Origin of the sequence: Micromonospora sp. NPDC050495, from assembly GCF_040655175.1 — a bacterium.
In the GTDB taxonomy this organism is placed as follows: domain Bacteria; phylum Actinomycetota; class Actinomycetes; order Mycobacteriales; family Micromonosporaceae; genus Micromonospora.
Window position 1 is genome coordinate 8,606 of the sequence record NZ_JBFAJK010000021.1, and the last position, 55,319, is coordinate 63,924.

The following is a 55,319-nucleotide window of genomic DNA, read 5'->3' on the forward strand; positions in this document are numbered from 1 at the left end:
GGCGCGTGGCGGCGCGTGGCGGCGCGTGGCGGCGCGTGGCGGCGCGTGGCGGCGCGTGGCGGCGCGTGGCGGCGCGTGGCGGCGCGTGGCGGCGCAGGATGCGGCATCCCGGCGCATCCCGCGCCCCGGAAGCCACAACATGCCGCATCCCGCGAATCCGCCCGCCCCCCACGCCTTCGTCGGCCCGAGTCCTCCCTCGGCCCGCGCCCAGCCCAGTGCGTGGCAGCAGGATGCGGCATCCCGGCGCTTCCCGCGCCCCGGAAGCCACAACATGCCGCACCTCGGCGCACCCGCGCCACGGCCCGCGCTCTCCGTCGGCCCGCGCCCCTTCGTCGGCCCGCGTCCTCCGTCGGCCCGTGCCCAGCCCGCCGCGTGGCAGCAAGATGCGGCATCCCGGCGCTTCCCGCGCCCCGGAAGCCACAACATGCCGCACCTCGCCGCACCCGCGCCACGGCCCGCGTCCTCCGTCGGCCCGCGCCCCTTCGTCGGCCCGCGCCCTTCGTCGGCCCGCGCCCTTCGTCGGCCCGCGCCCTCCCTCGGTCCGCGCCCAGCCCAGCGCGTGGCAGCAGGATGCGGCATCTCGGCGCATCCCGCGCCCCGGAAGCCACAACGTGCCGCACCTCGTGGAGTCGCTGCGGCCGGCCGACGCCCAGACCGGCCCCGCCCGCCCGGTCGGTGGGGTGGGCCGGCCGGGCGGGCGGGGCGGGGGCGGGTCAGTTGGCGGGCGGGATGCGGCGGCGGACGTCCTCGGCGGTCGACGGGCCGGGCTGCCAGCGGGCCACCCAGGGCTGCTCCGCGGACGGGGTCGCCACCCCCTCCTCCAGGGAGGCGTACCGGCCGGCGAGGATCCGCTTCGCGGCCGCCACGTCGACCGCGTCGGTGTTGGACCACAGGCCGGTGAAGAGCTCGTCGATCCGGAGCCGGGCCTGCCGGCAGAACAGGTCGGCCAGTTCCACGTTCTCGGGGTGCTCGGCCCGCTCGGCGGTGGCCCGGACGCAGACCGCCGACATCGCGAACAGCTCCGCGCCGATGTCCACCACCCGGCCGAGGAACGCCTGCTTGCGCTCCATCTTGCCCTGCCAGCGGGACATCGCGTAGAAGGTGGATCGGGCCAGCTTGCGGGAGGTCCGCTCGACGTGCCGCAGGTGCCCGGCGAGCGGGCCGAACTCGTGGTACGCCCCGGGCGCCTGGCCCCGGCCGACGGCGAGGGTGGGCAGCCACTTGGCGTAGAAGGCGCCGGCCCGGGCACCGGCCTTCGCCTTACGGCCCAGCCCGGCGTCGGGGTCGATGATGTCGCCGGCCACCGAGAGGTGCGCGTCGACCGCCTCCCGGGCGATCAGCAGGTGCATGATCTCGGTGGAGCCCTCGAAGATCCGGTTGATCCGCAGGTCACGCAGGAGTTGCTCGACCGCGGCCGGCCGCTCGCCCCGGGCGGCCAGCGAGTCGGCCGTCTCGTAGCCGCGTCCGCCCCGGATCTGGATCAGCTCGTCGGCGATCTTCCAGGCCATCTCGCTGGCGTACAGCTTGACCAGCGCGGCCTCGATCCGGATGTCGTTGCGGTCGTCGTCGGCGAGCAGGCAGCTGAGGTCGAGCATGCTCTCCATGCCGTACGTGGTGGCGGCGATGAAGGCCAGTTTCTTGGCGACCGCCTCGTGCTCGCCGACCGGCCGTCCCCACTGGACCCGGTCGGCGGCCCATTCGCGGGCCACGTTCAACGCCCACTTGCCGGCTCCGACGCACATCGCCGGCAGCGACAGCCGGCCGGTGTTCAGCGTGGTCAGGGCGATCTTCAGGCCCTTGCCCTCGCCGCCGATGACGTTCTCCTTGGGCACGAAGACGTCGTGGAACCGGGTGAGGCTGTTCTCCAGGCCGCGCAGCCCGACGAACTCGTTGCGCCGCTCCACGGTGATGCCCTCGCTGTCGCCCTCCACGACGAAGGCGGTGATGCCGCCGCGCCGCCCCTCGGCGGCCGGCACCCGGGCCATCACCACGAGGAGGGTGGCGACCGTGCCGTTGGTGGCCCAGAGCTTCACCCCGTTGAGCCGGTAGCCGGTGCCGTCCTCGGTCGGCTCGGCCGTGGTGGCCAGCCGGGCCGGGTCGGAGCCGACGTCGGGCTCGGTGAGCAGGAACGCGGAGACCTCACCGGCGGCCAGCCGGGGCAGGAAGTGCTGCTTCTGCTCGGGCGTGCCGAACATCTTCAGCGGCTGCGGCACGCCGATCGACTGGTGCGCCGAGAGCAGCGCACCGATCGCCGGGTTGACCGAGCCGGCCCGCATCAGCGCCCGGCAGTAGTGCAGGTTGCTCAGCCCGAGGCCGCCGTACTTGCGGTCGATCTTCATGCCGAACGCGCCGAGCCGGGCCATCCCGTGGAACACCTCGTCGGGGATCCGCGCGTCCCGTTCGATGGCGGCACCGTCCACCTCGGCGTCCAGGTACGCCCCGAACGCGGCGAGGAACTCCTCGGCCCGGGCGGTGTCGTCCGGGTCGGCGCGCGGCCACGGGTTGATCAGGTCGAGCTGGAACCGGCCGAGGAAGAGTTCCTTGCCGAAGCTGGGCCGGTCCCAGGCTGCCTCCCGGGCCGCCTCGGCGACCTGGCGGGCCTCCTTCTCGGAGACCTGTCCGGCCTCGGAGGGCAGCGGGCCGGCCCCGCCCGCGGCGTCAACGGCCGCGGCGCTGCCGGCCGGCGGTCCCTGATCGTCGATGGGCGCCACCCGCCCGGTGGGGCCACCGTGTCCGGCGGGGTCGGGTCGGCTGTTCTGTGTCGTGGTCACGGCTGCCTCCTGGAGACCTCGGTCCGGCTGCGTCGACGTGCGACGAGATCGACGCTACTCCCGGGTGTTACCCAGGGGTAGCGTCAGCGGCACGTCCGATTTGGCGGGACCGGGCGCACCCCGCACGCCGTGGGCACGGCGACCACCACCGGGCCAGGCAGCGCGAGCACGGCGACCATCACCGGACCAGGCAGCGCGGAGACGGCGAGCACGGCCCGCCGGGCAGCCAGCGCGACGACGGCGACCGCCACCGGGCCAGGCAGCGCGAGCACGGCGAGCACGGTCCGCCGGGCAGCCCGACGACGGCGACCACCACCGGGCCGGGCAGCGCGAGCGCGGCCGTGCCAGGCGGCTCAGTCGCCGACCAGCACCCGCGGATCGTCCTCCTCGTCGTCGATGTCGTCCTCACCCCAGTTGCGCCGGGCGAACGGCAGGATCACCCAGAAGGCCAGGAACCAGGCCCCGGTGATCCCGCTGAGCAGGAAGGCGATCGGCCGGCTGAGCACGAAGTCGGTGATCAGCAGGACCGCGCTGACCATTGAGACGAGCATGAGCCCGAGGCCGCCGGTGGCCATGAGGTGGGCGAAGCGGACCAGTTCCGGCTTGCGGCCCTGCCGGAACAGCGCCCGGTGAAAGGCGACCGGCGAGATGATCATGGCGGTGGCCCCGGCGGCGGCCAGCAGGGCGACGACGTAGACGTCCTTCTGGAACGGCGTGGTCCTCGTGAATCCGTTGCTGAACGGCAGGGTGAGCAGGAACGCGAAGAGGATCTGCACGCCGGTCTGCGCCACCCGCAGCTCCTGGAGCAGGTCGGCGAAGTTGCGCTGCCAGCGCTGCTTCTCGGTCTCCTTGGACACCCATCACCTCCGGGCGAGACGCCTGACGCCGGTGGGGGTCGCCCACCGGCAGCACACGGTTTGCCCGTTCCGGCTCGCGACGAAACCACCGCCCGCCACCCCCGACCACGCCGCCGGGCTCCCGCCGAAACCACCGCCGGCCACCCTCGACCACGCCGCCCGAACTCGCGACGAAACCACCCCCGACCACGCCACCCGGGGCTCGCGAGGAAACCGCCGGCGCTCACGCCCCCCGGCGGATGCGGCCGGCGTACCGGGCCTCCAGCTCGGCGTTGTGCTCGTCGCCACCGGTGATGTTGGCCGACAGGTAGACCGGGGGCTGCTCCCCCGCGGCCAGCAGCCGGGCCACCACCTCCGCGACGATCTGCTGCGCCAGCAGCGCGGCGGTGATCGAGGAGACCGCGCCGACCGCGCCGCCGCCGGGCAGCGGCAGGGTGGCGTCGCCGTACGGGGCGCCGTTGTCGAGCACCACGTCGGCGAAGTCGGCGAGCTTGCGGCCGCTCGGGTGCCGGGAGGTCATCCGGGCCGAGTGCGCGGCCGAGGTGATCGCGACCAGCGGGTGCCCGCGCTCCTTGAGGATGGCCGCGAACTCCACCATCGCCCCGTTGACGCCGGAGTTGGAGGCGAGCACGAAGACGTCCTGCGGGCGGACCGGGGCCAGCTCGTAGAGGCGGTGCGCCACGGCGGGCTCGCGTTCCAGTTTCGGGCCGAGCACGTCGGCCGGCTCCCCGCCGTACAGGACCAGGTCCCGCAGGGCGATCCGGTTGGTCGGGACCAGCCCACCGGCCCGGCCGGCGATCTCCATGGCGAGGGCTTCGGAGTGCCCGGTGCCGAACGCGTGCACCACCCCGTCGGCGCGCAACGATCCGCTGATCAGCTCGGCCGCCCGGGCCACGTTCTCCCGCTGCCCGGCGGCCACCCGCCCGATCGTCTCGGTCACCACCGCCAGGTACGCCTCGGCGCTCACGCTCATGCTTCCTCCGTCCGTCGGTTCCGGGCCAGCCAGTCCACCGCGAAGTCGACCGCCGCCCGCTGCCGCATCAACCGTCCCGTCCCGTCGCCGACCGGTCCGGACCGCACCGCGCCGGTGGCCTCCAGGTCGACGCCGAGCCGGTCGAAGTCCTCCTCGTCGAGGCGTACGTCGTCCCACCACACCCAGTCCCGGCCGCCGTCGGCGGTGAGCACGGCCGCGCCGCACCGCTCCCGGGGTGGCGCGGGTTGCCGGTACTCGGCCAGGTGCAGCGAGGTGTTGCTGCCGTGGTCCACGCCGAGCAGCAGCACGTCGGCGTCGAGTTCGTACAGCCGGGCCAGCGGGGAACGCTCGCCGAGCATGTCGGCCAGCGGGTGACCGGCCACGATCCGCTCGGCGGCCGGCCCGAGCGCGGCGAACGAGACGTACGGGTGCGCGCTGCGCCGGGCGCCCGGCCAGGTGCGGACCTGCTCGGCGAAGGCGCCCATGAACCGGCTCGGGGTGACCGCCGGATCGAAGCCGGGTAGCTCCGCCCGGATCACCGGCCACCAGTCGGGCGGCACCGGCGGGTTGGTCCAGCCGGCCGGGTCGCTGTTCTCCGGGGTGTGGATGGGCACCACGACCGTCCCGTCCGGGCCGAGCACGTCGCGCAGGGCGAGCAGCACGGCCTCCGGGCCGCCGCAGAGGAAACCCAGCGGGCGCAGGGCGGCTTGCACCAGGACCGTCCCGCCGGGGCGTACGCCGAGGGCGCGGAACTGGGCGGCGAGCGACGCGCGGGTGTGCGGGCGGGCCGGCCCGGCGGTGGCGCTCACCGGCCGGCGCGGGCGAGGATCGCCTCGGCCAGCGGCGCCGGGGCCTCGTCGGGGATCCAGTGCGTCACGCCGGTCAGCGTCACGAAGCGGTAGTCGCCGGTCACGTGGCCGGCGCAGGCTTCGGCGGCGGTCCGGCCGATCGCGATGTCCCGGTCGCTCCAGACGAAGGTGGTCGGCACGTCCACCGGCCCGACGGCCTTCATGTCCGCGCCCGACATGGCCCGGTACCAGTTCAGCGCGGCGGTCAGCGCGCCCGGCTCCCGCATCGGGTCGGCGTAGCGGGCCACCCGGGCGGCGTCGCCGACCGCGGAGAGCATCCGGCGCAGGGCGGTGGCGTGCAGCGCGAGCAGCACCTTCTCCGCCTTGCCGGGCCGCCGGAACAGGGCGATGTAGGCGGAGCGGGCCTTCTGTCGCGGGTCGGTGGCGAGCGCGTGCCCCATCGCAGCCGGGTGCGGCACCGAGACCGCGGTGAGGGTGCGGACCCGCTCCGGGTGGGCCGCCGCCAGCCCCCACGCCACGATCGCGCCCCAGTCGTGGCCGACCAGGTGCGCGCGGGTCACCCCGAGCGCGTCGAGCACGGCGGCCGCGTCCGCCACCAGCTCCGGGATCCGGTACGCCTCGACCGCCGCCGGTCGCGCCCCCGGGGCGTAGCCCCGCTGGTCGAGGGCGTACGTGCGCAGCCCGGCGGCGTGCAGGGCGGGCACCACGTCGTCCCACTCGCCTGCGTGCTGCGGGAAGCCGTGCAGCAGCAGGACGGGGTCGCCGTCCTCGGGGCCGCCGGTGCGTACCTCGAACGTCAGACCTCGCGCCTCGACCCGCATGATCGCCACCCTACCCACCGGTCCGCCCGGTGATCGCCCTGCTGGGCCGCGGGTGGGGGTCGGTGCTAGCGTCTGCGACGAGACAACTTCACATCCGACAGGGGAGCGCACAGCGCTGAGAGTGCGGGCCGGTGCCCGCAGACCCTCGAACCTGATCTGGGTAATGCCAGCGCAGGGAGTTCGGTCGACCTCCAGCCGCGCCGCCGTCCGGTGATCCGGGCGCGGCGTGCGTCTTCTCCTGGTTCGCCTGACGGAACTGGGAGCAACCATGGACAGCACCAACCGGTGGCGCACCATCGACATCGTCGTGGCTTCCGTGCTCGGGGTGGCCTTCGGCATCATCTTCTGGGCCTGGGGCCTGCTCTGGAACGGGCCGGCGGACGCCATCCCGCTGCCCGGCCGCGCCGTCCTGTACGGCGTCTGGCTGGTGCCGGCCGTGCTGGGCGCGCTGGTCGTCCGGAAGCCGGGCGCGGCGCTCTTCACGCTCACCCTGGCCGCGCTGGTGTCGGTGGCGTTCGGCACGAGTTGGGGCTGGACGATCGTCGTGCAGGGTCCGCTGGAGGCGGCCGCCGCCGAACTGGCCTTCGCGCTGTTCGCGTACCGCAGCTACCGGCTGCCGGTGGCGCTGCTGGCCGCGACGTTCGCCGGCCTGGCCGCGTCGATCTACGACGTCTTCGTCTGGTACCCGGGCACCGCGTGGGGCAGCTTCCGCCTGCCGTACATCCTGCTCACCGCGGCCAGCTCGCTGGTGGTGGCCGGCCTGGGCGGTGTCGCCCTCACCCGGGCCCTGGCCAACACCGGTGTCCTGGACCGCTTCCCCGCCGGCCGGGAACGCGCCACCGTCTGACCGTCCCCGCCGACCGCGTTGATCTCAAGGAGTTTGCGTCGGCCGAGGCGGTTCCGCGGACGCAAACTCCTTGATCAACCAAGCTGGGGCCTGTGCGGGCCGGAGGGAGGGGTGCGGGGGTGGGTGCGGTGAACCTGCGCGGGTTCGGGTGGCGGCACGCCGGCCGCAAGCAGTGGGCCGTACGCGGGGTCGACCTGCGCGTCGAGGCCGGCGAGCGGGTGCTGCTGCTGGGGCCGTCGGGGGCGGGCAAGAGCACCCTGCTCGCCGCCCTGGCCGGCCTGCTGCCCGAGGACTCCGGCGAGCAGGAGGGCACCGTCGAGATCGACGGGCTCGACCCGCGCAAGGCCCGGGAACGGGTCGGCATCGTCTTCCAGGACCCGGAGAGCCAGCTCGTGATGGCCCGCTGCGGCGACGACGTCGCGTTCGGGCTGGAGAACCGCGGGGTGCCCGCCGACGAGATCTGGCCCCGGGTCGACGAGGCGCTGCGCCGGGTCGGCTTCCCGTACCACCGGGACCGGCCCACCGCCGCGCTCTCCGGCGGCGAACAGCAGCGGCTCGCCCTGGCCGGCGCGCTGGCCCTGCGGCCGGGACTGCTGCTGCTCGACGAGCCGACCGCCAACCTGGACCCGGCCGGCGCCACGCTGGTCCGGCGGGCCGTCGCGGACGCCGTCGACGCCGACACCACGCTGGTCCTGGTCGAGCACCGGGTCGCCGAGGCGCTGCCCCTGGTCGACCGGGTGGTGGTGCTGGAGCCCGGCGGCGGGGTGCGCGCCGACGGGGCACCCGACGCGGTCTTCGCCGCGCACGGCGACGCGCTGGCCGACGCCGGGGTCTGGGTGCCCGGCCGCACCGTGCCGCCCCGGCGGGCCACCGCGACGCCCGGCGCGGTGCTGCTCACCGCCGACCGGCTCGGCCTGCCGCCGCGGCTGGCCCCCACCGACCTCGAGGTACGCGCCGGCGAGGCGCTCGCCGTCCTCGGCCCCAACGGCGCCGGCAAGTCCACCCTGGCCCTGCTGCTCGGCGGGCTGCTCCGCCCGGGCGCCGGCGCGGTCACCGCGAGCGAGGCGCTGGCCGGCCGGGACGCCGGCGCTCCCCCGCACCGCTGGCGGGCACCCGCCCTGGCCCGGCGGATCGGCTCGGTCTTCCAGGACCCGGAGCACCAGTTCGTCACCGGCAGCGTCCGCGACGAGCTGGCGCTCGGGCCGCGCCGCACCGGCCAGCCCGAGCCGGCCGTGGCGGCGACCGTGGACGCCCTGCTGGCCCGGCTGCGCCTGGACCGGCTGGCCGGGGCCAACCCGTACACCCTCTCCGGCGGCGAGGCGCGGCGGTTGAGCGTGGCGACCGCCCTGGCCACCGCGCCCCGCCTGCTGATCTGCGACGAGCCGACCTTCGGCCAGGACCGGCGCACCTGGCGGGAGCTGGTCGACCTCCTCGCCGAGCTGCGCGACGCCGGCCACGGAGTCGTGACGGTCACCCACGACCCGGACTTCGTGGCCGCGCTGGCCGACCGGACCGTCACCCTGGAGCGCCGATGAGCGCCGCCGCGGGATCCCCGGCCCGGTTCGGCCGGGCCGTCGCCGGTGACCGGCGGGCGACCGGAGGCCGGCGGGCGACCGGAGGCCGGCGGGCGACCGGAGGCCGGCGGTGATCGGCGTCGAGCCGATCGCGGCGGCCGGGGCGCCGCTGGCCCGGCGCAACCCGGTGGCGAAGCTCGCCGCCGCGCTGCTCTTCTCCCTCCTGCTGATCGCCACCCTGGACCCGGTCGCCCCGGCGATCGCCATCGCGATCGAGCTGGCGGTGCTGCCGCTGTTCGGCATCCGCTACCGGGTGCTGGCCCGGCGGGCCTGGCCGCTGCTCGCCGGTTCCGGCGGCATCCTGGTCACCCTGGTGCTCTTCGCCGCCGACCGGTCCGGCCCGGTGCTGCTCGCGGCCGGCCCGGTGCTGGTCACCCAGGGGGTGCTGGTCACCGCGCTGGGCCTGGTGCTGCGCATGCTCGCGGTGGCGCTGCCCGGGATCATCGTGTTCGCCACCACCGACGCGACCGACCTGGCCGACGCGCTGATCCAGAACGCGAAGGCGCCGGCCCGGTTCGCGCTCGGCGCGCTGGCCGCGTTCCGGCTGGTGCCGCTCCTCGAACAGGAATGGCGGATGATCAGCATGGCGCGCCGGGCCCGCGGCGTGGACGCCGGCCGCAACCCGGTGGCCAAGCTGCGGCTCTTCGCGTCGACGGCGTTCGCCCTGCTGGTCGGGGCGATCCGGCGCGGTACCCGGCTGGCCGTGGCGATGGACGCGCGCGGCTTCGACGCGGGCACCCCGCGCACGGTCGCCCGGCGGCAGCGCTTCACCCGGGCGGACACCCTGCTGGTGGTGGCCGCCGGGGCGCTGGGCGCCGCGGCGCTGGCGGCCAGCGTGCTGCTGGGCACCTTCCGCCCGCTGCTCGGCTGACCGCCGCCCTCCCATCACCCGCCGATGAGCCGCAAGATGCCTCTGCGTCATATCGTTCGAAAGCGCTGCACCGCCCCGCCCGGCACGCGCCGCGTCTCCCCGGCCGGACCGGCACCACCCGACCGGCACCACGGCAACCGCCGGCGGCCCGACATCCCCCAAACCGAATCTGCCCACCAGGCATGAAGATGCCGCAGTGGCATATCGCCAGACAGCGCTGTGCCTCCCCGCCCGACGCGGCCAGATTGGTCGGCGCGACCACGTCAGGCGAGCCAGCCAACCGTCCTGCGCAGCCCAACCAGGCCGCGCAGCCGAACCAGGCCGCGCAGCCGAACCAGGCCGCGCAGCCGAACCAGGCCGCGCAGCCGAGTCAGGCGGCGCAACCAGAGTGGGGTGACGGGGTCGGGCGGCGCGGCCCGGACCGCGTGGCGTGCGGGCCGGGCCGGGCCGCGAGGGGCGCGATCAGCTGCGCCGGAAGGCGTAGAACCGGGTCTGACCGGCGCGCTGGCTGCGCCCGGCGAGGCGGGCGTCGCGCCCGGCCGGCGGGCCGGCCTTCGGCGGGGCCGGCTTCGCCGCCCCGGATGGCGTCGGCACGGCCACCGGCTCCGCCGGCGCCACGGTGAGGGCGTCGAGGTCCATCGGGGTCACCTCCAGCAGAGACGGCGACGGCTTACGGGACTTCTTCGGACTGCGCTTGGCGGGCATCCGCGTACCTCCTGACTGTCGGGTGCCGGGGCGCGGCCCCGGCGCGAGGGCTCCGGCAGGTCCGATCAGGAAGACACCCGGCCGACGGCGGCGGGGAGAAGGATGCGGACGCCCGGAGCGGGACGGGTCCACGGCGCGTACGGCGGTGGACCGGGCTCGGAGGAAGGGCGTCAGTTACGCATGCCAGCAGGCTAACCCGCGGCCCGCCGCCCCGCACCCGAATTACCGGCCCGATCGAGGACATGCTGATCGCGTTCTCGATCACCCCGCCGGGCGTGGGTGAGTCCGTGGGTGACCTGGTCGGTCCGACCGCCACGACGCCCCCGGTCCGGGAGTGACAGCACGGTCACCGGCCGTCGACGTCCCGGCCCGGGCCCGCGCGGACCGCGATACGGTCGCAGCACGGGCAGGTCGGACCGAAGGGTGGCGGTACGCATGGCAGAGCGGGCGACGGCGCAGATCGGGGTCACCGGCCTCGCGGTCATGGGCCGCAACCTGGCCCGGAACCTGGCCCGGAACGGTTTCACCGTGGCGGTGCACAACCGCTCGCCCGAGCGCACCCGCAGCCTCGTCGCCGAGCACGGGGCCGAGGGCGCCTTCGTGCCGGCGGAGTCCATGGCCGACTTCGTCGCCTCGCTGCGACGCCCCCGCGCGGTGATCGTCATGGTGAAGGCGGGCGCCCCGACCGACGCGGTGATCGACGAACTGGTTCCCCTGCTCGAGGCGGGGGACATCGTGGTCGACTGCGGCAACGCGCACTTCGTCGACACCCGCCGGCGGGAGGAGGCGCTGCGCGGGCACGGGCTGCACTTCGTCGGCACCGGCGTCTCGGGCGGCGAGGAGGGCGCGTTGCACGGGCCCAGCATCATGCCGGGCGGCTCGGACGAGTCGTACCGGACGCTCGGCCCGATCTTCGAGAAGATCGCCGCACAGGTCGACGGCACGCCGTGCTGCCGGCACATCGGCCCGGACGGGGCCGGCCACTTCGTCAAGATGGTGCACAACGGCATCGAGTACGCCGACATGCAGCTCATCGCCGAGGCGTACGACCTGTTGCGGGCCGGCCTGTCGGCGAGCCCGGCGGAGCTCGCGGAGATCTTCCGGCAGTGGAACGGCGGCGAGCTGGAGTCCTTCCTCATCGAGATCACCGCCGACGTGCTGGCGCACACCGACGCCGCGACCGGCCGCCCGTTCGTGGACATCGTGCTCGACCAGGCCGAACAGAAGGGCACCGGCCGGTGGACCGTGCAGAGCGCCCTCGACCTGGGCATCCCGATCACCGGCATCGCCGAGGCCACGTTCGCCCGGTCGCTGTCCGGGCACGCCGACCAGCGGGCCGCCGCCCGCCGCGCGTTCCCCGACGCCGGCGAGAAGTGGCAGGTCGACGACGGGGAGCGCTTCGTCGAGGACGTCCGGCGCGCGCTGCTGGCCAGCAAGATCGTCGCGTACGCGCAGGGCTTCGACCAGATCCGGGCCGGCAGCCGGGAGTACGACTGGGGCATCGACCTGGGCGGCACCGCGACCATCTGGCGGGGCGGCTGCATCATCCGGGCCCGCTTCCTGGACCGCATCCGGGCCGCGTACGACGCGGAGCCGGAGCTGTCCACGCTGCTGGTCGCCCCGTGGTTCGCCGAGCAGGTCAGCGCCGGGGTGCCGGCCTGGCGGCGGGTGGTGGCCGACGCGGCCCGGGCGGGCGTGCCGGCCCCGGCCTTCTCGTCGTCGCTGGCCTGGTTCGACGCGCTGCGCGCCGAGCGGCTGCCGGCCGCGCTGATCCAGGGCCTGCGGGACAACTTCGGGGCGCACACCTACCACCGGGTGGACCGGGAGGGGGCGTTCCACACGCTCTGGGCCGGCGACCGCTCCGAAGTGCCGGCGTGAGCGCCGGTCAGGCGCCGCTGATGGTGGCGTGCATCTCCCAGACCAGGATCTCCGCCGGCTCGGCGGCGACCACCCGCTGCCCACCGGTCATCGTGATCCGCGCCGCGTCCCCCTCGTCCAGCCGCCCGGCGCCCTCCAGGGTCACCGCGCCGCTGGGCACGTAGAGGTGCAGGTACGGCGCGTCGGGCAGGTCGACCTCGTCGCCGGGGGCGAGCCGGGCGGCGTGCAGGGTCGCGTAGCGGTTGCGGATCCGGATGGCGGACGCGCCGTCGTACCGGTCCATGCCGGAGGCGACCGGGACCAGCCCGCCGCGGAGCAGCTCGTCGCCGATCTCCAGCTGCTCGTAGCCGGGGTCGACGCCCTCCTCGTCGGGCAGCACCCACATCTGCACGAAGTGGACCGGGTCCCGGTGCGGGGCGGTGTTGTCCAACCGCCACGAGTCGTTCTTCTCCGAGTGCAGGATGCCGGTGCCGGCGCTCATCCGCTGGGCCAGGCCGGGGTAGATGACGCCGGAGTGCCCGGTCGAGTCCTGGTGCACCAGGGAACCGCGCAGCACCCAGGTCACGATCTCCATGTCCTGGTGCGGGTGGGTCTCGAAGCCGGTGCCCGGGCGCACCACGTCGTCGTTGTTGACCAGCAGCAGGCCGTGGTGGGTGTTGGCCGGGTCGTAGTGCCGGGAGAACGAGAAGGAGTGCTTCGAGTCCAGCCAGGACAGCCGGGTGGCGAACCGGTCAGCGGCCCGGCGTACGTCCACCGCCGGGGCGGGGGCGACCGCGGTCACCAGGCACGCTGCCCGGTCTCGGTGGGTGCCCAGGTCAGCGCCGGTTCGCCGGTGGCCAGCTCACCGATCTCGCCGGTGCGCAGGGCGGGCGTGTGGCCCAGTTCGGCGCAGTGCTGCTCGGCGATCTCCGCGCAGATCTCGGCCACCTGCTCGCAGATGGGATCGCCCAGGTCGGCGGCGTTCAACGCCATGATCAGTTTGAACCGGAGATCGCTCATCTCCCACCCCCGTGGCGGGCGCGTCCCGGCGGCGCGCCCTGCGCCGATCGTACGCGCGGGCGCCCCGCCCCCGGCCCGAAAGCCGGATGCGAGGCGCCCGAGGGATGGCCCGCCGCGACGCTGCGCCGGGCCGCCGGCGTCAGAAGAACCGACGCCGCTTGGCCTTCTGCGGCCGGAGCATGTCGGCGCCCCTGGTGAGCAACCGGCTCGCCCCGCTCGGCCCGCGACGGGCCTCCAGAGTGTGGCTGAGCCGGCGCGCACCGGCCGCCGCCAGCGGCACGGCGACCGCCATGACCGCCCACTGCGCGATCCGCTTCTGAATCATGTGGGTTCACCTCCGCGATCGTCTGCTGTACGTTCTGGTACCCAGTGCGTCGCGTCGGTAAGCCTCACCTAGCCGGTCGGCGCCACCGGGTTGGGCAGCGCGCCGCCGAAGCGGCGGTCCCGCTGCGCGTACAGCTCGCACGCGTACCACAGGTGGCGGCGGTCGAAGTCCGGCCAAAGGGTGTCCAGGAAGACCAGCTCGGCGTACGCGCTCTGCCAGAGCAGGAAGTTGGAGGTGCGCTGCTCGCCGGAGGGGCGCAGGAAGAGGTCCACCTCGGGGACCTCCGGGTGGTAGAGGTACTTTCCGATGGTCTTCTCGGTGATCCGGTCCGGGTGCAGCCGGCCCGCGGCGACGTCCCGGGCGATCGCGGCGGTCGCGTCGGCGATCTCCGCCTGGCCGCCGTAGTTGACGCAGAACTGCAGGGTCAGCGTCGAGTTGCCGCGGGACATCTCCTCGGCGGTCTGCAACTCCGAGATGACGCTCTTCCACAGCCGCCCGGCCCGGCCGGACCAGACCACCCGGACGCCGAGGTCGACGAGCTGGTCGCGGCGGCGACGGATCACGTCCCGGTTGAAGCCCATCAGGAAGCGGACCTCGTCCGGCGAGCGCCGCCAGTTCTCGGTCGAGAAGGCGTACGCCGACAGGTAGGGGATGCCCAGCTCGATGGCGCCCTCGATGGTGTCGAAGAGGCTGTGCTCGCCCTGCTCGTGACCCTTGGTGCGGGGCAGGCCGCGCTCCTTGGCCCAGCGCCCGTTGCCGTCCATCACCACGGCGATGTGCCGCGGCAGCGCGTCGGCCGGCAGGGCCGGGGGCCGGGCGCCCGACGGGTGCGGAGTCGGTGGCACCGGCTCGCGCCGGCCGGCCCTCATCGATCGGATCACTCGCTAATCTCCCTGTTCGCGCCAGCGGTGGCCGGTCCGGCGCCGGCACCCGGCGGTACCACACCCGGCCCCGCGCCGGCCGCCGGGGCGCCCCGGTCGACCAGCGGCAGCGAGCGTAGCGCGCGCTCCAGATGCCACTGGAGGTGCGCCGCGACCAGGCCGCTGCACTCCCGGCGCACGCCGGTCTCGGTGGCGTCGGCGTACGCCCAGTCGCCGGTGGTCAGCGCGGACATCAGGTCGATGGTGGCCGGGGCCGGGTGGGCGGCGCCGGGGGGCCGGCAGTCCGGGCAGACCGCGCCGCCGGCCGGCACCGAGAACGCCCGGTGCCGCCCCGGGGTGCCGCAGACCGCGCAGGCGGTCAGCGCCGGCGCCCAGCCGGCGAAGGACATGCCGCGCAGCAGGTACGCGTCGAGCACCAGGGTGGTGGCGTGCTCGCCGGTGGCCAGCGAGCGCAACGCGCCCAGGGTGAGCTGGAACAGCCGCAGCGAGGGCTCCCGCTCGATCGGGGTGAGCCGCTCCGCCGTCTCGGCGATCGCGCTGGCCGCCGTGTAGCGGGGGTAGTCGCCGAGGAACCGCTTGCCGTACAGGTCGATCCCCTCGACCTGGCTGATGCTCTGCAGCGAGCTGCCCTGATTGCCCTTGGGGTCGCCGGCGAGCTGGAGGTCGACGTGCCCGAACGGCTCCAGCCGGGCGCCGAACCTGCTGGTGGTGCGCCGCACGCCGCGGGCCACCGCGCGCAGCCGGCCGTGCCGGCGGGTGAGCAGGGTGATGATCCGGTCGGACTCACCCAGCTTCTGCACGCGCAGCACCACCGCGTCGTCGCGGTAGAGCTGTCGGCGGTACCCGGCCATCGGGCCATTCTCCCTCGGGGTGCGATCTCAGGGTCGGCTCGGGGTGGATCGGCGGTGGATCCCGGATGTGCCACCCGGGCGGTGGGTCGTAGCGTGCTCGCCATGGCTCTGCACCGGACCGCCGTCGCCGTCACCGCCGCCGCGGCCTCGCTCATTCTCCTCTGCGGGTGCGACAACCTGTCGTTCCGACGGCTGGACTACGACAACACCGAGGCGACCGGGATCAGCAGGATCACCGTGCCGTCCGGGGGCGCCGGCGACGTGGCCGTCCGCGCCACCGGGCCCGCCGGCCAGGTGCGGATCAAGCGGGTGGTCCGCTACCAGGGCGGGCAGCAGCCCGACACCCGGTACCAGATCAAGGGCGACGAACTGGTGCTGCCGACCGACTGCGGCGCCCGGTGCACCGTCTCCTGGGAGGTGACCGCCCCGGCGGGCGTGGCGGTGCGCGGCGAGACCTCCTCCGGCAACGTCGAGCTGGCCCAGGTCGGCACCGTCGAGTTCACCCTGCGCTCGGGGGATCTCAGCGTGAGCGGGGCACGCGGCGATGTCCGCGCCGAGACCACCTCGGGCAACATCCGGGTGGTCGACGCGGCCGGCGCGGTCCGGCTGCGCGCGTCGTCCGGCGACATCGAGGCGCGCCGGCTGGGCGCCGGGGTGGACGCGGAGGCCAGCTCCGGCAACGTCACCGTCGAGCTGGACCGGCCGGCCACGGTTCGGCTGCGGGCGTCCAGCGGCGACATCGACCTCACCGTGCCGGACGACCGCTACCGGGTGCGGGCCAGCGCCCGGTCCGGCGACACCAACCTGGGCGTGCCCGACGACCCGGCCGCGTCGCTGCTGCTGGACGTCGCCGCCACCAGCGGCAACGTCCGGATCATCCGGCGCTGAGGCGGTCCGCGCGCGACTCGGTCGGCTCGGGGGCGCGGCGCGGGGCGGGGACCCGGCCGGCGCCGACCAGTTCGGCCGCCGCACCGGCCGGCGCGGGGCTGGCCGGCGCGGTCGCCGCCCGTTCGGCCCCGGTCCGCCGGGGCCGGCCGGGAAACAGCTCCGGGGTACGCCGGGCCGCCAGGTCCTCCACCCAGCCGACCAGCAGGGTGACCACGCCGACCAGGACGAACACCAGCACCACCCGGACGGCCAGCCCGAGCGGGTCGCGCGGGGTCCAGCCGACCAGGCCGACCAGCGGGGTGAGCGCCACCACGAAGGGCATGTGCCAGAGGTAGCAGGTGAGGGCGCGCCGGTTCAGCACCGTCACGACGCGGCTCAGCACCGGGTTGCGGTCCACCCAGGCCGCCCCGTCGGGCGCCCGGCCGATCGCCACCAGGATGAACGCCGCCGACCAGAGCGCGTTGCCGAGGTGGATGTCGTTCAGGTCGTGGCCGCGCGGGCCGGGGTGGGTGACGATCCAGGCCAGGCCGGCCGTGCCGAGGACGAGCGCGGTGGGCACGAGCACCCGGTTTCGCATCCGGCGCAGCAGCCCGTCGTGGTGGGCGAAGCCGAGCAGCCAGGCGCCGAAGTAGAGGCCGAACTCGCGCAGCATGGTCGGGGCGTCCGGGAAGATGCCGAACTCGATCACCGCGAGCAGCGCGTACGGGGCGAGCAGCACGGGCAGCGGCGCCCGGCGGAACAGCCAGAGCACCAGCGGCGAGGCGAGCACGAACCACAGGTAGTCCCGCAGGTACCAGATCGGGCTCAGCGCCAGCCCACCCCAGTAGTTGGCCGGCGGGTCGCTCACCGGGAAGAGCCAGAGCAGCACCTTCGGGGTGAACGGCAGCCCGGTGAGCAGCATGGCCGGGACGAAGACCGCGGCGAGCACCCAGAGCGACGGCAGCAGGCGACGCAGCCGGCGCAGCACGGCCGGCGCGCCGGTCCGGTCCAGCGAGGCGGCCATCAGCGAGCCGGCGAGCGCGAACATCACCGACATGGCCGGGAACACCAGGGTGAGCGTGGCGTAGCCGGTCACGTGGTAGACGACGACTCGGACGATGGCCAGGGAGCGGAGCAGGTCAAGGTATCGGTTTCGCATCAGCCTGCATCTGGGTCCGGGGGCGGGAACAGGTTTCCCCTACCCTCCGGGCCGGCCCGGCGAACCGGCCCGCGGGCCGGGCCGAAAGTGAGACTTCCCATAGAGCAGACTGAATTTGACCAGGCCGGTCACGGCCTGACGCGCTCCTCCGGCCCGGGGCCGGCGGAGCGCAGGGACGCGGTCAGAAGCCGAGCTTGCGCAGCTGCTTCGGGTCCCGCTGCCAGTCCTTGGCGACCCGGACGTGCAGGTCCAGGTAGATCCGGCCGCCGATCAGCTCCTCGATGTGCCGGCGGGCGGTGGTGCCGACCTCCTTGAGTCGGCTGCCCCGGTGTCCGATGACGATCGCCTTCTGGCTCGACCGCTCGACGTACAGGTCGGCGTAGATCTTCGTGAGGTTGCCCTCCGGGATCATCTCCTCCACCACCACGGCGATGGAGTGCGGCAGCTCGTCCCGGACCCCCTCCAGCGCCGCCTCGCGGATCAGCTCGGCGACCAGCACCTGCTCCGGGTCGTCGGTGAGCATGTCGTCCGGGTAGAGCTGCGGCGACTCCGGCAGGTAGCCGGTCATCACGTCGACCAGCGTGTCCACCTGGTGCCCGGAGACCGCGCTGACCGGCACCACGTCGGCGAACTCGCCCAGCTCGCTGACCGCGAGCAGCTGCTCGGCCAGCCGCCGCTTGTCCACCAGGTCGGTCTTGGTGACCACGGCCAGCACGGTGGCCTTGAGGCTGGCCAGCTCGCCGGTGATGAACCGGTCGCCCCGGCCGATCGGCTCGTTCGCCGGGATGCAGAGACCGATCACGTCGACCTCGCTCCAGGTCTCCCGGACCAGGTCGTTGAGACGCTCGCCGAGCAGCGTCCGGGGCCGGTGCAGGCCGGGGGTGTCGACCAGCACGAGCTGGGAGTCCGGCCGGTGCAGCACCGCCCGGATGACATGCCGGGTGGTCTGCGGCTTGTTCGAGGTGATCGCGACCTTGGTGCCGACGATCGCGTTGGTCAGCGTCGACTTGCCGGCGTTCGGCCGGCCGACGAAACAGGCGAACCCGGCCCGGTACGGGCGCGGCGCCTCCGGATCCGGCAGCCCGGTCGCGCTCATGCCACCGCTCCGCTTCGCCCCGCGCCGCCGCGCGCCGGCCAGGTGCGCTGCCCGGTCACTCGACCACCGTGCCGAGGACGGTGCCGTCCGGCGCGGCCACGTGGATCGGCGCGTCGGCGGCGAGGTCCCGGACGGCGGCGTGCCCGGCGCCGTCCAGCGTCGAGGCCTCGGTCACCACCACCGCCGCCTCCAGCCGGCTGGCCCCGGCGGCCACCGCCGAGGCGACCGCGAGCTGGAGCGCGGTCAGCGCCAACGACGGCAGCGCCACGCTGGCCGCCGCGTACGTCCGGCCGTCCTGGTCCCGGACCGCGGCGCCCTCCACGGCGCCGACCCGACCCCGCGCGCCGCGGGCCAGGACGACCAGCTTGCCGTCCTCGGCGCTCAGCTCGGCCGGATCGGACGGGGTGGGCCGGGCCGCCGGCACGGCGGAAGACTCAGGCATCGGCGGGTTGCCTCTCCTCGGAACGGTTGGGGTTGCCGCGGGGCTCGGCGTGCTCGCCGCGCCCGGCGCTGTCCGGCGCGTCGCTCGGCTCGACCCGGCTCACCAGCACGGTGTCGATCCGGTTGCGCCGGCCGGTGGTGCCCTCGGCGAGCAGCCGGAGCCTGGCCACCTCGGCCTCCGCGCCGGGGATCGGCACCCGGCCGAGCGACTGGGCGAGCAGACCGCCGACCGTCTCCACCTCGTCGGTGGGCAGGTCGGTGTCGAACAGCTCGCCCAGCGTCTCCACGGGCAGCCGGGCGGTCACCCGCACCGAGCCGTCCGGCAGGCGCTCGACCGGCGGGCGCTCGACATCGTACTCGTCGGTGATCTCACCGACGATCTCCTCCAGGATGTCCTCGATGGTGACCAGGCCGCCGGTGCCGCCGTACTCGTCGACCACGATGACCAGGTGGTTGCGGGCGGCCTGCATCTCGGAGAGCAGGTCGTCGACCGGCTTGGACTCCGGCACGAACGTCGCCGGGCGCATCAGCTCCGACACGGCCAGCCGCCCGCTGCGCGGGTCACCGCCCTGGGTGCGCCGGATCAGGTCCTTCAGGTAGAGCACGCCGAGCACGTCGTCGACGCTCTCCCCGATCACCGGGATGCGGGAGAAGCCGGAGCGCAGGAAGAGGACCAGCGCCTGGTTGAGCGTCTTGTGCTCCTCGATCCACACCATCTCGGTACGCGGCACCATCACCTCCCGGGCGATGGTGTCGCCGAGCGCGAAGACCGAATGGATCATCTGGCGTTCGCCGTGCTCCACCACGCCGCGCTGCTCGGCCAGGTCGACCAGCTCACGCAGCTCCACCTGGCTGGCGAACGGGCCCTCCCGGAAGCCCTTGCCGGGGGTGACCGCGTTGCCGATGAGGATCAGCAGCGACGCCAGCGGGTTGAGCGCCCGGCCCAGCCAGCGCACCAGCGGGGCGACCGCGCGCCCCACCGCGTACGCGTGCTGCCGACCCAGGGTGCGCGGCGCCACGCCGACCACCACGAAGCTGACCACGGTCATCGCCCCGGCGGTGACCAGGGCGGCCCGCCAGCCGGCGCCGAAGCTGTCCACCGCCACCAGCGCGACCAGCGTGGTGGCGGTCAGCTCGGCCAGCAGCCGGACCAGCAGCAGCAGGTTGAGGTGGCGGACCACGTCACCGGCGACCGCCTGGAGGGTACGCGCGCCGCGCGCCCCGTCCCGGGCCAGCTCGGCGGCCCGGGCCGGCGACACGGCCGCCAGCGCGGCCTCGGTCATCGCGATGAGCCCGGCCAGCACCACCAGCGCGGCCGCGACGGCGATGAGCTGGAGATCGGGGAGGTCGGCGGGAGCGGCGACGGCCGCCAGGGTGGTCATCACCGCGACCGGGTCGACCGCCAGCTGTCCAGCAGCCGGGCCTGGAGACCGAACATCTCCCGCTCCTCCTCCGGCTCGGCGTGGTCGTAGCCGAGCAGATGCAGCACGCCGTGCACGGTGAGCAGGTGCAACTCGTCCGCGGTGGCGTGCCCCGCGGTGGCCGCCTGCTTGGCCGCCACCTCCGGACAGAGCACGATGTCGCCGAGCAGGGCCGGCTCACCGCCGGCCGGGCCGCTCTCGCCCGGGCCGTGGTCGACGCTGCCCTCGTCCATGGGGAAGGCGAGCACGTCGGTGGGGCCGTCGCCACCCATCCAGCGATGGTTCAGCTCGGACATGTAGTCGATGTCGACCAGCAGCACGGAGAGCTCGGCGAGGGGGTTGACCCCCATCTCGTCGAGGGCGTGCCGGGCGACGGCGAGCACGGCGTCGGTGTCGACCTCGACACCCGACTCGTTGGCGATCTCGATGGACAACTGTCTTCCTCTGGTGGTTAGCGGCGCCGGCCGGCCCGGCCGCCCTGGGCGGTCCGCCCGGGCACGGCGTGCACGCTCTGCGCCTGCTGGTTCTCCCGCTCGGCGTCCCAGCGGGCGTACGCGTCGACGATCTCGCCCACCAGCTTGTGGCGGACCACGTCGGCGCTGGAAAGCTGGGCGAAGTGCACGTCCTCGACGTTGCACAGGATGTCCCGGACCACCCGCAGGCCGCTGGTCGTCCCGCCGGGAAGGTCCACCTGGGTGACGTCACCGGTGACCACGATCTTGGAACCGAAGCCGAGCCGGGTGAGGAACATCTTCATCTGCTCGGGCGTGGTGTTCTGCGCCTCGTCCAGGATGATGAACGCGTCGTTCAAGGTGTTGTGGGTGACCAGGAAGTCGTCGGTGACGTAGAGCGAATCCTCCGCCGCGACCTGGATGCACATCGTCTCCCGCACCCCGGCCGGGATGATCGAGTCGATGAACCGCATCGGCCGGCCACCGCCGTGCTCGTCGTAGACCCGGCGCTTGCGCGACAGGCGGAACGGCGCAACGCCAGCCGGAAGCCGGATCTCCACAACATAGGCGTCGGAACGGTACGGAACCGGACGGCCCTTCGCCAGACCTGGCCGCCGCCCCTCGGCCTCGCGGACCCGGTACGTCGCGACCCCGCCGAGCGATTCGACGAGGTGAACCACATCGTCCCGCAGCCGGGTCGACGTCGTCGAGTACTGCACGCGGCAGCTACGCCCCGCCTGGATCACCGGCCCGCCGTCCGTGTCCAGCAGTCCCTGCAGGACCGCCAGCCGGACGCCGACGCTGTTGTTCTTGTACACCTCGGGCACGAACTTCGTCCCCGACGTCGCGCCCGCCAGGCCCAATTCGCGGATGGCCAGCGTCACCGGGTTCGCCACGATCACGCCGCCCCGATGCCCGTTGACGTTACGGAGGGCGTAGTCGTAGTCACCCTTGCGGACCACTTCGACGTCGACAAGCGCCTCCTCCAGCGCGACCGCCAACTCCGGATCGGCGGTGGAGAAGGACGGCGTGGTCCGGCACGAGATCGCGCCGTCGCCGAGCAGCAGCCCGAGCGCGTACGGGTCGAGCGGAACCGCCCGCGGCTCCATCTGCACCGGCGCGACGAGCGGGAGTTCGTAGCGCCGGGTGTGGCCTCGCCACTCCTTGCCGATCATCTCCTGTGTCTCGATCGTGCGCCGGCGCCCGCGCCGCTTGTCGTCCGGTGTGGCGACGGTCCACAGGTGCTCACCGCAGCAGAGCGTGGACGCACCGTCCTGGGTCGTGACCTGGTAGACCTGCTTCGGCCCCTGCGGGTAGATCCCGATCACCGGCGTAGGCGTTCCGTCCGAACCGATGACCAGGTCACCGACCTGGAGCGACCCGAACGGCTTGAAGCCCTCCGGGGTCAGGACCCGGGCGTCGTACGGCTGCGCCCGACCCCGCATGTACGCCAGCGGCGCCACCTCGATGGTGCCGGCGGCCATCAGCTTCGGGATCGACTCCGGGTCGAGCATGTCGTGCAGCGCGTCGTACAGCGGCCGCAGGTAGGGGTCGATCTTCTCGTTCAGGGTGCCGGGCAGGAAGCCCAGCCGCTCCCCCGCCTCGACCGCCGGCCGGGTCAGGATGATCCGGTTGACCTGCTTGGCCTGCAGCGCCTGGACCGCCTTCGCCATCGCCAGGTAGGTCTTGCCGGTGCCGGCGGGGCCGATGCCGAAGACGATGGTGTGCGCGTCGATCGCGTCGACGTAGCGCTTCTGCCCGAGGGTCTTGGGGCGGATGGTGCGGCCGCGCCGGGAGAGGATGTTGAGCGTCAGGACCTCGGCGGGCCGCTCGGCGCTGCCCTGCTCGAGCATGCCGACGGTACGCCGGACGGCGTCTGTGGTCAGGGTCTCGCCTTTCTCGATCAGTTCGAGCAGCTCGCTGAAGAGGCGCTCGGCGAGGGCGTTGTCCCCGGGGGCGCCGGTGATGGTGATCTCGTTGCCCCGCACGTGGACGTCACTGTTGACGGAGCGTTCGACAAGCCGGAGGATCTCGTCGCCCGCACCGAGCAGGTTCACCATGATCTTCTGGTCGGGGACCGTGATCCTGGTCTGCACCCGGGGCGGGGCGGGAGGTGGGGTGTCCGTCATAGCTCGGGCCGTCCGGCCCTGCGCCACCTGCTCTCGATCTCGGCGCCGGGCCCCTGCTGGCGCGGCGGACGACTCATCCATCGTATCGGGTCAACACCACACGCACCGCGCCCATTTCCCGTGGTCGAAGGTCAACTACCGGTGCGGAAGTCGTACCCCTCGAAGGTCTCCTGGGCCCGGGTGAAGCGGTAGGTGGCCCAGTGCATCCGGACCACCGCGCCGCGCTCGTCGCGGGTGAGCCGGAGCAGCTCGCCCACCTCCCGGCCGGCGACGGTACGGAACACGTCCGGCCGGTCCGGCAGCGCGGTGAACACGGCGGGCGGCTTGCCGGCCGGGTCGTCCGCGCCCCGGGCCCGCAGCGCCCCGTCGTGCCAGGAGAAGACGTACTCGAAGCCCTCGCCCCACCAGCGGCCCAGCACGCCGCGCAGGTGCTCCGGGGCGGGCGGACCGGGCGCCCACGGCTCGACGTCGGCCGGGTCGTGCTCGGCCGCGGCGGCGAGCAGCCGGTGCGGCAGGTCGAAGACCGCCACGCCGGTACCCGAGGAGCCCAGCACCGCACAGCTCATCGCCCCCGCCGTACCGTCCCCGCCGCGGCGGCCGTAGGCGGCGGCCAGGAAACCGGGCATGGCCCCGTCGTGCCCCACGTGCATCACCCGCCCCGGCTGCGGCACCAGGATCAGCCCGAGGCCGAAACCGGCCGCCCACACCGTCTCGTCGGTGCTGGTCAGCGGCCAGCGCATCTCGTCGAGGGTGGCCGGGGCGAGCACCGCGCCGGCCGGGTCGAGCGCCGCCGGGTCGGCCAGGAAGGCCGCCCAGCGGGCCAGGTCCGTCGCGGTGCTCCAGAGCTGCGCGGCGGGGGCCACCGCGCCGAAGTCGGTGGGCGGCTCCGGCCGGGCCTCGTCGGAGTACGCGTCGACCAGGTACCCGGTCGCCGCCCGCGGCCCCGGCTCGGGCCGGGTCGCGGTGAGCCCGAGCGGGGCCAGCACCCGGTCGGCCAGCACCTCGGCCCAGGTCCCGCCGCGCCGCCGGGCGACCAGCTCGCCCAGCAGCGCCATGCCGAGGTTGGAGTAGTGGTAGCGCCGCCCGGTGGGCAGCACCCGCTCCACCCGGGCCAGGTCGGCGAGGAGCTGGTCGACGGCCGGGGCGCGCAGGCTGTCCCACACGTCGCCGTGCGGCTCGCGCTGCAGGCCCGCGGTGTGCGACAGCAGCCGGCGTACGGTCAGTTCGCCGTGTGCCGGCAGGTCGAGGTGCCGCCCGATCGGGTCGTCCAGGTCGAGCAGCCCCTCGTCGCGGCACTGCATGACCAGCACCGCGGTGAAGGTCTTGGTGACCGAGCCGATCCGGAACACGGTCTCCGGGTCGAGCGGGGTGTCGTTGCCGGTCCCGCCGACCGTGCAGGTCCAGAGCGGCCGGTCGGCCCGGTGCAGGGCCACCGACACCGCCGGGATCCGCCCCTGGGCCTGCGCCTGCCGCACCATCCGGCCGAGCCGGTCATGCACCGTGATCATGTGGGCAGTCTAGGCAGCCGCTCAGCGGCAGAGCATCGGACCGAGCGGGGCGCCGCCGAGCAGGTGCGCGTGCACGTGGAAGACCTCCTGGCCGCCGTACGGGCCGGTGTTGAACATCAGCCGGAAGCCGTCCGCGGTCAACCCCTCCTCCTCGGCCACCACGGCGGCCGTGGCCAGCACGTCGGCGGCGAGCGCCGGGTCGCCCTCGGCCAGCGTCGCCACGTCCGCGTAGTGCTCCTTGGGGATCACCAGCACGTGGGTGGGCGCCTTGGGGTCGATGTCCCGGAAGGCGAGGGTGGTGGCGGTCTCCCGCACGATGGTGGCCGGGATCTCCCCGGCGACGATCCGGCAGAACAGGCAGTCGGTTCCCATCCGGGCAGTGTAAGGAAGGACCCGGTCAACGCGGTGTACGCCGGGAAGGGCCCGTGCCGGACACGCAGGCCGGGTGGGGCAGGATGGCCGGCATGGCGGGACGGGCGGTACTGGTGACGGGGGCCTCGCGCGGCATCGGCCGGGCGGTGGCGCGGGCGTTCGCGGCGGGCGGCGACCGGGTGGCGATCCACCACCGGGACTCGGCGGAGCTGGCCGAGGCGCTGCGCGCCGAGTTGCCCGGGGACGGTCACCTGGTGGTCCGCGCCGACCTCGCCGACCCGGAGGCCGTCCGGGCCATGGTCGACGACGCGGCCCACCGGCTCGGCGGCCTGGACGTGCTGGTCAACAACGCCGGCGTGTACGGACCCCGGGACCTCCCGCACCCGGTCTTCGGCAACACCTACGAGCAGTGGCGCGAGCAGTGGCGGCTGGTGCTGGAGACCAACCTGACCGGCGCCGCCAACGTCACCTGGTGCGCCGCGCAGCACATGCGCGGGCGGGGCGGCCGGATCGTCAACGTCTCGTCCCGGGGCGCGTTCCGGGGCGAGCCGGAGCAGCCCGCGTACGGCGCGAGCAAGGCCGGGCTGAACGCGCTCGGGCAGTCCCTGGCGCTGGCCCTGGCGCCCTACGGCATCGCGGTCGCGACGGTCGCGCCCGGCTTCGTCGAGACGGACATGACCACCACGCACCTCAGCGGCGAGCGGGGTGCCGCGATCCGCGCCCAGAGCCCGTTCAACCGGGTCGCCCGCCCCGACGAGATCGCCGCCGCCGTGCACTGGCTCGCCAGCCCCGAGGCCGAGTGGGCCTCCGGCACCATCATCGACCTCAACGGCGCCTCCTACCTCCGCACCTAACCCCCACCCCCACCTCCACCCTCGCTCCCCACCCCCGCGTCTCGCTGCCGCCGCCCCCATCGATCATGGAGTTATGGCACCTCACAAAGCGGGCATATCACTACCGAATGGGCGCCACAGCTCCATGATCGACGCGCGAGGGCGCGGGACGCGCGGGGGCGCGGGGGCGCGGGGGCGCGGGGGCGCGGGGGGCGGGGGGCGGGGGCGGGGTTACCAGCGGGTGAGGCGGGTGGAGAGGACGCTGAGGGCGGCCACGCCGGCCGTGGAGGTGCGCAGGACCGAGGGGCCGAGGCGGACCGGGCGGGCGCCGGCCTCGCGGAAGGCGGAGAGCTCGGGCCCGGCGATGCCGCCCTCCGGACCCACCACCAGCACGATCTCGCCGGTCGACGGCAGTGCCGAGGTGGTCAGCCGGTCCGTGGCCTCCTCGTGCAGGACGAACGCGGCGGCCGCCCCGGCGATCCGCCGGGTCACCGTGCCGGTCGACTCGTCCGGCGTACCGGCCACCACGGGCAGCCACGCCCGGCGGGCCTGTTTGGCCGCCTCCCGGGCGGTGGCCGCCCACTTCTCCCGGGCCCGTACGCCCCGCTCGCCACGCCACTGCACCACCGAGCGGGACGCCGCCCAGGGGACGATCTCGTCCACCCCGACCTCGGTCATCGCCTGCACGGCCAACTCGCCCCGGTCGCCCTTGGCGATGCCCTGCACCACCACGAGCCGGGGCACGGCGGCGTCGACGTACCCCCGGGAGGTGACGGCGAGGTCGAGGGTGCCCCGGCCGACGGCGGTGACCACCGCGGCGGCCGTGCCGCCCCGCCCGTCGGCGAGCAGCAGCTCCTCGCCGGCGCGCAGCCGCTGCACGGTCGCGGCGTGGTGCCCCTCCGGGCCGTCCAGGGTCAGCGTGTCCCCGGTGGGCAGCGCCTCGACCAGGAACAGCGGGGCGGACACGTCAGGCGTGCCCGTTGAAGGCGTCGCGCATCCGGGAGAAGAAGCCGCCCTGCTTGGTCAGCTCGGCGACCTCCTCGCCCCGGGTCTTGGCGAAGTCGCGCAGCATCCGCTCCTGGTCGGGGTCGAGCTTGGTGGGGGTCCGCACGTCCAGGTGGACGTAGAGGTCGCCCCGGCCGGTGCCCCGCAGGTGCGGTACGCCCCGGGCGCGCAGCCGCAGCGTACTGCCCGGCTGGGTGCCCGGCTTGACGTCGACGGTCTCCTCGCTGTCCAGCGTCTTGATGGTCAGCCGGGTGCCGAGCGCGGCGGCGGTCATCGGCACGGTGACCCGGCAGTGCAGGTCGTCGCCCTTGCGGGAGTAGACGTCGTGCGGCCGCTCGTGGATCTCCACGTAGAGGTCGCCGGCGGTGCCGCCGCCCGGGCCCACCTCGCCCTGCTGGGCCAGCCGGATCCGCATGCCGTCCTCGACCCCGGCCGGGATCTTGACGGTGAGCGAGCGCCGGGTCCGCACCCGGCCGTCGCCGGCACAGGTCGGGCAGGGGTGCGGGATGGTGGTGCCGTAGCCCTGGCAGACGGTGCACGGCCGGGCGGAGACCACCTGGCCGAGGAAGGTCCGCTGGACGGACTGCACCTCACCCCGGCCGCCGCACGCCTCGCAGGTCGCCAGGTGGGTGCCGGCCGCCGTGCCCGCGCCGGAGCAGGTGGTGCAGAGCACCGCCGTGTCCACCGTGATCGGGGCCTCGACGCCGAAGGCGGTCTCGTTGAGGTCCAGCTCCAGCCGCAGAATCGCGTCGGCGCCCGGCCGGGTGCGCGGCCGCGGGCCACGGGCGCCGCCGGCCGCGCCGCCGAAGAACGCGTCCATGATGTCCTGGAACCCGACGAACGGGCCGGCGCCGCCGGGGCCGCCCGGGCCGCCGCCCCCGCCGCCCGGCGCGAGGGGGTCGCCGCCCAGGTCGACGATCTGCCGTTTCCGGTCGTCCGAGAGGACCTCGTACGCGGCGTTGATGTCCTTGAACTTCTCCTGTGCCTCCGGGTCCGGATTCACGTCCGGGTGGAACTGCCGCGCCAGCTTGCGGTAGGCGCGCTTGATCTCGTCGTCGGAGGCGTCCCGGCTCACGCCGAGAATGCCGTAGTAGTCCCTGGCCACTGCGTTCGGTGTCCTCGTGTTTCGTCTCGCGTTGCGCCGCGTCGGCCGCAGGTCGGCCGTCGGCCCTGACTGGTCAGTTCTGGGCCAGCAGTTCGCCCACGTAGCGTGCCACGGCCCGCACCATGGCGATGTTGCCGGGGTAGTCCATCCGGGTCGGCCCGAGCACACCGAGCCCACCGACGATGGTGTGGCCCGGTCCGTAGCCGGTGCTGACCACCGAGGCGGCCCGCAGGTTGTCGAATTGGTTCTCGTCGCCGATCAGCACCCGGGTGGTGCTCGGCTCCGTCTCGCCGATCAGCTTGAGCAGCACGACCTCTTCTTCGAGCGCCTCCAGGATGGGCCGCAGCGAGCCCTGGAAGTCGAGCAGGCCACCCCGGGTGAGGTTGGCCTGGCCGGCCAGCGCGATGCGCTCCTCGTGCCGTTCGACCAGCGTCTCCAGCAGCACGGTGGAGAGCGTGGCCATGGCCGGGCGCAGCTGCGGGGTGGACTCGTCGACCAGCGCCTGGACCAGCGGCGGGGTCTCCGAGAGCCGGCTGCCGACCAGCTTCTCGTTGACCAGCCGGCGCAGGTCGGTGACGTCTTCGGCGGGGATCGGACCGGGCATCTCCACCAGCCGCTGCTCGACCCGGCCGGTGTCGGCGATCATGACGACCATCAGCCGGGTGGTGGAGATCGGCACCAGCTCCAGGTGGCGCACCTTGGAGCGGGCCAGGCTCGGGTACTGCACGACGGCGACCTGGCGGGTGAGCTGGGCCAGCAGCCGGACCGTGCGGTGCACCACGTCGTCCAGGTCGACCGCGCCGACCAGGAACCGCTCGATCGCCCGGCGCTCGGCCGGGCTGAGCGGCTTGACCCGGGAGAGCCGGTCGACGAAGAGCCGGTAGCCGCGGTCGGTGGGCACCCGGCCGGCGCTGGTGTGCGGCTGCCGGATGTAGCCCTCCTCCTCCAGCACCGCCATGTCGTTGCGCACGGTGGCCGGGGAGACGCCCAGCTGGTGGCGCTCGACCAGGGCCTTGCTGCCGACCGGCTCCTGCGTGGCGACGTAGTCCTCGACGATCGCGCGCAGCACGGCGAGCTTGCGGTCGTCGAGACCCATCTCCCCCACCTCCCTGACGCACCTCGACCCGCCGGCGCACCGGCCAGGCGGCCTGGCACTCGACTGTAGCGAGTGCCAGTCTACGTCGGCGGGCCCGTTGACGCGATGATCAGCGACGGACCCCTCGTGCGGCCCCGGGCACACTCCGCCAGGGCCGATCAGCCGGACATCCCGGTCGTTACCGCTCTGGTGCGGCCTTGCGTGCCGCACCTACCGTGACCCCCATGACTGAACCACCTCGCCCTCCCGGAGCGGGGGACCCCGGCGCCCAGCCGCCGGAGGCGACCCCGCCGTCGGCCCCATACGGCTCGTCGCCAGCGGACGAGCCCCCCACCGCACCACTGTCCGGGCCGCCGGTCGGGGGCGGCTATCCCCCGCCCGGTGGCTATCCGCCGCCTCCTGGCGGCCAGCCTCCGTCGGGCGGCTACCCGCCCCCAGGTGGCTACCCTCCGCCGGGCGGCCAGCCCCCGCCGGGTGTCGGCTACCCGACCGGCGGCTCGTACGGGCCACCGCCCGGCTACGCCAACAACGACGAGAAGACCTGGGCCCTGATCGCGCACTTCGGCGGTCCGGTCGGGGTGGTCGTCGGTGCCGGCCTGCTCGGCTGGGTGGCCCCGCTCATCGCGCTGATGACCCGGGGGCAGCAGTCGCCCACGGTCCGGGCGCACGCCGTCGCGGCGCTGAACTTCCAGATCACCTGGGCGATCGTCGGCGTGCTGAGCTGGGTGCTCACCCTGGTGACCTGCGGGATCCTGTTCTTCATCCCGATGCTGGTCTGGATCGTGCCGCTGATCTTCGGGATCATCGCCGGGGTCAAGGCCAACGAAGGGGTGCTCTACCGCTACCCGATGAGCTACAGCTTCACCAAGTGACCCGGGCGACAAGGTGATCCCGGTCGGCCGGTGGGCCGGCCGGGATCGTGCTCAGGGCAGCAGGTCGCGGACCACCGCGTCGGCCAGCAGCCGGCCCCGCAGGGTGAGCACCGCCCGCCCGGCCGCGTGGCGGTCGGCGTCCAGCAGGCCGTCGGCCAGGGCGCGGCGGGCCGCCGCCCGCCCCGCCTCGTCCAGCACGTCCAGGGGCAGGCCGGAGGCGAGCCGCAGCCGCAGCATCACGTCCTCCATGTGCGCCTCACCGGGGGTGAGCACCTCCCGGGCCAGGCCGGGCGACTCCCCCGCCGCGAGCCGCTGCGCGTACGTGGCCGGGTGCTTGACGTTCCACCAGCGCACCCCGCCGACGTGGCTGTGCGCCCCCGGCCCGAGCCCCCACCAGTCGGCGCCGGTCCAGTAGAGCAGGTTGTGCCGGCACCGGGCCGCTTCGGAACGGGCCCAGTTGGAGACCTCGTACCAGGAGAAGCCGGCCGCGCCGAGGGCCGCCTCCGCGGCCAGGTAGCGGTCCGCCGCCACGTCGTCGGAGGGGTACGGCAGCTCGCCCCGGCGCATCCGGGCGGCCAGCCGGGTGCCGTCCTCCACGATCAGGGCGTACGCGCTGACGTGGTCCACGCCGGCCGCGACCACCTGGTCCAGCGAGGCGGCGAAGTCCTCGGCGGTCTCCCCCGGGGTGCCGTAGATGAGGTCCAGGTTCACGTGGTCGAACCCGGCGTCCCGCGCCTCCAGGGCGGCGGCCGTGGCCCGGCCGGCGCTGTGCGTCCGGTCCAGGATCGCCAGCACCCCGGGCGCGGCGGACTGCATGCCCAGCGAGATCCGGGTGTAGCCGGCCGCCCGCAGCGCCTTGAGCGACGCGGGGCTGACCGATTCCGGATTGGCCTCGGTGGTCACCTCGGCGTCGGCGGCCAGCCCCCAGGTCCGGTCGATGCCGTCGAGGATCCGGGCGAGGTCGTCGGCGGGGAGCAGGGTCGGGGTGCCGCCGCCGACGAAGACCGTGTCCACCCGCGGCGGCGGGGTGTCGCCCAGCACCCGCCGGGCGAGCGCCAGCTCGGCCAGCACCGAGTCGGCGTACGTCTCCCGGCTGACGCCGCCGCCCAGCTCGGCGGCGGTGTACGTGTTGAAGTCGCAGTAGCCGCAGCGGCTGGCGCAGAAGGGGACGTGCACATAGACGCCGAAGCCGCGGGCGCCGACGGCGCGGCGGGCGGCAGCGGGCAGCGATCCGTCGCGCGGGACGGACTCGCCTTCTGGAAGAGCGCCGGGCATGGCCACTAGTGTGCCCGGCATGACCTCTCCGGACGCTCTCGTGCGGGTCGCCACGGCCCGTGGGGTGACCACCCTCACCCTGGACAGCCCGCACAACCGCAACGCGCTCTCCACCCCGCTGATGACCGAGCTGCTGGCCGGGCTGGCCGCCGCGGTCGCCGACGACGCGGTCCGGGCGATCGTGCTGGCCCACACCGGTCCGGTCTTCTGCTCGGGGGCGGACCTGAAGGAGACCGCCGCCGCGTACGCCAGCGGGAGCGTGCCCGCCGGGATGCTGGGCGACGTGCTGGTCGCGGTCCGGGAGTGCCCGAAGCCGGTGCTGGCGAAGGTGGCCGGTCCGGCGCGGGCCGGCGGGCTGGGCCTGATCGCCGCGGCGGACCTGGCGGTCTGCGCCGAGCAGGCGACGTTCGCGTTCACCGAGGTCCGGATCGGGGTGATCCCGGCGGTGATCTCGGCGACCGTGCTGCCCCGGCTGCTGCCCCGGGCGGCCGCCGAGCTCTACCTGACCGGCGACACCTTCGACGGCCGGCGGGCCGCCGAGATCGGCCTGGTCACCGCCGCGGTGCCGGCCGACGGGCTGGACGCGGCGGTGGAGCGCTACTGCGCCTCGCTGGTCCGGGGTGCGCCGACGGCCCTCGCCGGCGCCAAGGAGCTGCTGCGCCGCCCGGCCGCCGGCGACCTGCGCGCGGAGATCGCCGAGTTGGCCGCGCTCTCCACCGGGTACTTCCTCTCCGACGAGGGCCGGGAGGGTGTGCTGGCGTTCCGCGAGAAGCGCCCCGCCGCCTGGGTGCCGACGGGAGACTGAGGGCGCCCGCGGCTGCGGTGGGTGGCCACGGCGTGACCGACCGGGAGGCAACCGGTCGGACGACCCGATCCACCCATCCGGACACGTACGCTTGCGGACTGTCGGGACAGGAGGTGCGGGTGCGAACTCGGGCGGCGATCGTGGCAGCAGGGGTGGCCGTGTGCGTGCTGGCGCTGCTCGGTGTCTGGTTCGTCGCCAAGCAGTTCGGCCATCAGATCGGGCTGCCGATGGCGAGCCGCACCTGCACCGTCGAGGCCGACGGCGAGGTCGTGCTCAGCGCCGAGCAGATGGCGAACGCGGCCACCATCGCGGCGATCGGGGTGCAGCGGCGGATGCCGGAGCGGGCCGTGGTGGTGGCGCTGGCGACCGCGTACCAGGAGTCGCACCTGCGCAACATCGCCCACGGCGACCGGGACTCGCTCGGCCTGTTCCAGCAGCGCCCGAGCCAGGGTTGGGGCACGCCGGCCCAGATCCGCGACCCGCGCTACGCGGCGGAGAAGTTCTACGCCGCGTTGAAGAAGGTCAAGGGCTGGGAGAAGCTGCGGGTCACCGAGGCCGCCCAGCGGGTGCAGCGGTCGGCCTACCCCGAGGCGTACCAGAAGTGGGCGGTGAAGTCGGAGGTGCTCAGCCGGGCCCTGCTCGGCCACGCCACCGGCGCGGTGGCCTGCACGGTCGGCTCGACGCCGACGATGCGCGGCCCGGCCGCGGCGGCGGCGCTGGCGCAGAACCTGGCGCTGGACTGGGGGCTGGCCGGGCTGGCCGCGCCGGTCGACCTGACCGACTTCGCGGTGCCCGCCTCGGACAGCCGCAACGGCTGGCGGTACGCGCACTGGCTGGTCTCGCACGCCGACGACCACGGCGTGAAGCGGGTCCGCTTCGGCGACCTGGAGTGGACGGCCGAGCACGGCACGTGGAGCAAGGTGAAGTCCGGCCGCTCGGCACCGACCCAGGTGCTCGCGGAGGTCTTCGCGGCCACCTGACCGCCGCTGCGTGCCACCGCAACCCGAGCAGGCCAGCGGGAACGCCGCGTGCCACCGCGACCCGAGCGGGCCAGCGGGAACGCCGCGTGACGCCGCGGCCCGAGCGGGCCAGCGGGGCGCCGCGTGACACCGCGACCCGAGCGGGCCGCAGCGGGACGGCGGGGGCCGCGGGCCGGCTGGCGGTCAGGCGGGGGTGACGCCGAGCCGGCGGCGGACCTTCTCCTGGAGCGCCGCGGGCAGCTCCGGCACGTCGAGCAGGGCGGGCAGCAGGTCGGGCTCCAGGGTGGTGGCCCGGAACACCTGGCCGATGGTGACCCCGTGCGCCGGCCGCTCGACCACCTCGACGGGGTCGCCCGCGCCCACCGCTCCCTCGCGCAGCACCCGCAGGTACGCCCCGGGCGCGGCCCGCGCGGTGAACCGCTTGATCAGGTCGGGCATGCCCCAGAAGCCGGCGAACGTGGCGCACGGGGTGCGCGGCTTGGTCACCTCGAGCAGGGCGGAGCCGACCGCCCACCGCTCGCCGATCACGGCGCCGGTCACGTCCACGGCGTACGTGGTGAGGTTCTCGCCGAAGGCACCCGGCCGCAGCGCCCGGCCCAGCTCGGCCGACCACCGGGCGGCGTCCTCCTCCGCGTACGCGTAGACGGCCTGGTCCGGGCCGCCGTGGTGGGCGCGCTCGCCGATGAAGTCGCCGGTCAGTCCGGCGAACCGGACGGCCACCGGCCCGTCGGTCGGCTGCTTGTCGATGCCGCTGCGCCCGCTCGGGTCGCCCGCCCACTCCGCCTCGGTGATCACGCCGAGGTTCACCGCCGCCAACCTGCCCGTCATGGCGGCCAGCCTAGTGGCGGGGCCCGACCGGGGCCCGCCCGGCGGTCAGCCCTTGACCGCCCCGGCGACCAGGCCGGAGACCATCCGGCGCTGCACCAGCAGGAAGAAGACGATCACCGGGAGGGTGAACAGCGTCGAGGCGGCCATCACCGAGCCCCAGGCCGTGTCGTCCCGGCCGAAGAAGAACGTCATCGCCACCGGCAGGGTGTACCGGTGCTGGTCGTTGATGAAGGTCAGCGCGAAGATCAGCTCGTTCCAGGCGGTGATGAAGGAGAAGATGCTGGTGGCCACCAGGCCGGGTGCGACCAGCGGGAAGAGCACCTTGCGGAAGGTCTGGGCGCGGCTGGCGCCGTCGATCGCCGCGGCCTCCTCCAGTTCCTTGGGCACCGCGGCCACGAAGCCGCGCAGCATCCAGACCGCGAACGGCAGCGAGAAGCCCAGGTAGGTCAGGATCAGGCTGGGCAGGGTGTTGTAGAGCCCGAGCCGCTGGATCATCAGGAACAGCGGGATGACCAGCGCCTCCAGCGGGATCATCTGCACCACCAGCAGCAGGATCAGGAAGGTGGTGCGCAGCCGGAACCGGAACCGGGCCACCGCGGTCGCGGCGAGCAGCGCGACCAGCCCGCTGAGCAGCACGGTGGCCACCGCGACCAGCACGCTGTTGAGGAAGAAGTCGGTGAAGGTGACGCCCGGGATGAGGTTGCCGGTGAGGATCTCCCGGTAGTGGTCCAGGGTCGGCTCGGCCGGCACCGGGCGCGGGGTGGCCGAGAAGATCTCCTTGTTCGGCTTCAGCGAGGTGGCGACCATCCAGTAGACCGGGAAGGCCGCGAAGAGGGCGACCAGCAGGCCGGCGCCGTTGAGGGCGATCTTCTTCACGCCTCGTCCTCCTGCCGCAGCACCATGCGGACGTACACGGCGGTCACCACCAGCAGGATCAGGGTGAGGATGACCGCGATCGCCGAGCCGAGACCGTACTTGGGCGGCGGCGAGAAGGCCTCCGCGTACGAGTAGATCGAGAGCATGAAGGTGGTCCGGTCCTGGGTGCCGCCGGCGAGCACGAACTGCTGGGTGAAGACCTTGAAGTCCCAGATGGTGGAGAGCACCACGAGGATGCCGAAGACCGGGCGCAGCATCGGGAAGGTCACCGACCAGAAGACCCGCCACGGGCCGGCCCCGTCCACCCGGGCGGCCTCCTGCAACTCGCTCGGCACGCTCTTCAGGCCGGCCAGCACGCTCACCGCGATGAACGGGAACGAGTGCCAGACCACCACCAGGGTGAGGATCGCGAAGAACAGCAGCGGGTCGTTGAACCAGCCGTAGCCGGTCCAGTCGCTGCGCCCGAAGAGGGTGGTCGACAGCCCGTCGGGCAGCTTGTTGAACAGCCAGGTGACCAGCCCGCTGGTGTCGTCGAAGATCCACTTCCAGACGATGGTGCCGGTCAGCGCCGGGGTGGCCCAGGCGAGCATCACGCAACTGGCCACGAAGGTGGCCATCTTCCGGCCGAGCCGGTTGAGCAGCAGCCCGACCAGGGTGCCGAGGATCATGGTGAGCGCCACGTTGGCCAGGGCGAAGAGCACGGTGTTGCGCAGCACCGTACGGAAGAACGGGTCACCGAGGATCTGGGTGTAGTTGGCCAGGCCGACCCAGGGCCACTCGCGGTCCCCCCGCAACTGCCGGACGCTGTCCAGTTTGTAGAAGGACATCATCACGACCTGGCCGAGCGGCCAGAGCAGCAGCACCGCGATGATCGCCAGGCAGGGCAGCAGCAACAGGTACGGGAGGCGGTCCGGACGGCGACGCCGCCGCGCGGGGGTCTCCCGCGCGGCGGACGTGCCGGTGGCCTCGGTCAGCGTCGTCACTTGGCGTTGAGGATGCTTTCCATCTCGGCGGCCGCGTCGGCGGTGGCCTTCTCGACCGTCTTCTGACCCTTGATGACCGAGCTGTTCATCGCCTGGGTCACCGTCTTGGTCCGGCTGACCTCGACCCACTTGGGGGTCAGCGGGGTCAGCTTGGTGTTCTGCATGGCGGTGGCGAACGCCGCCATCACCTTGTCGTTGGCGTAGTCACCGCTGCCGACCAGGTCCTGGTAGACCGGGAAGAAGCCGAGGCTGCTGGCGAACTCCTTGTCCTTCTGCTTGCTCAGCAGCACGGTCAGGTAGTCCCAGGCCAGGTCCTGGCGCTTGCTGTCCTTCCAGAGGGCGATGTCGGAGCCGCCGGCGAAGGCCGGGGCGGCCTTGCCGTCCGGGCCGGGGATGGGGAAGGTGCCCCAGACCTTCTCGATGTCCGGGTTGTCCTTCTTCATCGCGCCACCCTGCCAGCTGCCGGCGAACGCCATGGCGGCCTTGCCGGTGGCGAACTGGGTCCGGGCGTCGACCTCGTTCCAGCCGGCCGCGGCCGGCGGGGCGACCTTGTGCACGGTCACCAGGTCGGTCCAGAACTTGACCGCCTTCTGCGCCTCCGGCGTGTTGTAGCCGGACTTCCAGCTGTCCCCCTGCTTGGTGGCGATCTCGCCGCCGGCCGCCCAGAGGAACGAGTAGAACGGCAGCTCGGAGTTGCCGGGCAGGGCGATGCCGTAGGTGTTCGGCTTCTTGGCCTGGACCGTCTTGGCGACGCTGACCAGCTCGTCCCAGGTCGTCGGCGGCTTCACGCCGGCCTCGGCGAACCAGTCGGTGCGGTAGTAGATGGCCCGCACGCCGGCGTACCACGGGACGCCGTACTGCTTGCCGTCGAGCTGGGCGTTCTTGACCAGGCCGGGAAGGATGTCCTTGCCCTCGGACCAGCCGCTGAACTTGTCGGTGACGTCGGCGAGGGCCTCCTGGGCCGCCCAGCCCTGGGTCTCGGTGTTGCCCAGCTCGGTGACGTCGGGCCCCTCCCCACCGGCGAGCGCGGCCTGGAACTTCTTCGGCGCCTCGAGCCAGGGGATGTACTGCACCACGACGTCGGTCTCGGGGTGCTTCTTCTTGAACTCCGCCTCGACGCCGTCGAGGAACTTGGTCTGGGCGTCGCCGCCCTCACCCATCATCCAGACCGTGAGCTTGCTGTTGTCCGCGGCCTTGTCGTCGTCGCCGGAGCCACCGCAGCCGGCGAGCACCATCGCGGCCGAGGCCACGATGGCGGTGACCGGGGCCAGCCGCTTCCACCTGTTCACGCCATATCTCCCTCGCGCCGGTTTGGCACTAACCTTCTCCGCCGCACCTTAGTAGGAAAATTTCCTTTACAACAGGGGGCAGTCGCGGCGGGCGGCCGTGGCGACGGTATCGCAGCCCCCCGCCCCGGCGGCAGGCGTGCTGTCCAGGCAGGTCAGCACGGTGAACGCGAAAGCGGGCGCCCGACCTCGTGGTCGGGCGCCCGCTGAGCGCTTCGGTGCGGATGGTCAGTAGCGCGAGACCCCGCGGCGGCGGCCGACCCCGGCCACCAGGGCCACGCCGATGGCGGCGAACAGGACCTGCAGCAGCAGCTCGCGCCAGTCGATGCCGGCGGTGTCGGCGAAGCCCGAGGCGCGGGCCACGATCGTGCCCAGCAGCGCGGCGCCCACGCCGATCAGCATGTGCAGCCACATCGGCATGTTCTGGCGGCCCGGAACGACCAGGCGGCCCAGAGCGCCGACGATCAGACCAACGATGAGCGCGGTGATGATGCCCCAAACGGTGAGCTCCACGGTCGCCCTCCTTCTGCGAATTTGTCACACGTCGCCGTCTGCTTCGTGTCGTGACCGCTAAGTTCCCGACCCGCCGAAAATCCAAACCGACTCCGGTGACGAATTGCTCGAGACGGCCATGAGCTGGGCTTTCCCGGACCGATCCGGGCCGTGAGTCGGGGCCTTGCCGGGTCGATCCGGGACATGAGCTGGGCTTTCCCGGGCCGATTCGAGCCGCTGGAGCGCGGGCCGTCCGGCCCAGGCATCAGAACCGGTCGCCACGGCAACACGCGAACGCGGCCACCCGGACAACGGGTGACCGCGAGGCGCATTTCAAGGCTGGCCGTGCCCGCCCTTCCGGTGGCCGCCGGCCCTTCCGGTGGCCGCCGGCACGAACGCCGGCGGGCGCCCGACCGGTCGGTCGGGCGCCCGCACAGGTGCTTGGCGAGCGGCGTCAGTAGCGCGAGACGCTGCGCCGACGGCCCACGCCGGCCACCAGGGCCACGGCGATGGCGGCCAGCACGACCTGGACCAGCAGCTCCGTCCAGTCGATGCCGGCGGTCTCGGTGGCGATGCCCACGGCACGGGCCAGGACGGTGCCCAGCAGCGCGGCGCCCACGCCGATCACCATGTGCAGCCACATCGGCATGTTCTGGCGGCCCGGAACGATCAGGCGACCCAGAGCGCCGACGATCAGACCAACGATGAGCGCGGTGATGATGCCCCAGACGGTCACTGTCAGCTCCTTCTAAGAAGTTTCATACGGTCTGTTGTGTTTCCTATCGTGACCGGTACATGCCCGAGGCGCCGAAAACCCAAACCGATTCAGCCCGCGCCCGGTCACCGCACCACCCCCGGCCAGCGCCGCGTCGGTTCCGCTCCGACCCGCGAATGCGCAGGTGGGAGCGATCCCACCCAGGCCCGGCGGCGGGCCGTCGCGGCAGCAAAAATCCGTTCGGGTACGCGGAAACGGCCGGCGCCCCGGCCCGGACGGACCCGGATCGGGGTCGTCTCGAGCGGGGCGCCGGCCGTCACGTCGGCGGTTGCCGTCGCCGACTTCTCGCCGGCGGGCTTGCCCTCGCTGACTTCTTGTCGGCGGACCTGCCCTCGCCTGCTTCTCGCCGGCGGCTACTTCTTGCCGGCGGGCTTGCCGTCGCCGGAGTCGGAGGAGAGCGCGGCGATGAAGGCCTCCTGCGGGACCTCCACCCGGCCCACCATCTTCATCCGCTTCTTACCTTCCTTCTGCTTCTCCAGCAGCTTCCGCTTGCGGCTGATGTCACCGCCGTAGCACTTCGCGAGCACGTCCTTGCGGATGGCGCGGATGGTCTCCCGGGCGATCACCCGGCTGCCGATGGCCGCCTGGATCGGCACCTCGAACTGCTGGCGCGGGATCAGCGTGCGCAGCTTCGCCGCGATCGTGGTGCCGTAGGTGTACGCCTTGTCCTTGTGCACGATGGCGCTGAACGCGTCCACCGGCTCGCCGTGCAGCAGGATGTCGACCTTGACCAGGTCGGACGCCTGCTCGCCGGAGGGCTCGTAGTCCAGTGAGGCGTACCCCTTGGTGCGGCTCTTGAGCTGGTCGAAGAAGTCGAAGATGATCTCGGCCAGCGGCAGCGTGTAGCGCAGTTCCACCCGGTCGGCGGAGAGGTAGTCCATGCCGAGCAGGCTGCCCCGCCGGCCCTGGCACAGCTCCATCACGGCGCCCACGTAGTCGTTCGGGGTCAGCACGGTGGCCCGCACCACCGGCTCGTACACCTCGGCGATCTTGCCGGTCGGGTACTCGCTCGGGTTGGTCACCACGATCTCCTGACCGTCCTCGGTGATCGCCCGGTAGACCACGTTCGGCGCGGTGGAGATCAGGTCGAGGTTGAACTCCCGCTCCAGCCGCTCCCGGATGATCTCCAGGTGCAGCAGGCCGAGGAAGCCGCAGCGGAAACCGAAGCCGAGCGCCCCGGAGGTCTCCGGCTCGTACACCAGGGCGGCGTCGTTGAGCTTGAGCTTGTCCAGCGCCTCACGGAGGTTGGGGTAGTCGGACCCGTCGATCGGGTAGAGGCCGGAGTAGACCATCGGCTTCGGGTCCTTGTAACCGCCGAGCGCCTCCTTGGCCGGGTTCGTGTTGATGGTGACGGTGTCACCGACCCGAGACTGGCGGACGTCCTTCACCCCGGTGATCAGGTAGCCCACCTCGCCGACCCCGAGCGCGTCGGCCTTCACCATCTCCGGGGAGATGACACCGATCTCCAGCAGCTCGTGCACGGCGCCGGTCGACATCATCTTGATCCGGTCCCGGGCGCTGATCTTCCCGTCGATCACCCGGACGTAGGTGACCACGCCCCGGTACACGTCGTAGACCGAGTCGAAGATCATGGCGCGGGCCGGGGCGTCGGCGTCGCCGACCGGGGGCACGAACTGCCGGACGATCTCGTCGAGCAGGTACGACACCCCTTCCCCGGTCTTGCCGGAGACCCTGATGCAGTCGGCCGGGTCGCCGCCGATCAGGTGGGCCAGTTCCTCGGCGTACTTCTCCGGCTGGGCGGCCGGCAGGTCGATCTTGTTGAGCACCGGGATGATGTGCAGGTCGTTCTCGAGCGCCAGGTAGAGGTTGGCCAGGGTCTGCGCCTCGATGCCCTGCGCGGCGTCGACCAGCAGGATCGCGCCCTCACAGGCGGCCAGCGACCGGGACACCTCGTAGGTGAAGTCGACGTGACCCGGGGTGTCGATCATGTTGAGCACGGCCGTCTCGCCGGCCCGGTCGCCCTCCCGGATGGTCCACGGCATCCGCACGGCCTGGCTCTTGATGGTGATGCCGCGCTCGCGCTCGATGTCCATCCGGTCGAGGTACTGCGCGCGCATCTGCCGGGGGTCGACCACACCGGTGAGCTGCAGCATCCGGTCGGCCAGGGTCGACTTCCCGTGGTCGATGTGGGCGATGATGCAGAAGTTCCTGATCCGCGCCGGGTCGGTGGCACCAGGAGCGTTCGCGCCGGGATCGAGCGTCGGTGGCACAGCGGTCCGTTCTGGTCGGCTGACGTGAGCGGGCCGGCGCGCCGCCGGCCCCCTCTATGCTCCCACGCCGGCCGGGACGCCGGTCCTCCCCCGTCACTCCTCGGGCGGCTCCACGAAGAGGGTGGCCAGCCGGGGCAGCCGCCGGCGCGCCTCCTCCTCGTCGTCGAAGTCCCAGAAGTCGTTCAGGTCGGGCACCGCGACCGGCTCACGGACCGCCGGCAGCTCGGCCGCGGTGGCCTTCCGGTACGCCTCCCAGGCGACCACCAGCATGTCCTCGCACTCGAACTCCTCGCCGCTGAGCGCGGCGGCCCGCACCTGCGGCAGCTCGGCGAGCGAGTCCGGGTCGGCCACGGCCCCGGCGAACACCGCCCGACCCTGGGTCATCAGCCAGCCGCGGAAGTACTCGAAGCCGTCGTCCGAGGCACCGCCGTTGATCAGGTAGGCCGCGCCCCACAGGTCGACCTTGTAGGAGGCGACGAGCACCCGGCGCTGGTGCTCGGCGTACCCGATGATCTCCGCCGGGTCCCGCTCGGCGAGCAGGGCGACCGCCCGCGCGGCCACCGCGGCGGGCTCTCCCCCGGCGCCGGCCCGGGCGGACTCGATCAGCTGCCAGAAGTCCTCGGTCCTCATGGCCCCGCAGTCTCCCAGACACCCTCGGCCCTCGGCCGGCACCCGTTCGTCGCCACGCCCCGGATGCTGCCAGCGCCGTACGACATCCCGATCGGGCAGCATGGTGGCGTGCCCGAGAACCGCCCGCCCCCGGTGCCGTACGACGCGACCGCCGTCCGCCCCGACTGGGCCGCGCTGCCGGCCGGGCTGCGGAGCGCGCTCGCCGGCCGGCTCGGCGGGCCCCCGGCCGAGGTCCGGGTGGCCGGGGCGGGCTTCACCCGGGGCTTCGCCGCGCTGCTCACCGGCCCCGACGGGGACCGGGTCTTCGTGAAGGCGGCGGAGCTGGCCGGTCAGCGCCACCTGGTCGACTGGTACGCACACGAGGCAGCCGTGCTGGCCCGGCTCCCCACCGGCCTGCCGGTGCCCCGCCCGCGCTGGGCGCTGACCGGGGCCGGCTGGTACGCGGTCGCGCTGACCGCGGTCGACGGGCACACCCCCCGGCTGCCCTGGGACCCGGCCGAGCTGGACGCCGCCCTCGCCGCGTACGCCGAGGTGGCCGCCGCGCTGGCCGACCCGCCGGCGGACCTCGTCGCGCTCGGCCTGCCCCGCCTCGCCGACCTGGCCCGCGACGACATCCTCTGGTGGGGCGAGGTGGCCGCCGGTCGCGAGCCGCCGCCCGAGGTGCCCGCCTGGGCCCCGCTGCCCGAACTGGTCGCGCTGGAGTCCCGGCTGCCCGGGTACGCCGCCGCCGGCGCCGGGCTGGCCCACGGCGACCTGCGGGTGGACAACCTGCTGCTCGACCCGGCGGGCCGGGTCTGGCTCTGCGACTGGACCTGGCTCTGCCACGGGCCGGCCTGGTTCGACCTGGTCAGCCTGCTGCTCACCGGGTACGCCAGCGGCCTCGACGCGGACACCGCCTTCGCCACCCACCCGGCCGCCGCCGGCGCCCCGCCCGACGCGCTCGACGTGACCCTCGCCGCTCTGGCGGGCTACTTCCTCACCGGCGCCGCCGCCGGCCCGTCGACGGCGTCCCCGCACCTCCGGGCGCACCAGCGGTGGAGCGGCGAGCAGGCACTCGGCTGGCTCGCCGCCCGGCAGGGCTGGCGGTGATCCCGACCTCGATCCACTCCACCTGCCGCAAAGCGGGGTATCCGACCGCCCGGATGCCACGACATGCCGCAACCGGAGTGGATCACACCCCCGACCGCCCCGCCCCGGTCGGCCCGGCAGGCGTCGGCGCGGTCGCCACGGTCGCCGGGTCGGCGCGGTCGCCACGGTCGCCGGGTCGGCGCGGTCGGCCCGGGTCGGACGGTCGGCCCGGCTCGGGCGGTCGGCCCGGTCGCCACGCGGTCGGCGCGGTCGGCGTAGGGTCGGCGGGCAGGTCGGGCCGGGGACGCCGGGGCGTTTTGGCTCGTCGCGACCGGACCTGGTAACCTGGCTTTTCGCGCGGCGATGACGCATGCTCGTCGTGCGCGGAAGCTGACCAACCCGAGCTATCAAGACGAGGCTGTCGCGTGGCGAACATCAAGTCCCAGATCAAGCGCAACCGGCAGAACGAGAAGCGCCGGCTGCGTAACAAGTCGGTCAAGTCGTCGCTGAAGACCGCCATCCGGAAGTTCAACGAGGCTGCGGAGGCCGGCGACACCGAGAAGGCCGCCGTTCTCATGCGCGAGGCCGCCCGCAAGCTGGACAAGGCGGCCAGCAAGGGCGTCATCCACGCCAACCAGGCGGCCAACCGGAAGTCGGCGATCGCCAAGCGCGTCGCCTCGTTCTCGGCCTGACGCACCTCAGACCTGGCCGGAAGCCCCGGGGTGTACGCCCCGGGGCTTCCGGCTGTCTGCGATGCCGGCCGAGCGGGTCGTCGACCTGGTTCGCGGATCAGTACCGGCGTCGGCCCGCCCTGAGGCATGCTCCTCTGACGCCGGCCTGCACCGGTCGGCGCCGACTCGACGCTCGGCCGACGGAACCGGTGGTGCCGGTCGGCTCAGCGCTGCCCCTCGTCGTAGCGGTACACGGTTTCGCCCGGTCGGGCCATCCCGGGTGCCGGGTCGCCGGCCGGCAGCGCCGGGACCGTCGACGGTTGCCCGGCGCGCAGCGCCCGGGCCGTGGACGGTTGCCCGGCGCGCAGCGCCCGGGCCGTGGACGGCACCTGGGCCCGCCCGACGACCGGCTCGATCTGCCGGCGGAACCGGTCCCGCTCCTGCTCCGGCACCTGCGCGGCGCTGTGGATGACCTGCTCGGCGACCAGGTCGTTGAGCTTCACCATGGCCGCCACCACGGCGGGCAGCACCAGCACGGCCCACCACGTGACCAGCTCGGCGAGGGCGAGCAGCGCGGCCAGCGCCACGGATCCCTCGAAGAAGAGGAAGCAGAGCACGCCGCCCGGGTTGACGAAGCGTAGTCCGAGCACCCGGGCGTAGAGCGGCCGGTACCGCTCCTCGTCCGTCGGGACCGTGGCCCAACGGCGGGCTCGGGTCACCGGGCGCCGCCCTGCCGGGCGGCGGCGACCGAGAACACCGCCCGCTCCAGCGCGTACGCCCGGTCGTCGGCTCCGCCCTTGACGGCCGCGTTGCACTCGGCGGCCACCCGCATCGCCTCGACCAGGCCCTCCGGCGTCCAGCCCCGCCCCTGCCGCTGGGCCCGCTCGATCTTCCAGGCCGGCATGCCGAGACTGCTGGCGAGCTGGTAGGGGCTGCCACGGCCGGCGGAGGCGACCCGGGCCACGGTCCGCACCCCGTCGGCGATGGCGTCGGCGATCGGCACCGGGTCGACGCCGACGTGCAGCGCCCAGCGCAGCGCCTCCAGCGCGGCCGGCACGTCACCGACCATGGTGGCGTCGGCCACCGTGAAGCCGGTCACCTCGACCCGCCCTCGGTAGTACCGGGAAACCGTGTCCGCCCCGATCCGCCCGTCGGTGTCCGAGACGAGCTGCGAGCAGGCCGCGGCCAGCTCCCGCAGGTCGGTGCCGACGGCGGCGATCAGCGCCTCGGCCGCGTCCTCGGTGCAGGTGCCCCCGGCACGGCGGACCTCGTCGCGGACGAAGGCGACCCGCTCCCGGTGGCCCTTGAGCTTCGCCGCCGGCACCACGGTGGCGCCAGCCGCGCGGAGCCCGTCGGCGAACGCCTTACCCTTCGCCCCACCGAGATGCAGCACCACGAGCTGCACCTCGGGGTCGGGATTCTTCGCGTACGCCAGCAGCGCGGTGACCAGGTCCTTGCGCGCGTCCTGGGCGGAGCGGAGCACCAGCACCCGGCGCCCGCCGAACAGCGAGGGGCTGAGCATCTCGGCGATCTCGCCGACCATCAGCGAGCTGGCCTGGTACTCCCGAACGTCCACATCGGGGTCGACGCTGCGTGCCCGGGCGACAGCTTCGGTGACGGCTCGCGTGGCGAGCAGCTCCTCGTCGCCGAGAACGAGCAGAATAGGCGGCAGGCTGGCGGGGGTCACGTCGCCCATACTCGCACGCCCCCGAGCCGGATCGTGCCTGGTCATTGGGGACGGTGACGGCCGGACCCGCACTTCGCGCGAATCCAGACATTTGATTCAATCCACCTGGTTGCTCGGAAATCACCCGGCCCGCCACACCGTTACCACGGTCGATCCCAGGAACGGGACACCCCTGCGGCAAGGGTCCCGGGCACGGTCCCCTTCTCCGCCGCGGTGACCACGAGCCTCAGCGCGGTACGGCCACCTTGTGCTTCCTGGTGAACAGCCAGGCGCAGAACCACACGGGCAGCCAGAGGCCGCAGGTGAACAGGGAAATCATCGCGTGCATCCCGTGCCGGGTGCCGCCGGTCTTGATCACCTTCCACTGCTGCGGAGGCACCTGCGGCGGGTAGCCCTGGGGGTAGCCCTGTTGCGGAGGCATCTGTGGCGGGTAGCTCTGCGGAGCCTGCTGCGGAGGGTATGGCGGGTGCTGGGGATCGTTCATGGTCATGTCGATCATGGTGCCATTTACTGATGCCAACTTTCCACGACGCAACAACTTTCCGGACGATCGGCCACCTGTCGAGGGCCGGACGACTCGCCCTTGATCAACTAGACGTACCTCGGCCACGAGGAACGGCGGTGCCGCACCGGATGTCGTGCTGCCCACCGCTGGCCGCGGAGGGAACCGTGTGCGCCGGTTGGCTCGCCCCGTACTCCCGGCTGCCGTGCGGCGGCGTTTCAGGAGCGGCGGCCGGGACCGACCCCTCGGGCGACCACGGCCAGTCCGCTCCCGTGGCGGATCGCGGCCACGTCTCCCCCGGTGTCGGTACGCAGCACCCGGGCACCGTCGCGGCGCAACCGGTCCAGCAGGCCCGCGTTCGGGTGCCCGTAGTCGTTGCCGACGCCAACCGACACCAGCGCGACGGCCGGTCGGACGGCGGCCAGGAACTCCGGGTCCTGGTACGCCGACCCGTGGTGGGCCACCTTGAGCACGTCGGCCCGGACGGCCTCCGGGGGGCCACGCTCCAGCAGCGCCCGCTGCTCCTCCGTCTCGGCGTCCCCGGCCAGCAGGATCCGCACCCCGGACACGGTCGCCACGAGCACCAGCGAGTTGTTGTTCGGGTCCGACCGGCTGCCGCGCAGCGGGTACGGCGGCCCGAGGGCGGTCAGCTGCACTCCCGGAGCCCGCCAACTCCAGCCCACCGGCACGGCCCGCAGCCCGGCGGCACCGGCCCGGGCCGCCGCGCGCACCTGGGCGACACCGTAGGGCGGCTCGGCCCACTCCGGGGTCACCACCTCCCCCACCCGCCGGCCCCGGAACACCCCGGCGACCCCGCCCACGTGGTCGGCGTGGAAGTGGCTGACCACGAGGAGCGGCACCTCGCGTACGCCGAGCCGGCGCAGGCAGCCGTCCACGCCGGAGGGGTCCGGGCCGGCGTCGACCACCACCGCCCGGCCCGGGGTGACCGGCAGCACGATCGCGTCTCCCTGCCCGACGGCGCAGGCCACGACCACCCATCCCGGCGGCGGCCAGCCGGGCGCGAGCAGCCGGACCGGCAGCGCGCCGAGCACCACGGCGACCGTGCCGACCGCCACCAGCCGCCGGAGCAGTGGTCGCCGGCTGGCGATCAGCAGGGCCACGGTGAGCCCGGCGAGCAGCAGGGCCCCGGCGGCCCCGCCCGGCCAGGGCAGCGTCCCGGCGGGCAACCGCGCGCCCTGCTCGGCGATGAGCAGCAGCCACCGGGCCGGCCAACTCGCCAGCCAGGCGGCGAACTCGGCACCCGCCGGCCAGACCGGTGACACCACGGCGGCCAGCACCCCCAGCACCGTGGCGGGCGCGACGGCCGGCACCGCCAGCAGGTTCGCCGGCACGGCGACCAGGCTCACCGTCCCGGAGAGACCGGCGATCACCGGACCGCAGGCGAGCTGCGCGGCGGCCGGCACGGCAAGGGCCTCGGCCACCCCCGGCGGTACGCCCCGGCGGCGCAGGGCGTCCCGCCATCCCGGGGCGAAGAGCAGCAGCCCGCCGGTGGCGCAGACGGAGAGCGTGAAGCCCGGATCCCCGGCCAGGTCGGGATCGACCAGCAGCAGCACGGTGACCGCGGCGGCGAGCGCGGGCAACGCGGCCCGGGGCCGGCCGGCGGCGAGCGCCGCCAACCCGATCGCACCCATCGCCGCGGCGCGCACCACGCTCGGGGACGGCCGGACCAGGATGACGAACCCGACCAGGGCCAGTACGCAGAGCACCGCGGCCGTGCGGGGGCCGGCCCGGGCCCAGCGGGCCAGCAGCAGCACCGCCCCCACCACGATGGCCACGTTCGAGCCGGAGACGGCGTTCAGGTGGGTCATGCCGGTGGTACGGAAGTCCTCCACCACGGCCGGGGGCAGCCGGCTGGTGTCCCCGACGACGAGGCCGGGCAGCAACCCGCCCGGCTCGTCGGGCAGCGGCTCGCAGGCGCGGTGCAGCCCGGCCCGCAGCACGCCGGCCGCCCGTTGCACCCACGGCGGCCGACCGCGCACGGTGGGCGGACCGGTCGCGGTGAGCACCGCGGCGGTCAGGTCACCGCCGCGCGGCTCGGCCAGCCGCCCCCGCGCGGTCACCCGCTGCCCCGGGAGCAGGTTCCGCCAGGCCGGATCGGTCGCCAGCACCAGGCCGCGCACCGACCCGGTGATCCGCCGGCCACCGGCCCCGGTTCCCGCCCCAGGGGCGGCCCGGTTTCCGGTGTCGGCTGACGGTTCGGTGAGGACGACCAGGTCGGCCCGGACCAGCAGGGTGGCCGGGCGGCCGGGCACACCCCGCACCGGGCGCGGGTCGTCCCGTACCACCAACTCGGCGGTGACCGATGCCCGCGCGGTGGTCAGCGCCCGCACCGGGGCGGCGTCGCGGACCTGCACCCGGGCCGCGGTCGCCGCCCCGCCGCAGAGCACCCCGAGGAGCGCCGCGACGGCGATCCAGCCGTACCGCCGGGCCGGGACCGACGGCCGTCCGAGGACGCCGCAGAGATGCAGGCCGAGCACCGCGGCCAGGCCGGCGGCCGACCCGGCCACGGCGGCGGTCTCGCCGGCGGTGAGGCGCAGCCCGGCCAGGGCGGTGAGCCAGGCGGCCACCGCGAGCCCGGCCAGCCGCAGGTCGGGGACCGCTTGCGCCGCCTCGTCGGCCCGTTCGCCCGGCATCACACCGTCACCAGGTCTTTGAGCTGCTCGTACCGGGCGTCGCCGATGCCGTCGACCTGGCGCAGGTCGGATACGGACCGGAAGCCGCCGTGCCGCTCCCGGTGGTCCAGGATCCGCTGGGCGAGCACCGGGCCGACCCCGGGCAGCGCGTCGAGTTGGGCCAGGGTGGCGGTGTTCAGGTTCACCGGACCGGCCGGCGCCGCCGCACCACCGGCACCGGGCACGGTCCCGGCCGCCCCGGGCCCGCCCGCCGGGACCGGTGGGGCGGTGACCCCGACCAGGATGAGTTCGCCGTCGGTGACCTTGCGGGCCGGGTTGAGCAGGGCCACGTCGACGCCGGGCAGCGCGCCGCCGGCCGCCTCGATCGCGTCGCCGACCCGGGCTCCGGCGGGGAGGCGGACCAGCCCGGGACGGCGTACCTTGCCGGCGACCGCAACCACGAGCGGGGCGCTCGTGGCGGACGAGGGCGCCGGGGCGGGCTGCGCCGCCTCCGCGGTGGCGGCGACCGGGCGGACCGGCTCGGCCCGCGGCCGGGACCGCCAGGCCCAGACCGCGGCGACCAGCACCACCACGGCGGCGACGGCGGCCAGCGCGCGGACGCCCCGCCGGCCGGGGTCGAACGCCCCGGGCCCGGGCAACCGGGAGACCGCCGGCCCGTCACTCACCTGACCCGGCGACGGCAGGGCCGTCGACCTGTCGCCCAACCGGGAGGCCGCCGGCCCGTCGCTCAGTTGACCGGCCGGTCCGGGTCGCGGCTCGGCTCCCCGTGCCGGCACCGACCAGGGCTCGCCGGGCCCGCCAACACCGTCCACCGGCTCGCCGGATTCGTTGGCGCGGTCCACCGGTTCGCCAGGCCTGCCGGCGCCGCCCACTGCCGCGGCCGGTGCGGCGGGCGAGGCCGGCCCGACCGGCGCGACAAGCCCGGCCGCCACCGGGTCGAACAGTCGCACCAGCCGCTGCCGCACCGTCGTCTCCTCGTCGTCTGGCACGGTTGGGGAGGCTACGGCGAGGAGGGGCGCCTGCTCCGGGCTCCGGTGGTCCCCTGTGGATGACGGCGCTGGCTGTGGACAGGCCCCCACTCACCTTCGGAGTGTGCTAGCGGGCCGGCGCCCGCCGGGGGGAACAGTCGCTCAGCGAAGGGCGCCGGCTCGGATCCCGCGCTCACCGCCGAGGCCGCGCGCGGCACATGATCCGGAGGCGTGTCCGGGGCGACCGCCGCTCGGCCGCGACCGGTCAGCGCGCCTCCGGGTCCACGCCGAGGGCCGCCCGGCCGCCGTCGACCGGCAGGGTCACCCCGTTGACGAAGGCGGCCCGGTCGGACAGGAGGAACGCGACCACCTCGGCCACCTCGCCGGTACGCCCGATCCGCCCGACCGGATGCAGCCGGGTCAGCTCCGACGTCACCCGGTCGGCCTCGGCCGGATCGAGCCCGGCGAGGAAGGCGTCGTGCCGCTCGGTCCGGATGGAGCCGAGCGCGACCGTGTTGGTGCGGATCCCCCGCCCGCCGTAGTCGACGGCCAGCGCCCTGGTCAGCCCTTCCCCGGCGGCCTTCGCGGTGGCGTAAGGCAGCGCGCCCGGCACGGCCCGGCTGGCCTGGTGGGAGGAGACGTTGACGATCGCGCCGCCGGTGCCGGCGGCCAGGAACCGGCGTACGGCGGTGCCGGCGCCGATCACGGCGGGGCGCAGGTTCGCGGCGATCAGGTCGAACACCTCGGTGGCGGGCGCGGTGTGCAGCGCGGCGTCCCGGAAGACCGCCGCGTTGTTCACCCAGCCGGCCAGCGGCGCGGCCGCCTCGGCGAGGTCGGCGGCGCGGTCCGCGGTCTCCTGGTCGGACGCGTCGCCGGTCACCCCGGCCAGCCGGCCGGCGGCGGGGTGCTGCGCGAGCCAGGCCAGCGACGACGGGTCCCGCTCGACGACCACCACGGTGGCGCCGTCGGCGGCCAACCGCTCGACGATCGCCCGCCCGACACCCCGGCCGCCGCCGGTCACCACGTAGGACATCGCGCTCACCGCCGGTGCACGACCACGCAGGCCAGGCCCGGTCCGGCGTGCGCGGCGACCACCGCGCCGGCCTCGGTGACGTACGTGTCGTGCAGGCGGTCACCGAGCCGCTCGGTCAGCGCCGTCACCAACTGCTCGGCGCGCTGCGGCGCGGCCAGGTGGTGCACGGCCAGGTCGACCTCGGCGTCGCCGGCCGCCTCGACGGCCAGGTCGACCAGGCGTGCCACGCCCCGGCTGGCGGTGCGGACCTTGTCCTTGACGACGATCGCGCCGTCCGGCATGTGCATGATCGGCTTCACCGAGAGGGCGGTGCCGAACAGCGCCTCGGCCGCGTTGATCCGGCCGCCCCGACGGAGGAACTCCAGGGTGTCGACGTAGAAGAAGATGGTGGTCCGGGCGATCGCGTCGATCGCGGCCTGGCGTACCCCGTCGAGGTCGGCGCCACGGTCGACGGCGGCCGCGGCGGCGAGCACCGGGAAGCCGAGGCCCATGCCGGTGGAGCGGCTGTCGACCACGGCGATCCGGTCGCCGATCTCGGTGGCGGCCAGCCGCGCCGCCTCGACGGTGCCGGACAGTTCGGCGGAGAGGTGTACGGAGACGACGCCGTCCGCGCCGCCGGCGAGCAGCTCGCGGTAGACCTGGGCGAACTGCTCGGGGGCGGGCCGGGAGGTGCTAGCCGAGACCCGCCGGCCGCCGAGCGCCCGGGTGGCGTCCGCCGGGAACGTCTCGATCCCTTCCAGTCCTTCCGCGCCGTTGAGCACGACGGTCAGCGGGACGACGGTGAGCCGGTGCGCGCGCACCAGCTCGGGCGGGAGGTAGGCGGTGGAGTCGGTGACGACCGCGACGGGCATGCCCGGCACGCTAGCCGATGTGGCGGCGCCGCGCCGGGGCCGAACGGCTCAGACCGCGTCGGTCAGCGCGGGTTGGGTGACGAGCCCGACATTGTGGGCGCGCAGGTGCCAACCCCGGACGTCGTCGTGGCGCAGCTCGGTCCAGTGGCAGTTGGCCAGCGATCCGACGGCGCGCAGCACGCGGTGGTCCCAGCCGAGCAGGTGGCCGATGCCCTGCCGGGCGCCGCCGCCGTGGGTGGTCACCACGACGGTGCCACCGGCGGCCAGGTCGGCCGCCTCCTGGAAGGCGACGCCGAGCCGCTTGCCCAGGTCGTCGAGGGTCTCGATGCCGGCGCCGGGGTCGGGGTCGCCGGCGCGCCAGCGGGCGTACTCGGTGGGGAACCGTTCGGCGGCCTCGGTGAGCGACAGGCCCTGCCACTGGCCGAACTGCCGTTCGCGCAGCCGGGCGTCGGGGCGTACCGGCAGGCCGGTGACGGCGGCGAGCGCCGCCGCGGTGTCGGCGGCGCGGCGCAGGTCGCTGGCCACGATGGCGTCCGGGCGCAGCGCGGCCAGCACCGGCGCGACCGCGCGGGCCTGCTCGCGGCCGAGGTCGTTGAGCGGTACGTCGGTCTGCCCCTGGACCCGCCCGGCGGCGTTCCAGTCGGTGTTGCCGTGCCGCCAGATGATCAGGCGGGTCATTCGGCGGCGGTGCCGGCGGTGGAGTCGGCGAGGTCCCGGTCCACGAACGGGACCTGGGGGCAGTCCTTCCAGAGCCGGTCGAGGGCGTAGAACTCGCGCTCCTCGGTGTGCTGGACGTGCACCACGACGTCGACGTAGTCGAGCAGCACCCAGCGACCGCCCCGCTCGCCCTCGCGCCGGACCGGCTTGGCCTTCTCCGGCAGCTCCAGCAGGCGCTCCTCGATGGCGTCGACGATGGCCAGCACCTGCCGCTCGTTCGGCGCGGCGGCCAGCACGAACGCGTCGGTGATGGCGAGCTGGTCACCCACGTCGATGATGACGATGTCCTGCGCCTTCTTGTCCGCCGCCGCCTGGGCCGCGGCGATGGCGAGCTCGTGGGCGCGTTCGGAAATTGTCACCGTTCTCCTTCGATCAACCGTGCGATCCTCCAAGCGTCTCACACCCGGCGCTGCGACGACTTGTCAGTTCTGGTCGATTTCAGGGACGAGAGCTGACACTGCGGGGCAAAGTCACCGCTGGTAGAGGCGCCGTTTTGCGATGTACTGCACCACACCGTCCGGCACCAGGTACCAGACCGGCTCGCCGCGGGCGACCCGGGCCCGGCAGTCGGTCGAGGAGATCGCCATGGCCGGCACCTGGACCAGGCTGACCGTGTCGGCCGGCAGGTGCTTGTCGGTGAGTTCGAAGCCGGGCCGGGTCACCCCGATGAAGTGGGCCAGCTCGAACATCTTGTCCACCTCCTTCCAGGACAGGATGCGTTCCAGCGCGTCCGCCCCGGTGATGAAGAAGAGCTGGACCTTGGGGCCGTACTCGGCGTGCAGGTCGCGGAGGGTGTCGACGGTGTACGTCGGGCCGTGCCGGTCGATGTCGACCCGGCTGACCTGGAACCGGGGGTTGGAGGCGGTGGCGATCACCGTCATGAGGTAGCGGTCCTCGGCGGGGGTGACCGTCTCGTCCGCCTTCTGCCAGGGCTGCCCGGTGGGCACGAAGACCACCTCGTCCAGGCCGAACCGGTCGGCCACCTCGCTGGCCGCCACCAGGTGCCCGTGGTGGATGGGGTCGAAGGTCCCGCCCATGATCCCGATCCGCCGGATGTCTTCCTCCACCCCGCGATCGTAGGCCCGCCGCCGGGGCGACCGGTCCGGCCCCGGACGGGTCGCCGCGCGGGGGATGTTCCGGGGGGGGCTTCCCCGCGAGCACTCTCATCCGTATACTCGTCTACGAGTAATCGGGGACGAGCAGTGTCGAGGGAGGCGGGAATGGCGGCGCGCCGGAAGGTCAACAATCTGCTGGCACTGGCCGTGCTCTCGGCCCTCGTCCAGCAGCCGATGCACCCCTACGAGATCGCCACCGCGCTCCGTGCCTGGGGCAAGGACGAGGACATGACGATCAAGTGGGGGTCGTTCTACACCGTCGTCCGCAACATGGAGCGGCACGGCCTGATCGCGGCCGTGGAGAGCGTCCGCGCGGGCCGGCGGCCGGAACGCACCGTCTACCGGATCACCGACGCCGGGCGGGCGGAGCTGGTCGACTGGGCCCGCGAGCTGGTCGGCGACCCGGTCTCCGAGCAGTCCCGCTTCCGGGCCGGCCTGTCGGTGCTCGCCGCGCTGCACCCCGACGACGCCAGCACGCTCCTGCGGCAACGGCTGGAAAGGGTGGAGGCCGGCATCGCGGCCGGCCGGGCGGCGCTCGCCGAGCACCTGCGCACGGTGCCCCGCCTGTTCCTCATCGAGTCGGAGTACGACCTCGCCATCCGCGAGGCCGAGGCCGCCTGGCTGCGCGACCTGCTCGCGGAGCTCGGCACCGGCCGCTACCCGGGGCTCGACCAGTGGCGCGCCTTCCACGAGGACGGCGGGGCGGCGGATAGGACCGCGGAAGGGAGCGGCCCCGCGCAGTAGCTGGACGGCCCCGGCACGGTGCGCCAACACCACGCCGGGGCCCTTACCCCGAACCGACACCCGAGGGCGCCCGGCCCGAAGCGACCACCTTGAGGATAGCTGGGCTCCCTCCGGGTCGGTTCATCACGACCACCGACCATCCCGGGAGGGACCATGACCAGAGTACGAAGCGCCATCGTGATCGGTGGCGGGATCGCCGGCCCGGTGACCGCGCTGGCGCTGCACCGCGCCGGCATCACCGCCACCGTCCACGAGGCGTACCCGAGCACCACCGACGGGGTGGGCGGCACGCTCGCCCTGGCCGCCAACGGCGTCGCGGCGCTGCGCATCGTCGGCGCCGACCAGCCGGTGACCGCGATCGGCACCCCGATCCACCGCACCGCCATGTCGGTCGGCCGCCGCCGTTTCGACCTGCCCGGCCTGCCCGACGTGGGGCCGATGCAGGCGGTGCACCGCAACGAACTGCACCGGGTGCTGCACGAACGCGCGGTGGCCGAAGGGGTGGTCATCACGCACGGCCGCCGGCTGGTCGACGTCCACGAGTCCGACGACGGCGTCACCGCCCGGTTCGCCGACGGCAGCACCGCCACGGCCGACGTGCTGATCGGCGCCGACGGCATCCGCTCCACGGTCCGCACCCTGATCGACCCGGACGCGGCCGGCCCGCGCTTCACCGGGCTGCTCGGCTTCGAGGCGGTGGCCCGGCACGAGGTCGACGCCGCCCCCGGCACGATGACCTTCGCCTTCGGCCGGGGCGGCTACTACCTCTACTGGCCGGAGCCGGGCGGCGGCACCCGGTGGGGGGTCAACCTGCCGCAGGACCGGCCGATGAGCCTCACCGAGGCCCGCGCCGTCCCCGCCGAGGAGTGGCTGCGGATCCTGCGGGCCGCGTACGGCGACGACGACCCGGGCGGGGAGCTGATGCGTACCAGCAGCGCGGCGGACCTGCGGGTGGTCGGCTCGATGCACATCATGCCGCCGGTCCGGCACTGGCACCGGGGCCGGATGGTGCTGGTCGGCGACGCCGCCCACGCGCCGTCCAACAGCTCCGGCCAGGGCGCCTCGCTGGCCATCGAGAGCGCCGTGCAGCTCGCCCGCTGCCTGCGCGACCTGCCCGACATTCCGGCCGCCTTCGCCGCGTACGAGCGGCTGCGGCGCGGCCGGGTGGAGCGGATCGCGGCCCGGGCGGCGCGGATCAACCAGGCCAAGGCGCCCGGCCCGGTGGCGCGCACGCTCATGCCGCTGCTCATGCCGCTGCTGATCCGCACGGCGATGAACCCGGAGAAGACCCTCGGCCCCGAGCTGCGCTACCGCATCGACTGGGAGTCGCCGGTGGCCGCCGGCGCGGCGGCCGGCTGAACCGGGCCCGGTGGGCGGCGCGGCTACGCCACCCACCGGGCCGACCGGTCACGCGCCGGCGGCGGCCACCGCCGTCCGGGCCACCAGCGCCCGGCGCAGGTCGTCGTCGAGGTCCACCACCCGCCGGCGCAGCCCCGGGGTGAGGTCGTCCCGGGCCAGCAGCGCGGCGGCCAGGTCCCGGGTGGGCTGCGCGACGGCGTACCGGGGGAACGCCAGGCTCGCGACCCGGTCGGCCGTCCAGGGGGTACGCAGCCGCGCCGCCGCCGGCATGTCGGCGAAGTACCGCTCGACGTAGCCGGCGGTCAGCGCGGCCTGCTCCGGTTGCCAGAAGCCCTCCGCGGTGGCCTCCACGAGGCGGTTCGACAGCTCGGTGTTGTGGATGACGATCTCCCAGGCGGCCAGCTTGGCGTCCGCGTCCGGTAGGGCCGCCCGGCAGCTCGCGGCCCGCTCGGCGCCGAGCGCGCTGCGGTCGGCGGCCGCCTCGGCGGCGATCTCCGGCTCGCCGGCCGCGCCGAGCACCACCAGCCGGTGCAGCAGCGCCCAGCGCAGGTCGGCGTCGACCGCGAGCCCTTCCGGCACCCCCTTGCCGGCCAGCCACCCGGCCAGCAGGCCGGGGTCGGTGCTGGCGGCGATCAGGCCACGCGCGGCGGCCAGCTGCAACGAGCCGCCGGCCGGCGCCCCGGCGAGCATGGCGGCGCAGGCCCCGGAGATCCGGAGCAGGGCCGCCTCCCGGGCCAGCGGCTCCAGGTAGCGGTCGACCAGGCTCCGGCTGAGGGTGAGCACGTCCTCCGCGATGACCACCTCGGTCTCGACCGGCAGCGCCGCCGCGATCAGCGCCACCACCGAGGCCACCGGCCGCTCGCCGTCGGTGGCCGCGTCCAGGGCCTCGCCCCAGAGCAGCGCCCGGGCCAGCGGGTCGTCCAGGCCGGGCAGCAGCAGCGGTACGGCGTCCGCCGAGGCGGCGTCGAGCCGGATCTTGGCGAAGGTGAGGTCACCGGCGTTGGGCAGCAGCAGGCCGGTGGCCGGCTGCCCGAGCAGCTCGGTCAGCTCGGTGCGGCCGTGGTCGGCGTCCGGGTCGAGGTCCACCTCGACGCGGCGCACCGGGGCGTCCGGGGCGAACCGGGCCACCCCGATGCGGTGCGGCCGCAGCACCGGGTACGCCTCCGGCGCGGTCTGCACCACCGCCGCCTCGGTCCACCGGCCGTCGGCGTTCACCGCCGTCACCATCCGCAGCGTGTTGACCTGCGGGGTGCGCAGCCAGCGCTGCGCCC

General features: G+C 74.2%; 55 protein-coding genes, 3 pseudogenes and 1 riboswitch (1 of these 59 cut by a window edge). Of the genes and pseudogenes, 13 read left to right on the forward strand and 45 right to left on the reverse strand.

The genetic code is table 11. The features are described from left to right. Window positions 1-713 precede the first annotated feature (713 nt). The 6 genes from AB0I11_RS20505 to AB0I11_RS20530 form a co-directional block, all read right to left on the reverse strand. Entirely contained in the window at window positions 714-2,636 is a 1,923-nt protein-coding gene (locus tag AB0I11_RS20505; RefSeq protein ID WP_357322759.1) for an acyl-CoA dehydrogenase family protein, read from the reverse strand. A 218-nt stretch (window positions 2,637-2,854) separates the two neighbouring features. Next, on the reverse strand, window positions 2,855-3,043 hold the full coding sequence (locus tag AB0I11_RS20510) for a hypothetical protein (RefSeq protein ID WP_357322526.1): 189 nt from the start codon (window positions 3,041-3,043) through the stop codon (window positions 2,855-2,857). Between the two features lie 81 nt (window positions 3,044-3,124). Next, window positions 3,125-3,628, reverse strand: a complete 504-nt coding sequence (locus tag AB0I11_RS20515) for a DUF6328 family protein (RefSeq protein ID WP_357322528.1) — start codon at window positions 3,626-3,628, stop codon at window positions 3,125-3,127. Window positions 3,629-3,851: 223 nt separating this feature from the next. Then, window positions 3,852-4,601, reverse strand: coding sequence for an SIS domain-containing protein (locus tag AB0I11_RS20520; RefSeq protein ID WP_357322531.1), 750 nt, complete (start codon window positions 4,599-4,601; stop codon window positions 3,852-3,854). Beyond that, window positions 4,598-5,410: an AAC(3) family N-acetyltransferase gene (locus AB0I11_RS20525; protein WP_357322534.1), complete on the reverse strand. Its 813-nt coding sequence runs from the start codon at window positions 5,408-5,410 to the stop codon at window positions 4,598-4,600. Before AB0I11_RS20525 ends, AB0I11_RS20520 begins: the two co-directional genes overlap by 4 nt. Next, window positions 5,407-6,231: an alpha/beta hydrolase gene (locus tag AB0I11_RS20530; RefSeq protein ID WP_357322537.1), complete on the reverse strand. Its 825-nt coding sequence runs from the start codon at window positions 6,229-6,231 to the stop codon at window positions 5,407-5,409. Before AB0I11_RS20530 ends, AB0I11_RS20525 begins: the two co-directional genes overlap by 4 nt. Before the next feature lie 89 nt (window positions 6,232-6,320). Then, window positions 6,321-6,427, forward strand: a riboswitch (TPP riboswitch). A gap of 72 nt (window positions 6,428-6,499) precedes the next feature. On the opposite strand from AB0I11_RS20530, the gene AB0I11_RS20535 reads away from it, so the two are divergent. The 3 genes from AB0I11_RS20535 (at window position 6,500) to AB0I11_RS20545 (ending at window position 9,523) form a co-directional block, all read left to right on the forward strand. Then, the gene (locus tag AB0I11_RS20535; protein WP_357322539.1) at window positions 6,500-7,078 is read left to right on the forward strand and encodes an ECF transporter S component; all 579 of its coding nucleotides are present in this window, start codon (window positions 6,500-6,502) and stop codon (window positions 7,076-7,078) included. 119 nt (window positions 7,079-7,197) lie between these two features. Then, entirely contained in the window at window positions 7,198-8,613 is a 1,416-nt protein-coding gene (locus tag AB0I11_RS20540) for an ATP-binding cassette domain-containing protein (protein ID WP_357322542.1), read from the forward strand. 109 nt (window positions 8,614-8,722) lie between these two features. After that, window positions 8,723-9,523 (forward strand): energy-coupling factor transporter transmembrane component T, encoded by an 801-nt coding sequence (locus AB0I11_RS20545; RefSeq protein WP_357322546.1) that lies wholly within the window; start codon window positions 8,723-8,725, stop codon window positions 9,521-9,523. Window positions 9,524-9,985: 462 nt separating this feature from the next. On the opposite strand, the gene AB0I11_RS20550 is transcribed toward AB0I11_RS20545, so the two are convergent. After that, window positions 9,986-10,228 carry a hypothetical protein gene (locus AB0I11_RS20550; protein WP_357322549.1) on the reverse strand — a complete coding sequence of 81 codons (243 nt, stop codon included), beginning with the start codon at window positions 10,226-10,228 and terminating at the stop codon, window positions 9,986-9,988. Window positions 10,229-10,663: 435 nt separating this feature from the next. Between AB0I11_RS20550 and gndA the strand changes: the two genes are divergently transcribed. After that, on the forward strand, window positions 10,664-12,106 hold the full coding sequence (gene gndA, locus AB0I11_RS20555) for an NADP-dependent phosphogluconate dehydrogenase (protein ID WP_357322552.1): 1,443 nt from the start codon (window positions 10,664-10,666) through the stop codon (window positions 12,104-12,106). 7 nt (window positions 12,107-12,113) lie between these two features. On the opposite strand, the gene AB0I11_RS20560 is transcribed toward gndA, so the two are convergent. The 5 genes from AB0I11_RS20560 to recO all read right to left on the reverse strand — a co-directional run bounded on the left by AB0I11_RS20560 (window position 12,114) and on the right by recO (window position 15,162). Further along, a complete protein-coding gene (locus AB0I11_RS20560; RefSeq protein ID WP_357322555.1) occupies window positions 12,114-12,887 on the reverse strand; it encodes a pirin family protein in 774 nt (257 codons plus the stop codon). After that, window positions 12,884-13,105, reverse strand: coding sequence for a thioredoxin reductase (locus AB0I11_RS20565; protein ID WP_357322558.1), 222 nt, complete (start codon window positions 13,103-13,105; stop codon window positions 12,884-12,886). Before AB0I11_RS20565 ends, AB0I11_RS20560 begins: the two co-directional genes overlap by 4 nt. 139 nt (window positions 13,106-13,244) lie before the next feature. Then, window positions 13,245-13,430, reverse strand: a complete 186-nt coding sequence (locus AB0I11_RS20570) for a hypothetical protein (protein ID WP_357322561.1) — start codon at window positions 13,428-13,430, stop codon at window positions 13,245-13,247. 68 nt (window positions 13,431-13,498) lie between these two features. Further along, window positions 13,499-14,299, reverse strand: coding sequence for an isoprenyl transferase (locus AB0I11_RS20575; RefSeq protein ID WP_357322762.1), 801 nt, complete (start codon window positions 14,297-14,299; stop codon window positions 13,499-13,501). Between the two features lie 8 nt (window positions 14,300-14,307). Beyond that, window positions 14,308-15,162, reverse strand: coding sequence for a DNA repair protein RecO (gene recO / locus AB0I11_RS20580; RefSeq protein ID WP_357322564.1), 855 nt, complete (start codon window positions 15,160-15,162; stop codon window positions 14,308-14,310). A 102-nt stretch (window positions 15,163-15,264) separates the two neighbouring features. On the opposite strand from recO, the gene AB0I11_RS20585 reads away from it, so the two are divergent. Continuing rightward, on the forward strand, window positions 15,265-16,050 hold the full coding sequence (locus AB0I11_RS20585) for a DUF4097 family beta strand repeat-containing protein (protein ID WP_357322566.1): 786 nt from the start codon (window positions 15,265-15,267) through the stop codon (window positions 16,048-16,050). On the opposite strand, the gene AB0I11_RS20590 is transcribed toward AB0I11_RS20585, so the two are convergent. The 10 genes and pseudogenes from AB0I11_RS20590 to AB0I11_RS20635 all read right to left on the reverse strand — a co-directional run bounded on the left by AB0I11_RS20590 (window position 16,037) and on the right by AB0I11_RS20635 (window position 24,607). Further along, window positions 16,037-17,188 (reverse strand): acyltransferase, encoded by a 1,152-nt coding sequence (locus AB0I11_RS20590; protein WP_357322569.1) that lies wholly within the window; start codon window positions 17,186-17,188, stop codon window positions 16,037-16,039. The two genes, AB0I11_RS20585 and AB0I11_RS20590, sit on opposite strands and share 14 nt — an antisense overlap. A 181-nt stretch (window positions 17,189-17,369) precedes the next feature. Then, window positions 17,370-18,284, reverse strand: coding sequence for a GTPase Era (gene era / locus AB0I11_RS20595; protein WP_357322572.1), 915 nt, complete (start codon window positions 18,282-18,284; stop codon window positions 17,370-17,372). A 55-nt stretch (window positions 18,285-18,339) separates the two neighbouring features. After that, entirely contained in the window at window positions 18,340-18,726 is a 387-nt protein-coding gene (locus AB0I11_RS20600; protein ID WP_357322576.1) for a cytidine deaminase, read from the reverse strand. Next, entirely contained in the window at window positions 18,719-20,131 is a 1,413-nt protein-coding gene (locus AB0I11_RS20605) for a hemolysin family protein (protein ID WP_357322765.1), read from the reverse strand. Before AB0I11_RS20605 ends, AB0I11_RS20600 begins: the two co-directional genes overlap by 8 nt. Continuing rightward, window positions 20,107-20,580 (reverse strand): rRNA maturation RNase YbeY, encoded by a 474-nt coding sequence (gene ybeY / locus AB0I11_RS20610; RefSeq protein ID WP_046571555.1) that lies wholly within the window; start codon window positions 20,578-20,580, stop codon window positions 20,107-20,109. Before ybeY ends, AB0I11_RS20605 begins: the two co-directional genes overlap by 25 nt. A 17-nt stretch (window positions 20,581-20,597) precedes the next feature. Next, window positions 20,598-20,960: pseudogene (locus tag AB0I11_RS20615) on the reverse strand (PhoH family protein); the annotation flags it as partial. Between the two features lie 264 nt (window positions 20,961-21,224). After that, window positions 21,225-22,043 (reverse strand): annotated as a pseudogene (locus tag AB0I11_RS20620) (LAGLIDADG family homing endonuclease); the annotation flags it as partial. Then, a pseudogene (locus AB0I11_RS20625) lies at window positions 22,032-22,727 on the reverse strand (PhoH family protein); the annotation flags it as partial. The pseudogenes AB0I11_RS20620 and AB0I11_RS20625, both read right to left, overlap by 12 nt. A 131-nt stretch (window positions 22,728-22,858) precedes the next feature. Beyond that, window positions 22,859-24,235, reverse strand: a complete 1,377-nt coding sequence (locus AB0I11_RS20630; RefSeq protein WP_357322579.1) for a serine hydrolase domain-containing protein — start codon at window positions 24,233-24,235, stop codon at window positions 22,859-22,861. Window positions 24,236-24,256: 21 nt separating this feature from the next. Further along, window positions 24,257-24,607: a histidine triad nucleotide-binding protein gene (locus AB0I11_RS20635; protein ID WP_046571561.1), complete on the reverse strand. Its 351-nt coding sequence runs from the start codon at window positions 24,605-24,607 to the stop codon at window positions 24,257-24,259. A 92-nt stretch (window positions 24,608-24,699) separates the two neighbouring features. On the opposite strand from AB0I11_RS20635, the gene AB0I11_RS20640 reads away from it, so the two are divergent. Next, complete coding sequence (locus AB0I11_RS20640; RefSeq protein WP_357322584.1) at window positions 24,700-25,461, forward strand: SDR family oxidoreductase; 762 nt, start codon at window positions 24,700-24,702, stop codon at window positions 25,459-25,461. 210 nt (window positions 25,462-25,671) lie between these two features. Here AB0I11_RS20640 and AB0I11_RS20645 read toward each other — a convergent pair whose 3' ends face one another. From AB0I11_RS20645 to hrcA, 3 genes are all read right to left on the reverse strand, one after another. Then, window positions 25,672-26,406, reverse strand: a complete 735-nt coding sequence (locus AB0I11_RS20645; RefSeq protein ID WP_357322586.1) for a 16S rRNA (uracil(1498)-N(3))-methyltransferase — start codon at window positions 26,404-26,406, stop codon at window positions 25,672-25,674. A gap of 1 nt (window position 26,407) precedes the next feature. Further along, window positions 26,408-27,550: a molecular chaperone DnaJ gene (gene dnaJ / locus AB0I11_RS20650; RefSeq protein WP_357322589.1), complete on the reverse strand. Its 1,143-nt coding sequence runs from the start codon at window positions 27,548-27,550 to the stop codon at window positions 26,408-26,410. 73 nt (window positions 27,551-27,623) lie between these two features. Beyond that, window positions 27,624-28,646, reverse strand: coding sequence for a heat-inducible transcriptional repressor HrcA (hrcA, locus tag AB0I11_RS20655; protein WP_357322592.1), 1,023 nt, complete (start codon window positions 28,644-28,646; stop codon window positions 27,624-27,626). A gap of 224 nt (window positions 28,647-28,870) precedes the next feature. Between hrcA and AB0I11_RS20660 the strand changes: the two genes are divergently transcribed. Beyond that, window positions 28,871-29,518 (forward strand): DUF4870 domain-containing protein, encoded by a 648-nt coding sequence (locus AB0I11_RS20660; protein ID WP_357322595.1) that lies wholly within the window; start codon window positions 28,871-28,873, stop codon window positions 29,516-29,518. A 51-nt stretch (window positions 29,519-29,569) separates the two neighbouring features. Here the strand turns inward: AB0I11_RS20660 and hemW are convergent, their stop codons facing one another. Further along, the gene (gene hemW, locus AB0I11_RS20665; protein ID WP_357322598.1) at window positions 29,570-30,793 is read right to left on the reverse strand and encodes a radical SAM family heme chaperone HemW; all 1,224 of its coding nucleotides are present in this window, start codon (window positions 30,791-30,793) and stop codon (window positions 29,570-29,572) included. A gap of 19 nt (window positions 30,794-30,812) precedes the next feature. On the opposite strand from hemW, the gene AB0I11_RS20670 reads away from it, so the two are divergent. Continuing rightward, window positions 30,813-31,598, forward strand: coding sequence for an enoyl-CoA hydratase-related protein (locus AB0I11_RS20670; protein ID WP_357322601.1), 786 nt, complete (start codon window positions 30,813-30,815; stop codon window positions 31,596-31,598). 113 nt (window positions 31,599-31,711) lie between these two features. Further along, the gene (locus tag AB0I11_RS20675) at window positions 31,712-32,578 is read left to right on the forward strand and encodes a hypothetical protein (protein WP_357322604.1); all 867 of its coding nucleotides are present in this window, start codon (window positions 31,712-31,714) and stop codon (window positions 32,576-32,578) included. 183 nt (window positions 32,579-32,761) lie between these two features. Here the strand turns inward: AB0I11_RS20675 and AB0I11_RS20680 are convergent, their stop codons facing one another. The 8 genes from AB0I11_RS20680 to AB0I11_RS20715 all read right to left on the reverse strand — a co-directional run bounded on the left by AB0I11_RS20680 (window position 32,762) and on the right by AB0I11_RS20715 (window position 40,679). Then, window positions 32,762-33,406, reverse strand: a complete 645-nt coding sequence (locus tag AB0I11_RS20680; RefSeq protein WP_357322606.1) for an MOSC domain-containing protein — start codon at window positions 33,404-33,406, stop codon at window positions 32,762-32,764. Between the two features lie 45 nt (window positions 33,407-33,451). Continuing rightward, complete coding sequence (locus tag AB0I11_RS20685) at window positions 33,452-34,282, reverse strand: carbohydrate ABC transporter permease (RefSeq protein ID WP_357322609.1); 831 nt, start codon at window positions 34,280-34,282, stop codon at window positions 33,452-33,454. Further along, complete coding sequence (locus AB0I11_RS20690; protein ID WP_357322612.1) at window positions 34,279-35,265, reverse strand: sugar ABC transporter permease; 987 nt, start codon at window positions 35,263-35,265, stop codon at window positions 34,279-34,281. Before AB0I11_RS20690 ends, AB0I11_RS20685 begins: the two co-directional genes overlap by 4 nt. Further along, a complete protein-coding gene (locus tag AB0I11_RS20695) occupies window positions 35,262-36,554 on the reverse strand; it encodes a sugar ABC transporter substrate-binding protein (RefSeq protein ID WP_357322615.1) in 1,293 nt (430 codons plus the stop codon). Before AB0I11_RS20695 ends, AB0I11_RS20690 begins: the two co-directional genes overlap by 4 nt. A 225-nt stretch (window positions 36,555-36,779) precedes the next feature. Then, window positions 36,780-37,064 (reverse strand): GlsB/YeaQ/YmgE family stress response membrane protein, encoded by a 285-nt coding sequence (locus AB0I11_RS20700; RefSeq protein ID WP_091269914.1) that lies wholly within the window; start codon window positions 37,062-37,064, stop codon window positions 36,780-36,782. 433 nt (window positions 37,065-37,497) lie between these two features. Continuing rightward, entirely contained in the window at window positions 37,498-37,785 is a 288-nt protein-coding gene (locus AB0I11_RS20705) for a GlsB/YeaQ/YmgE family stress response membrane protein (RefSeq protein ID WP_357322768.1), read from the reverse strand. Window positions 37,786-38,171: 386 nt separating this feature from the next. Next, on the reverse strand, window positions 38,172-40,049 hold the full coding sequence (gene lepA, locus AB0I11_RS20710; protein WP_357322620.1) for a translation elongation factor 4: 1,878 nt from the start codon (window positions 40,047-40,049) through the stop codon (window positions 38,172-38,174). Window positions 40,050-40,142: 93 nt separating this feature from the next. Further along, on the reverse strand, window positions 40,143-40,679 hold the full coding sequence (locus AB0I11_RS20715; RefSeq protein ID WP_357322623.1) for a DUF4240 domain-containing protein: 537 nt from the start codon (window positions 40,677-40,679) through the stop codon (window positions 40,143-40,145). Window positions 40,680-40,742: 63 nt separating this feature from the next. On the opposite strand from AB0I11_RS20715, the gene AB0I11_RS20720 reads away from it, so the two are divergent. Further along, window positions 40,743-41,768 (forward strand): phosphotransferase, encoded by a 1,026-nt coding sequence (locus AB0I11_RS20720; RefSeq protein WP_357322626.1) that lies wholly within the window; start codon window positions 40,743-40,745, stop codon window positions 41,766-41,768. A 404-nt stretch (window positions 41,769-42,172) separates the two neighbouring features. Then, window positions 42,173-42,439 carry a 30S ribosomal protein S20 gene (gene rpsT, locus AB0I11_RS20725; protein ID WP_357322629.1) on the forward strand — a complete coding sequence of 89 codons (267 nt, stop codon included), beginning with the start codon at window positions 42,173-42,175 and terminating at the stop codon, window positions 42,437-42,439. A 203-nt stretch (window positions 42,440-42,642) separates the two neighbouring features. On the opposite strand, the gene AB0I11_RS20730 is transcribed toward rpsT, so the two are convergent. From AB0I11_RS20730 to nadD, 10 genes are all read right to left on the reverse strand, one after another. Continuing rightward, window positions 42,643-43,137, reverse strand: coding sequence for a hypothetical protein (locus AB0I11_RS20730; RefSeq protein WP_357322632.1), 495 nt, complete (start codon window positions 43,135-43,137; stop codon window positions 42,643-42,645). Continuing rightward, window positions 43,134-44,114 (reverse strand): DNA polymerase III subunit delta, encoded by a 981-nt coding sequence (gene holA / locus AB0I11_RS20735; protein ID WP_357322635.1) that lies wholly within the window; start codon window positions 44,112-44,114, stop codon window positions 43,134-43,136. The genes AB0I11_RS20730 and holA overlap by 4 nt, the downstream gene beginning before the upstream one ends. A gap of 217 nt (window positions 44,115-44,331) precedes the next feature. Then, on the reverse strand, window positions 44,332-44,526 hold the full coding sequence (locus AB0I11_RS20740) for a hypothetical protein (RefSeq protein WP_357322638.1): 195 nt from the start codon (window positions 44,524-44,526) through the stop codon (window positions 44,332-44,334). A 299-nt stretch (window positions 44,527-44,825) separates the two neighbouring features. Then, window positions 44,826-47,261: a ComEC/Rec2 family competence protein gene (locus tag AB0I11_RS20745; protein ID WP_357322641.1), complete on the reverse strand. Its 2,436-nt coding sequence runs from the start codon at window positions 47,259-47,261 to the stop codon at window positions 44,826-44,828. Next, window positions 47,261-48,250, reverse strand: coding sequence for a ComEA family DNA-binding protein (locus tag AB0I11_RS20750; protein ID WP_357322644.1), 990 nt, complete (start codon window positions 48,248-48,250; stop codon window positions 47,261-47,263). Before AB0I11_RS20750 ends, AB0I11_RS20745 begins: the two co-directional genes overlap by 1 nt. A gap of 244 nt (window positions 48,251-48,494) precedes the next feature. Next, entirely contained in the window at window positions 48,495-49,262 is a 768-nt protein-coding gene (locus tag AB0I11_RS20755; RefSeq protein WP_357322646.1) for an SDR family oxidoreductase, read from the reverse strand. 5 nt (window positions 49,263-49,267) lie between these two features. Next, window positions 49,268-50,113 (reverse strand): DegV family protein, encoded by an 846-nt coding sequence (locus tag AB0I11_RS20760; protein WP_357322649.1) that lies wholly within the window; start codon window positions 50,111-50,113, stop codon window positions 49,268-49,270. A gap of 48 nt (window positions 50,114-50,161) precedes the next feature. Then, a complete protein-coding gene (locus AB0I11_RS20765) occupies window positions 50,162-50,791 on the reverse strand; it encodes a histidine phosphatase family protein (protein WP_357322652.1) in 630 nt (209 codons plus the stop codon). Continuing rightward, complete coding sequence (gene rsfS, locus AB0I11_RS20770) at window positions 50,788-51,189, reverse strand: ribosome silencing factor (protein ID WP_357322655.1); 402 nt, start codon at window positions 51,187-51,189, stop codon at window positions 50,788-50,790. The genes AB0I11_RS20765 and rsfS overlap by 4 nt, the downstream gene beginning before the upstream one ends. Window positions 51,190-51,300: 111 nt before the next feature. Next, entirely contained in the window at window positions 51,301-51,897 is a 597-nt protein-coding gene (gene nadD / locus AB0I11_RS20775; RefSeq protein ID WP_357322658.1) for a nicotinate-nucleotide adenylyltransferase, read from the reverse strand. Between the two features lie 153 nt (window positions 51,898-52,050). Here nadD and AB0I11_RS20780 point away from each other — a divergent pair, with 153 nt between their 5' ends. Together AB0I11_RS20780 and AB0I11_RS20785 are read left to right on the forward strand one after the other, a co-directional pair. Then, the gene (locus AB0I11_RS20780) at window positions 52,051-52,689 is read left to right on the forward strand and encodes a PadR family transcriptional regulator (RefSeq protein WP_357322661.1); all 639 of its coding nucleotides are present in this window, start codon (window positions 52,051-52,053) and stop codon (window positions 52,687-52,689) included. A 153-nt stretch (window positions 52,690-52,842) separates the two neighbouring features. Continuing rightward, entirely contained in the window at window positions 52,843-54,048 is a 1,206-nt protein-coding gene (locus tag AB0I11_RS20785) for an NAD(P)/FAD-dependent oxidoreductase (protein ID WP_357322663.1), read from the forward strand. 48 nt (window positions 54,049-54,096) lie between these two features. On the opposite strand, the gene pepN is transcribed toward AB0I11_RS20785, so the two are convergent. Next, window positions 54,097-55,319: the 3' portion of an aminopeptidase N gene (pepN, locus tag AB0I11_RS20790; protein ID WP_357322666.1), read on the reverse strand. The gene runs 1,294 nt beyond the window's last position; only the last 1,223 of its 2,517 coding nucleotides appear in the window; its start codon lies beyond the right edge, outside the window; the stop codon is at window positions 54,097-54,099.

What these genes read in the sequence shown, in the direction of transcription:
- AB0I11_RS20520 (WP_357322531.1), bottom strand. Translation starts at nt 4,601, where the DNA reads ATGAGCGTGAGCGCCGAGGCGTACCTGGCGGTGGTGACCGAGACGATC.
- AB0I11_RS20530 (WP_357322537.1), bottom strand. Translation starts at nt 6,231, where the DNA reads ATGCGGGTCGAGGCGCGAGGTCTGACGTTCGAGGTACGCACCGGCGGC.
- AB0I11_RS20535 (WP_357322539.1), top strand. Translation starts at nt 6,500, where the DNA reads ATGGACAGCACCAACCGGTGGCGCACCATCGACATCGTCGTGGCTTCC.
- AB0I11_RS20550 (WP_357322549.1), bottom strand. Translation starts at nt 10,228, where the DNA reads ATGCCCGCCAAGCGCAGTCCGAAGAAGTCCCGTAAGCCGTCGCCGTCT.
- gndA (WP_357322552.1), top strand. Translation starts at nt 10,664, where the DNA reads ATGGCAGAGCGGGCGACGGCGCAGATCGGGGTCACCGGCCTCGCGGTC.
- AB0I11_RS20565 (WP_357322558.1), bottom strand. Translation starts at nt 13,105, where the DNA reads ATGAGCGATCTCCGGTTCAAACTGATCATGGCGTTGAACGCCGCCGAC.
- AB0I11_RS20570 (WP_357322561.1), bottom strand. Translation starts at nt 13,430, where the DNA reads ATGATTCAGAAGCGGATCGCGCAGTGGGCGGTCATGGCGGTCGCCGTG.
- AB0I11_RS20575 (WP_357322762.1), bottom strand. Translation starts at nt 14,299, where the DNA reads ATGAGGGCCGGCCGGCGCGAGCCGGTGCCACCGACTCCGCACCCGTCG.
- recO (WP_357322564.1), bottom strand. Translation starts at nt 15,162, where the DNA reads ATGGCCGGGTACCGCCGACAGCTCTACCGCGACGACGCGGTGGTGCTG.
- AB0I11_RS20585 (WP_357322566.1), top strand. Translation starts at nt 15,265, where the DNA reads ATGGCTCTGCACCGGACCGCCGTCGCCGTCACCGCCGCCGCGGCCTCG.
- AB0I11_RS20590 (WP_357322569.1), bottom strand. Translation starts at nt 17,188, where the DNA reads ATGCGAAACCGATACCTTGACCTGCTCCGCTCCCTGGCCATCGTCCGA.
- era (WP_357322572.1), bottom strand. Translation starts at nt 18,284, where the DNA reads ATGAGCGCGACCGGGCTGCCGGATCCGGAGGCGCCGCGCCCGTACCGG.
- AB0I11_RS20600 (WP_357322576.1), bottom strand. Translation starts at nt 18,726, where the DNA reads ATGCCTGAGTCTTCCGCCGTGCCGGCGGCCCGGCCCACCCCGTCCGAT.
- AB0I11_RS20630 (WP_357322579.1), bottom strand. Translation starts at nt 24,235, where the DNA reads ATGATCACGGTGCATGACCGGCTCGGCCGGATGGTGCGGCAGGCGCAG.
- AB0I11_RS20635 (WP_046571561.1), bottom strand. Translation starts at nt 24,607, where the DNA reads ATGGGAACCGACTGCCTGTTCTGCCGGATCGTCGCCGGGGAGATCCCG.
- AB0I11_RS20640 (WP_357322584.1), top strand. Translation starts at nt 24,700, where the DNA reads ATGGCGGGACGGGCGGTACTGGTGACGGGGGCCTCGCGCGGCATCGGC.
- hrcA (WP_357322592.1), bottom strand. Translation starts at nt 28,646, where the DNA reads ATGGGTCTCGACGACCGCAAGCTCGCCGTGCTGCGCGCGATCGTCGAG.
- AB0I11_RS20660 (WP_357322595.1), top strand. Translation starts at nt 28,871, where the DNA reads ATGACTGAACCACCTCGCCCTCCCGGAGCGGGGGACCCCGGCGCCCAG.
- hemW (WP_357322598.1), bottom strand. Translation starts at nt 30,793, where the DNA reads ATGCCCGGCGCTCTTCCAGAAGGCGAGTCCGTCCCGCGCGACGGATCG.
- AB0I11_RS20670 (WP_357322601.1), top strand. Translation starts at nt 30,813, where the DNA reads ATGACCTCTCCGGACGCTCTCGTGCGGGTCGCCACGGCCCGTGGGGTG.
- AB0I11_RS20680 (WP_357322606.1), bottom strand. Translation starts at nt 33,406, where the DNA reads ATGACGGGCAGGTTGGCGGCGGTGAACCTCGGCGTGATCACCGAGGCG.
- AB0I11_RS20715 (WP_357322623.1), bottom strand. Translation starts at nt 40,679, where the DNA reads ATGAGGACCGAGGACTTCTGGCAGCTGATCGAGTCCGCCCGGGCCGGC.
- AB0I11_RS20720 (WP_357322626.1), top strand. Translation starts at nt 40,743, where the DNA reads ATGCTGCCAGCGCCGTACGACATCCCGATCGGGCAGCATGGTGGCGTG.
- holA (WP_357322635.1), bottom strand. Translation starts at nt 44,114, where the DNA reads ATGGGCGACGTGACCCCCGCCAGCCTGCCGCCTATTCTGCTCGTTCTC.
- AB0I11_RS20740 (WP_357322638.1), bottom strand. Translation starts at nt 44,526, where the DNA reads ATGCCTCCGCAACAGGGCTACCCCCAGGGCTACCCGCCGCAGGTGCCT.
- AB0I11_RS20745 (WP_357322641.1), bottom strand. Translation starts at nt 47,261, where the DNA reads ATGCCGGGCGAACGGGCCGACGAGGCGGCGCAAGCGGTCCCCGACCTG.
- AB0I11_RS20755 (WP_357322646.1), bottom strand. Translation starts at nt 49,262, where the DNA reads ATGTCCTACGTGGTGACCGGCGGCGGCCGGGGTGTCGGGCGGGCGATC.
- AB0I11_RS20760 (WP_357322649.1), bottom strand. Translation starts at nt 50,113, where the DNA reads ATGCCCGTCGCGGTCGTCACCGACTCCACCGCCTACCTCCCGCCCGAG.
- AB0I11_RS20765 (WP_357322652.1), bottom strand. Translation starts at nt 50,791, where the DNA reads ATGACCCGCCTGATCATCTGGCGGCACGGCAACACCGACTGGAACGCC.
- AB0I11_RS20780 (WP_357322661.1), top strand. Translation starts at nt 52,051, where the DNA reads ATGGCGGCGCGCCGGAAGGTCAACAATCTGCTGGCACTGGCCGTGCTC.
- AB0I11_RS20785 (WP_357322663.1), top strand. Translation starts at nt 52,843, where the DNA reads ATGACCAGAGTACGAAGCGCCATCGTGATCGGTGGCGGGATCGCCGGC.